The organism is Halorussus caseinilyticus, from assembly GCF_029338395.1.
Taxonomy (GTDB): domain Archaea; phylum Halobacteriota; class Halobacteria; order Halobacteriales; family Haladaptataceae; genus Halorussus; species Halorussus caseinilyticus.
The window spans coordinates 57,672-112,509 of the sequence record NZ_CP119809.1 but is presented as its reverse complement, the minus strand read 5'-3'; the positions used below and the strand labels follow the sequence as shown (position 1 = coordinate 112,509).

At 64.7% G+C, this 54,838-nt stretch carries 55 protein-coding genes, 4 tRNA genes and 1 pseudogene (2 of these 60 only partly in view); 15 read left to right on the top strand and 45 right to left on the bottom strand.

Translation table 11 applies throughout. The features are described from left to right. Positions 1 to 1,789, bottom strand: partial view of an elongation factor EF-2 gene (locus tag P2T60_RS00560; RefSeq protein ID WP_276280608.1) — the 5' portion only. 398 nt of this gene lie to the left of the window's left edge; only the first 1,789 of its 2,187 coding nucleotides appear in the window; it begins with the start codon at positions 1,787 to 1,789; its stop codon lies off the left edge, out of view. 139 nt (positions 1,790 to 1,928) lie between these two features. Between P2T60_RS00560 and P2T60_RS00555 the strand changes: the two genes are divergently transcribed. Next, positions 1,929 to 2,699, top strand: a complete 771-nt coding sequence (locus tag P2T60_RS00555; RefSeq protein ID WP_276280607.1) for a DUF5781 family protein — start codon at positions 1,929 to 1,931, stop codon at positions 2,697 to 2,699. A gap of 18 nt (positions 2,700 to 2,717) precedes the next feature. On the opposite strand, the gene P2T60_RS00550 is transcribed toward P2T60_RS00555, so the two are convergent. Both P2T60_RS00550 and P2T60_RS00545 read right to left on the bottom strand, forming a co-directional pair. Continuing rightward, positions 2,718 to 2,942 carry a hypothetical protein gene (locus P2T60_RS00550; RefSeq protein WP_276280606.1) on the bottom strand — a complete coding sequence of 75 codons (225 nt, stop codon included), beginning with the start codon at positions 2,940 to 2,942 and terminating at the stop codon, positions 2,718 to 2,720. A gap of 299 nt (positions 2,943 to 3,241) precedes the next feature. Beyond that, positions 3,242 to 3,553 carry a hypothetical protein gene (locus P2T60_RS00545; RefSeq protein ID WP_276280605.1) on the bottom strand — a complete coding sequence of 104 codons (312 nt, stop codon included), beginning with the start codon at positions 3,551 to 3,553 and terminating at the stop codon, positions 3,242 to 3,244. Positions 3,554 to 3,559: 6 nt separating this feature from the next. On the opposite strand from P2T60_RS00545, the gene P2T60_RS00540 reads away from it, so the two are divergent. Then, on the top strand, positions 3,560 to 3,889 hold the full coding sequence (locus P2T60_RS00540; protein ID WP_276280604.1) for a cupin domain-containing protein: 330 nt from the start codon (positions 3,560 to 3,562) through the stop codon (positions 3,887 to 3,889). A 92-nt stretch (positions 3,890 to 3,981) separates the two neighbouring features. Here the strand turns inward: P2T60_RS00540 and P2T60_RS00535 are convergent, their stop codons facing one another. The 11 genes from P2T60_RS00535 to P2T60_RS00485 all read right to left on the bottom strand — a co-directional run bounded on the left by P2T60_RS00535 (position 3,982) and on the right by P2T60_RS00485 (position 19,405). Beyond that, positions 3,982 to 5,340, bottom strand: coding sequence for a PQQ-dependent sugar dehydrogenase (locus P2T60_RS00535; RefSeq protein WP_276280603.1), 1,359 nt, complete (start codon positions 5,338 to 5,340; stop codon positions 3,982 to 3,984). A gap of 141 nt (positions 5,341 to 5,481) precedes the next feature. Beyond that, a complete protein-coding gene (locus P2T60_RS00530; protein ID WP_276280602.1) occupies positions 5,482 to 6,099 on the bottom strand; it encodes a 30S ribosomal protein S7 in 618 nt (205 codons plus the stop codon). Positions 6,100 to 6,101: 2 nt separating this feature from the next. Beyond that, entirely contained in the window at positions 6,102 to 6,530 is a 429-nt protein-coding gene (locus P2T60_RS00525; RefSeq protein ID WP_137283920.1) for a 30S ribosomal protein S12, read from the bottom strand. 185 nt (positions 6,531 to 6,715) lie between these two features. Beyond that, positions 6,716 to 8,422 (bottom strand): pyrroloquinoline quinone-dependent dehydrogenase, encoded by a 1,707-nt coding sequence (locus tag P2T60_RS00520; protein ID WP_276280601.1) that lies wholly within the window; start codon positions 8,420 to 8,422, stop codon positions 6,716 to 6,718. Then, a complete protein-coding gene (locus tag P2T60_RS00515; RefSeq protein ID WP_276280600.1) occupies positions 8,419 to 9,351 on the bottom strand; it encodes a hypothetical protein in 933 nt (310 codons plus the stop codon). Before P2T60_RS00515 ends, P2T60_RS00520 begins: the two co-directional genes overlap by 4 nt. Before the next feature lie 376 nt (positions 9,352 to 9,727). Beyond that, positions 9,728 to 10,165 (bottom strand): NusA-like transcription termination signal-binding factor, encoded by a 438-nt coding sequence (locus tag P2T60_RS00510; protein ID WP_276280599.1) that lies wholly within the window; start codon positions 10,163 to 10,165, stop codon positions 9,728 to 9,730. A 1-nt stretch (position 10,166) separates the two neighbouring features. Next, on the bottom strand, positions 10,167 to 12,848 hold the full coding sequence (locus P2T60_RS00505) for a DNA-directed RNA polymerase subunit A'' (RefSeq protein WP_276280598.1): 2,682 nt from the start codon (positions 12,846 to 12,848) through the stop codon (positions 10,167 to 10,169). Next, positions 12,841 to 15,777, bottom strand: coding sequence for a DNA-directed RNA polymerase subunit A' (locus tag P2T60_RS00500; protein WP_276280597.1), 2,937 nt, complete (start codon positions 15,775 to 15,777; stop codon positions 12,841 to 12,843). The genes P2T60_RS00505 and P2T60_RS00500 overlap by 8 nt, the downstream gene beginning before the upstream one ends. Before the next feature lie 4 nt (positions 15,778 to 15,781). Continuing rightward, a complete protein-coding gene (rpoB, locus tag P2T60_RS00495) occupies positions 15,782 to 17,608 on the bottom strand; it encodes a DNA-directed RNA polymerase subunit B (RefSeq protein WP_276280596.1) in 1,827 nt (608 codons plus the stop codon). 1 nt (position 17,609) lies between these two features. Beyond that, on the bottom strand, positions 17,610 to 19,175 hold the full coding sequence (locus tag P2T60_RS00490) for a DNA-directed RNA polymerase subunit B'' (RefSeq protein ID WP_276280595.1): 1,566 nt from the start codon (positions 19,173 to 19,175) through the stop codon (positions 17,610 to 17,612). Between the two features lie 2 nt (positions 19,176 to 19,177). Beyond that, positions 19,178 to 19,405, bottom strand: coding sequence for a DNA-directed RNA polymerase subunit H (locus P2T60_RS00485; protein ID WP_276280594.1), 228 nt, complete (start codon positions 19,403 to 19,405; stop codon positions 19,178 to 19,180). A gap of 297 nt (positions 19,406 to 19,702) precedes the next feature. Between P2T60_RS00485 and P2T60_RS00480 the strand changes: the two genes are divergently transcribed. The 4 genes from P2T60_RS00480 (at position 19,703) to P2T60_RS00465 (ending at position 20,836) form a co-directional block, all read left to right on the top strand. After that, positions 19,703 to 19,775 (top strand) — tRNA-Asp (locus P2T60_RS00480). A gap of 171 nt (positions 19,776 to 19,946) precedes the next feature. Beyond that, positions 19,947 to 20,366 (top strand): group I intron-associated PD-(D/E)XK endonuclease, encoded by a 420-nt coding sequence (locus tag P2T60_RS00475; RefSeq protein ID WP_276280593.1) that lies wholly within the window; start codon positions 19,947 to 19,949, stop codon positions 20,364 to 20,366. A gap of 131 nt (positions 20,367 to 20,497) precedes the next feature. After that, positions 20,498 to 20,570: transfer RNA gene (locus P2T60_RS00470), tRNA-Asp, on the top strand. A gap of 83 nt (positions 20,571 to 20,653) precedes the next feature. Further along, positions 20,654 to 20,836, top strand: a complete 183-nt coding sequence (locus P2T60_RS00465) for a hypothetical protein (protein WP_276280592.1) — start codon at positions 20,654 to 20,656, stop codon at positions 20,834 to 20,836. Positions 20,837 to 20,861: 25 nt separating this feature from the next. Here P2T60_RS00465 and P2T60_RS00460 read toward each other — a convergent pair whose 3' ends face one another. The 3 genes from P2T60_RS00460 to P2T60_RS00450 all read right to left on the bottom strand — a co-directional run bounded on the left by P2T60_RS00460 (position 20,862) and on the right by P2T60_RS00450 (position 22,732). Next, positions 20,862 to 21,212 carry a fluoride efflux transporter FluC gene (locus P2T60_RS00460; RefSeq protein WP_276280591.1) on the bottom strand — a complete coding sequence of 117 codons (351 nt, stop codon included), beginning with the start codon at positions 21,210 to 21,212 and terminating at the stop codon, positions 20,862 to 20,864. Next, positions 21,209 to 21,625 carry a fluoride efflux transporter CrcB gene (gene crcB, locus P2T60_RS00455; protein WP_276280590.1) on the bottom strand — a complete coding sequence of 139 codons (417 nt, stop codon included), beginning with the start codon at positions 21,623 to 21,625 and terminating at the stop codon, positions 21,209 to 21,211. The genes P2T60_RS00460 and crcB overlap by 4 nt, the downstream gene beginning before the upstream one ends. 66 nt (positions 21,626 to 21,691) lie before the next feature. Next, the gene (locus P2T60_RS00450) at positions 21,692 to 22,732 is read right to left on the bottom strand and encodes an ATP-binding protein (protein ID WP_276280589.1); all 1,041 of its coding nucleotides are present in this window, start codon (positions 22,730 to 22,732) and stop codon (positions 21,692 to 21,694) included. 137 nt (positions 22,733 to 22,869) lie between these two features. Here P2T60_RS00450 and P2T60_RS00445 point away from each other — a divergent pair, with 137 nt between their 5' ends. After that, entirely contained in the window at positions 22,870 to 23,319 is a 450-nt protein-coding gene (locus tag P2T60_RS00445) for a DUF7382 domain-containing protein (RefSeq protein WP_276280588.1), read from the top strand. A gap of 12 nt (positions 23,320 to 23,331) precedes the next feature. Here the strand turns inward: P2T60_RS00445 and P2T60_RS00440 are convergent, their stop codons facing one another. The 6 genes and pseudogenes from P2T60_RS00440 to P2T60_RS00415 form a co-directional block, all read right to left on the bottom strand. Beyond that, positions 23,332 to 24,096: a protein-L-isoaspartate O-methyltransferase family protein gene (locus P2T60_RS00440; protein ID WP_276280587.1), complete on the bottom strand. Its 765-nt coding sequence runs from the start codon at positions 24,094 to 24,096 to the stop codon at positions 23,332 to 23,334. Positions 24,097 to 24,122: 26 nt separating this feature from the next. Beyond that, positions 24,123 to 25,079 (bottom strand): class I SAM-dependent methyltransferase, encoded by a 957-nt coding sequence (locus P2T60_RS00435; RefSeq protein ID WP_276280586.1) that lies wholly within the window; start codon positions 25,077 to 25,079, stop codon positions 24,123 to 24,125. 25 nt (positions 25,080 to 25,104) lie between these two features. Then, positions 25,105 to 25,809 carry a protein-L-isoaspartate(D-aspartate) O-methyltransferase gene (locus tag P2T60_RS00430; RefSeq protein ID WP_420028691.1) on the bottom strand — a complete coding sequence of 235 codons (705 nt, stop codon included), beginning with the start codon at positions 25,807 to 25,809 and terminating at the stop codon, positions 25,105 to 25,107. A 14-nt stretch (positions 25,810 to 25,823) separates the two neighbouring features. Next, positions 25,824 to 26,477, bottom strand: a complete 654-nt coding sequence (locus P2T60_RS00425; RefSeq protein ID WP_276280585.1) for an HVO_0476 family zinc finger protein — start codon at positions 26,475 to 26,477, stop codon at positions 25,824 to 25,826. Positions 26,478 to 26,923: 446 nt separating this feature from the next. Next, positions 26,924 to 27,277, bottom strand: a complete 354-nt coding sequence (locus P2T60_RS00420) for a CHY zinc finger protein (RefSeq protein WP_276280584.1) — start codon at positions 27,275 to 27,277, stop codon at positions 26,924 to 26,926. Between the two features lie 2 nt (positions 27,278 to 27,279). Then, a pseudogene (locus tag P2T60_RS00415) lies at positions 27,280 to 28,223 on the bottom strand (aminopeptidase). A gap of 248 nt (positions 28,224 to 28,471) precedes the next feature. On the opposite strand from P2T60_RS00415, the gene P2T60_RS00410 reads away from it, so the two are divergent. Together P2T60_RS00410 and P2T60_RS00405 are read left to right on the top strand one after the other, a co-directional pair. Continuing rightward, positions 28,472 to 29,485, top strand: coding sequence for a type II glyceraldehyde-3-phosphate dehydrogenase (locus P2T60_RS00410; protein ID WP_276280583.1), 1,014 nt, complete (start codon positions 28,472 to 28,474; stop codon positions 29,483 to 29,485). A 204-nt stretch (positions 29,486 to 29,689) separates the two neighbouring features. Continuing rightward, a complete protein-coding gene (locus P2T60_RS00405; protein WP_276280582.1) occupies positions 29,690 to 30,091 on the top strand; it encodes an Hsp20/alpha crystallin family protein in 402 nt (133 codons plus the stop codon). 267 nt (positions 30,092 to 30,358) lie between these two features. On the opposite strand, the gene P2T60_RS00400 is transcribed toward P2T60_RS00405, so the two are convergent. From P2T60_RS00400 to P2T60_RS00380, 5 genes are all read right to left on the bottom strand, one after another. Further along, on the bottom strand, positions 30,359 to 31,225 hold the full coding sequence (locus tag P2T60_RS00400) for an ATP-grasp domain-containing protein (protein ID WP_276280581.1): 867 nt from the start codon (positions 31,223 to 31,225) through the stop codon (positions 30,359 to 30,361). A 505-nt stretch (positions 31,226 to 31,730) separates the two neighbouring features. Further along, positions 31,731 to 32,069, bottom strand: coding sequence for a VOC family protein (locus P2T60_RS00395; protein ID WP_276280580.1), 339 nt, complete (start codon positions 32,067 to 32,069; stop codon positions 31,731 to 31,733). A 160-nt stretch (positions 32,070 to 32,229) separates the two neighbouring features. Next, positions 32,230 to 32,760 (bottom strand): 50S ribosomal protein L16, encoded by a 531-nt coding sequence (locus P2T60_RS00390; RefSeq protein WP_276280579.1) that lies wholly within the window; start codon positions 32,758 to 32,760, stop codon positions 32,230 to 32,232. 117 nt (positions 32,761 to 32,877) lie between these two features. After that, positions 32,878 to 33,468, bottom strand: coding sequence for a metal-dependent hydrolase (locus P2T60_RS00385; RefSeq protein WP_276280578.1), 591 nt, complete (start codon positions 33,466 to 33,468; stop codon positions 32,878 to 32,880). A gap of 45 nt (positions 33,469 to 33,513) precedes the next feature. Continuing rightward, entirely contained in the window at positions 33,514 to 34,377 is an 864-nt protein-coding gene (locus P2T60_RS00380; RefSeq protein WP_276280577.1) for a hypothetical protein, read from the bottom strand. A 427-nt stretch (positions 34,378 to 34,804) separates the two neighbouring features. On the opposite strand from P2T60_RS00380, the gene P2T60_RS00375 reads away from it, so the two are divergent. After that, positions 34,805 to 35,653: an aldo/keto reductase gene (locus P2T60_RS00375; protein ID WP_276280576.1), complete on the top strand. Its 849-nt coding sequence runs from the start codon at positions 34,805 to 34,807 to the stop codon at positions 35,651 to 35,653. 152 nt (positions 35,654 to 35,805) lie between these two features. Here P2T60_RS00375 and P2T60_RS00370 read toward each other — a convergent pair whose 3' ends face one another. The 7 genes from P2T60_RS00370 to P2T60_RS00340 form a co-directional block, all read right to left on the bottom strand. Continuing rightward, positions 35,806 to 36,000 carry a cold-shock protein gene (locus tag P2T60_RS00370; RefSeq protein WP_137283947.1) on the bottom strand — a complete coding sequence of 65 codons (195 nt, stop codon included), beginning with the start codon at positions 35,998 to 36,000 and terminating at the stop codon, positions 35,806 to 35,808. 97 nt (positions 36,001 to 36,097) lie between these two features. Beyond that, entirely contained in the window at positions 36,098 to 36,793 is a 696-nt protein-coding gene (locus P2T60_RS00365; RefSeq protein ID WP_276280575.1) for a carbonic anhydrase, read from the bottom strand. A 78-nt stretch (positions 36,794 to 36,871) separates the two neighbouring features. Further along, on the bottom strand, positions 36,872 to 37,312 hold the full coding sequence (locus tag P2T60_RS00360) for a universal stress protein (protein ID WP_276280574.1): 441 nt from the start codon (positions 37,310 to 37,312) through the stop codon (positions 36,872 to 36,874). 276 nt (positions 37,313 to 37,588) lie between these two features. After that, positions 37,589 to 38,254: a ferredoxin Fer gene (gene fer, locus P2T60_RS00355; RefSeq protein ID WP_276280573.1), complete on the bottom strand. Its 666-nt coding sequence runs from the start codon at positions 38,252 to 38,254 to the stop codon at positions 37,589 to 37,591. Between the two features lie 41 nt (positions 38,255 to 38,295). After that, on the bottom strand, positions 38,296 to 38,637 hold the full coding sequence (locus P2T60_RS00350; protein WP_276280572.1) for a hypothetical protein: 342 nt from the start codon (positions 38,635 to 38,637) through the stop codon (positions 38,296 to 38,298). A gap of 383 nt (positions 38,638 to 39,020) precedes the next feature. Further along, positions 39,021 to 39,094 (bottom strand) — tRNA-Phe (locus P2T60_RS00345). A gap of 224 nt (positions 39,095 to 39,318) precedes the next feature. Next, on the bottom strand, positions 39,319 to 39,882 hold the full coding sequence (locus P2T60_RS00340; protein WP_276280571.1) for a hypothetical protein: 564 nt from the start codon (positions 39,880 to 39,882) through the stop codon (positions 39,319 to 39,321). Positions 39,883 to 40,245: 363 nt separating this feature from the next. On the opposite strand from P2T60_RS00340, the gene P2T60_RS00335 reads away from it, so the two are divergent. Beyond that, complete coding sequence (locus P2T60_RS00335; RefSeq protein WP_276280570.1) at positions 40,246 to 41,292, top strand: HNH endonuclease; 1,047 nt, start codon at positions 40,246 to 40,248, stop codon at positions 41,290 to 41,292. A 38-nt stretch (positions 41,293 to 41,330) separates the two neighbouring features. On the opposite strand, the gene P2T60_RS00330 is transcribed toward P2T60_RS00335, so the two are convergent. The 3 genes from P2T60_RS00330 to P2T60_RS00320 form a co-directional block, all read right to left on the bottom strand. Then, complete coding sequence (locus P2T60_RS00330) at positions 41,331 to 42,530, bottom strand: Cdc6/Cdc18 family protein (RefSeq protein ID WP_276280569.1); 1,200 nt, start codon at positions 42,528 to 42,530, stop codon at positions 41,331 to 41,333. A 671-nt stretch (positions 42,531 to 43,201) separates the two neighbouring features. Beyond that, entirely contained in the window at positions 43,202 to 43,435 is a 234-nt protein-coding gene (locus P2T60_RS00325) for a DUF7385 family protein (RefSeq protein ID WP_276280568.1), read from the bottom strand. Further along, positions 43,432 to 43,587 (bottom strand): hypothetical protein, encoded by a 156-nt coding sequence (locus P2T60_RS00320; protein ID WP_276280567.1) that lies wholly within the window; start codon positions 43,585 to 43,587, stop codon positions 43,432 to 43,434. The genes P2T60_RS00325 and P2T60_RS00320 overlap by 4 nt, the downstream gene beginning before the upstream one ends. Positions 43,588 to 43,789: 202 nt before the next feature. Here P2T60_RS00320 and P2T60_RS00315 point away from each other — a divergent pair, with 202 nt between their 5' ends. Continuing rightward, on the top strand, positions 43,790 to 44,152 hold the full coding sequence (locus P2T60_RS00315; RefSeq protein ID WP_276280566.1) for a hypothetical protein: 363 nt from the start codon (positions 43,790 to 43,792) through the stop codon (positions 44,150 to 44,152). A 235-nt stretch (positions 44,153 to 44,387) separates the two neighbouring features. On the opposite strand, the gene P2T60_RS00310 is transcribed toward P2T60_RS00315, so the two are convergent. After that, a tRNA-Val gene (locus tag P2T60_RS00310) sits at positions 44,388 to 44,461 on the bottom strand. Positions 44,462 to 44,552: 91 nt separating this feature from the next. On the opposite strand from P2T60_RS00310, the gene P2T60_RS00305 reads away from it, so the two are divergent. Then, positions 44,553 to 44,822 (top strand): DUF7538 family protein, encoded by a 270-nt coding sequence (locus P2T60_RS00305; protein WP_276280565.1) that lies wholly within the window; start codon positions 44,553 to 44,555, stop codon positions 44,820 to 44,822. Between the two features lie 152 nt (positions 44,823 to 44,974). Beyond that, a complete protein-coding gene (locus P2T60_RS00300) occupies positions 44,975 to 46,939 on the top strand; it encodes an ABC transporter ATP-binding protein (protein ID WP_276280564.1) in 1,965 nt (654 codons plus the stop codon). Here P2T60_RS00300 and P2T60_RS00295 read toward each other — a convergent pair. From P2T60_RS00295 to P2T60_RS00280, 4 genes are all read right to left on the bottom strand, one after another. Then, positions 46,936 to 47,883 (bottom strand): hypothetical protein, encoded by a 948-nt coding sequence (locus P2T60_RS00295; protein WP_276280563.1) that lies wholly within the window; start codon positions 47,881 to 47,883, stop codon positions 46,936 to 46,938. The two genes, P2T60_RS00300 and P2T60_RS00295, sit on opposite strands and share 4 nt — an antisense overlap. Before the next feature lie 120 nt (positions 47,884 to 48,003). After that, the gene (gene otsB / locus P2T60_RS00290; RefSeq protein WP_276280562.1) at positions 48,004 to 48,849 is read right to left on the bottom strand and encodes a trehalose-phosphatase; all 846 of its coding nucleotides are present in this window, start codon (positions 48,847 to 48,849) and stop codon (positions 48,004 to 48,006) included. 78 nt (positions 48,850 to 48,927) lie between these two features. Then, positions 48,928 to 50,505 (bottom strand): alpha,alpha-trehalose-phosphate synthase (UDP-forming), encoded by a 1,578-nt coding sequence (locus tag P2T60_RS00285; protein ID WP_276280561.1) that lies wholly within the window; start codon positions 50,503 to 50,505, stop codon positions 48,928 to 48,930. Between the two features lie 833 nt (positions 50,506 to 51,338). After that, a complete protein-coding gene (locus tag P2T60_RS00280; protein WP_276280560.1) occupies positions 51,339 to 51,638 on the bottom strand; it encodes a DUF5789 family protein in 300 nt (99 codons plus the stop codon). 717 nt (positions 51,639 to 52,355) lie between these two features. On the opposite strand from P2T60_RS00280, the gene trpB reads away from it, so the two are divergent. Then, positions 52,356 to 53,525: a tryptophan synthase subunit beta gene (trpB, locus tag P2T60_RS00275; protein ID WP_276280559.1), complete on the top strand. Its 1,170-nt coding sequence runs from the start codon at positions 52,356 to 52,358 to the stop codon at positions 53,523 to 53,525. A 16-nt stretch (positions 53,526 to 53,541) separates the two neighbouring features. Here trpB and P2T60_RS00270 read toward each other — a convergent pair whose 3' ends face one another. After that, positions 53,542 to 54,570: a hypothetical protein gene (locus P2T60_RS00270; protein WP_276280558.1), complete on the bottom strand. Its 1,029-nt coding sequence runs from the start codon at positions 54,568 to 54,570 to the stop codon at positions 53,542 to 53,544. A gap of 78 nt (positions 54,571 to 54,648) precedes the next feature. After that, positions 54,649 to 54,838 carry the 3' portion of a deoxyuridine 5'-triphosphate nucleotidohydrolase gene (locus tag P2T60_RS00265; RefSeq protein WP_276280557.1) on the bottom strand. It continues 305 nt past the right edge of the window, so the window shows 190 of its 495 coding nt (coding positions 306-495); its start codon lies beyond the right edge, outside the window — the gene reads right to left on this strand; it ends in the stop codon at positions 54,649 to 54,651.

Below are 54,838 nucleotides of genomic sequence, written 5' to 3'. Positions count from 1 at the left end.
GGTGGATGGTGTCCTCGTGAAGCTTGGCGTCCTCCAGTCGGAGGAGGGTGCCCTGCACGGGTTCGGCGGCGAGCGGACCGTCGTCGAGCGCCTCTTCGAGACCCTCGATGACGAGTTCCATCGTCTCGTTGAGGTGCTGGATACCCTTCGTGTCGTCGATGAGGATGTTGGTCCCGTGGATGTGTTCGACGTTCTGGGACATGTCCTTCTCCATGCCCGCTTCCTGAAGCGCCTCGCGGCGCTCCTGTTCGGGCATGTCCATCGACACGTCGCCGAGCTTGATTTTCTCGATGATTTCCTCGGTCAGGGGCTGGGCCTGAATGTAGAACCGGTTGTGGCGGTTCGGGGAGATGCCCTCGATGACCTCCGTCGGTTCCCGGATGGCCTCGCGGAAGACGACGATGGGTTCGCCGGTGTTGACCGGGATGCCCTGATTGCGCTCGATGCGCTGGGTGATGACTTCGAGGTGAAGTTCACCCTGCCCGGAGATGAGGTGTTCGCCGGTGTCCTCGTTGATTTCGATTTGAATCGTCGGGTCCTCTTTGGACTGCTGGCGAAGCGTCTCGATGAGCTTCGGCAGGTCGTCCATGTTCTTGGCCTCGACGGACTTCGTGATGACCGGTTCGCTGATGTGTTCGATGGACTCGAACGGCGTCATCTCGACGCTGGAGACGGTCGAACCCGCGATAGCGTCCTTCAGACCGGTGACGGCCGCGATGTTACCCGCGGGGACGCGCTCGACTTCCTCGCGTTCGCCGCCCATGTAGATGCCGACGCTCTGGATGCGGTTCTTCCCGGCGGTACCGGAGACGTAGAGTTCTTGGCCCTTCTCCAGCGTACCGGAGAAGACACGTCCGGCGGCGATTTCGCCAGCGTGGGGGTCGATACCGATGTCGGTGACCATCAGGACGACTTCGCCGTCCTCGTCCACGAGACGCATCTGCTCGGCGAGTTCGGAGGTGTCGTCACCGCGCCAGATGCGCGGGATACGACGGGGCTGAGCGTCGATGGGGTCCGGGAAGTGTTCACACACCATGTCGAGAACAACGTCCGACAGCGGCGTGCGCTCGTGAAGCTCTTTGCGCTTGTCGGCGCGTTCGAGTTCCATGATGTCGCCGAAGTCCATCCCGGTGCGCTGCATCGAGGGCATGGAGACGCCCCACTTGTAGAGGGCCGACCCGAAGCCGACCGTCCCGTCTTCGACGGAGACGGTCCAGTCTTCGACATCGTCCATGTCCTCGGTCATGCCCCGAATCAGCTCGTTCACGTCGTCGATGACGCTGAGGAGGCGGCGCTGCATCTCCTCGGGACCTTCCTGAAGCTCGGAGATGAGGCGGTCGACCTTGTTGATGAACAGCGTGGGCTTGACGCCCTCGCGGAGCGCCTGTCGGAGGACGGTTTCGGTCTGGGGCATCGCGCCCTCGACTGCGTCCACGACCACGAGCGCACCGTCGACGGCGCGCATCGCTCGGGTCACGTCGCCACCGAAGTCGACGTGGCCCGGCGTGTCGATGAGGTTGATGAGGTGTTCGGTGTCCTCGTACTCGTGAGTCATGGACACGTTCGCGGCGTCGATAGTGATGCCGCGTTCCTGCTCGTCCTCTTCGGTGTCCATCATCAACTGCGTCGCTTCACCCTGGTCGGCAATCATGCCCGCACCGGCCAGAAGGTTGTCTGTCAGCGTCGTCTTACCGTGGTCTACGTGTGCGGCGATGGCGATGTTCCGGATATGCTCCGGCTTGTCCATCAGTCGCTCGCACTGTTCGACGATCTTCTTTCGTCTTCCCATTATGGATGTTCTACCCGTAGGAAGTTGAAAAGCGTAGTGTTTCGCTACGGCTAAAGTGGCGTACGCTCCGCGAGAACCCTGTCAACGTCCACCAACCGGCGCAAGAGTCATACCGTCGGAGTCCTTGGTAGGGATACACATGGAGGTTCACGTCCACGGTCCCGGTCCGGCCGCGCCATTCCTCCGCGCCCGCGACCTCTTCGAGACCGAACACGACCTCGACTCGCCAGTCCACGTCCGCGTCCGCGAGAACCCCGACGAGCGGACGTGGACCGCCCACCCCGACGACCACGTTCTCAACATCTCCCGACAGGCCGCGACCAGCGCGATGGCCCGCGAACTCGCGCTCCACGAGTTCGCGCACATGGCGCGCCACGAGCAGGCCCATCCCTCCCACACCCAGTCCACCGAGGAAGTCCTGTTCCTCGCGCTGTCGGGCAAGTCGGTCGAGCGTCGGCGGGTGGTCCACTGCTACCAGATTGCCAACCACATGAAGGACATCTACGCCGACGACATCACCCTCCGGGTCGGCCCGACCGACAAACTCGTCTCGTTCCTCGAATCCGAACTCGCGGCGGCGGTGGCCGACCGACCGGCGAGACCCGAAGGCGGCCCGGCCCGGAAGCGCGACGGCCTGCGACTCACGGGCACGGCCGACCCGGAGATGACCGCGGTCAACGCCGCCTTCGCGCTCGCGTTGGTCGAGCGCCACGACCTCGTGGACGAGGACCACCGACTCTACGACCTCGCGCACGCGGCCGCGAACGACGCGCGCGAGGTCAGTCTCGCCGGTTTCAAACACCGGTTCAAGTCGCTCGGCCCGGACCCCGGCGAGAGCGAGTACCGCCGCTCGCTGGTCGATGCGGCACGGGAGTACGCGGTCGGCGGCAAAGAACAGGCGGCCGATTAGAGCGGCGACTGACGCGACCTACGCGAACTCGGCCAGCGCGAGCAGGACGCTCGGCGCGACCAGCAGGACGAGACCCCCGGCAATCAGGAGGGCGGGGACGACGAGCAGTCCCATCTCGGTGAACAACCAGAGTCCGACCCCTGCCAAGAGAGCGAGTAACCCGACGAGTCGCAGGAGCCACGTCACGACGCCTTCGAGTCCGGAGTCCGCAACGAGGTCCACGACTTCGAGTGCTTCGTCCATGACAGGTGGGTCTGCAGACGCCAACCACTTGAACGATGTGGCGGTTTTAGTCGTCGTTCCTCTCCGGCGCGTCCGGGCGCGACGCGCTTGCGCGGTCGCGCCCACGTCGCGCGGGGTCTGCGCTCGGAGGCAACTTTCCACCAGCAAACGCCCGGCGAATCAACCGCCACGGGAGGATGAAGGGGCCGCCCGGTCGCGTTCACTTCAGTCGCTGGTCGGTCCCTATCCGGACCGGGCAGTGCGGAGAGGCCCAGATATACCGGCCAGCGACCGCGAGCGGTCGGGGGCTTCAGAGGACGTTACAACTCGATTCCCTCCTTTGAAGTTGCTGAAACGCGGGCGGGGAATTTCTGGGACCTCTTCGTCGCAGTTCCTGCGGTCGCAGTGACGAGGCGTGGCGGGCGGGCGAATCCGACGCCGGAGACGGCAAAGACCGTAGAGACGGTAACAGAGACAACAGAGACGACAACGAAAACGAAGACCACAGCGACGACAGGGACGGCAACGACCACCAAAACAGCAACGACGGCCGACGACGACGAGATAGAGACGACAGCGAAAACGAAGACCGCAGAGCCGACACCAGACTCAACACCGACGACGCCGTACATCCCACGATGGCCTACACCAAAGTAGACTCCAGAGACGTGGAACCGATAGCCGAGGGGATGCGCTTCCTCCGGGACCCGCTGGACTGCGAGAAACTGGGCGTGACCGTCCTCGACGCCGACCCCGGATGGACCGGGAAGGAACACGACCACGCCGAGGACGGCCAAGAGGAGGTGTACGTCCTGCTCGACGGGTCGGCCACCGTCACCGTCGATGGCGAGGACGTGGACCTGACGGCGGGCGAGGCCCTCCGGATTCCGCCCGAGGCGACCCGCCAGATTCACAACGGCGACGCCGAAAGCACGTTCGTCCTCGTCGGCGCGTCGGACGGGGAGTGAGGCCGGAAATATTTCTAACGGTTAGAGACAGCAGAACATCCGTCTAACAAATATTTTCCTGTCGAAGAGATAGGTAGAGGTTTCCGAACTCGCTACGCGGTCGGCGTCAGACGAACCAGCACGTCGTCGCGGGCGCGCGGGAACGTGTCGCCTTTCGGCCTGCCGTCGCGGTTCGACGTGACCGCGTACAGGTGGCCGTCGGGACCCTGTTCGACGTGGCGAACCCGGCCGAGTACGTCGGCCAGCGTCCAGTGTGCAGTCGCGGCGTAGGCGTCGTCGTGCCAGTCTTCGGCGAACGCCATCCCTCGCGCCGTGTCGCCGACCGGCGGGAGGTCCCCGGCGTCGTCGGCCAGCGTGACGACGTTGATTCGCTGTGCGACCAGCGACCCGAAGACGAGTCGGTCGCGCCACGCCGGAATCGCGTCCCCGGTGTAGAAGACGCCGCCGCTTGGTGCCCACGACTCGGGCGTGTTCACCAGCGGACGGCGATACGCCGGGTCGTCCTCGTACTCGTCGGCTTTGCGCGCCTCGGGCCACCCGTAGTTGCCGCCGGGGACGAGGCGGTTCACCTCGTCGTTGCCGTCGGGACCGTGTTCGGTGACTACCGGCGTCGCGTCCGGAAGCCACGTGATGCATTGGGGATTGCGGTGGCCGTAGGTGTAGACGCGCGGGTCGGCGTCGTCGCCCGGCAGGTCCGGGTTCCCCGGCGCGGGGTCACCCACCGCGTTCACACGGAGGACGCTCCCTGCGAGCGACGACGTGTCCTGCGCGAGAGGTCCCTCGCCAGCGTCCCCCGTCGTAATCCAGAGGTAGTTCTCGGGACCGAACGCGATTCGCCCGCCGTTGTGAACGTTGTCCGCGGGGATGTCGTCCACGACGACGCGACCCGTACTGGCCGGGTCGTCGGCGTCCACGTCGTACCGGACGACGCGGTTGACCTTCCCGCCGTCCGTCTTCGCCGTGAAGTAGACGAAGACGTAGGGTGCCTCCGGGTACTTGGGGTGGACCGCGATGCCGAGCATCCCGCCCTCGCCGCCCTCGACGAACCACGTCTCCCAGAAGGGTTCGTCGTCGGGACCGGGGGCCATCGCCTCGGCGTCGATGACGGCGTCGGGTGCCGCCACGGTTTCGAGACGCTCGCCGTCGAAGCGCCGGATTCGCCCGGTGCGCTCGGTCACGAACAGTTCGCCCGTCCGCGCGAACGCCAAGTCCCACGGAATCTCCAGATTCTCGACCAGTACCTCCGGTTGCACCGACGCCGACAGCGGCGAGTCCGACGGTGAGGTCCACTCGGGGTCGTACCGCGACCACTCGTCGGCGGTGTGGTTGAGTTCGTACTCCTTCTCGGGTCTGCCGCGTCGTTCCGCCAGTTTGCCACAACCTGCGAGTCCGACCGCACCGACGGCGGCGAGGAACTGCCGTCGCGTTCGCCCGGACGGAATTACGCCCATACCGGAGCGTAATTTTAGGTGAACCTAAAAACATCGGTACGCGGTCGGAACGGGACGACTCGCTGGACGCGATAGCTTCGCCGAACGCGGCGGCTACGTCGAACGTCGTGACTACGCGAAAAGCGAGAGAGAAGAAACCGCTTAGCGGGCCGCGGCCGCGACGCGCTCTTTCTCTTCTTTCTGGTTGATAGCGTAGGTCTGCACGTCGTAGTTGGCCGCGCCGACGAGTTGGTCGGCCAGCGCCTCGGAAGCGTCGGTCGGCGTCTTGAACGACGCACTGTGGACGCCCTCGGCGATGAACTTCAGGGCTTGGTCCACGCGGCGCTGGGGTGCCACGTCGACCGCCTTCGGGACGGAGATGCCACCGTACTTCAGGCGGACGGTCTCCTCGCGCGGGGCGGCGTTCTCGACCGCGCTCACGAGAACCTGCACGGGGTTCTGTTCGGTGCGGTCGTGAATCTCGTCGAACGCCTCGCGGGTAATCTGCATCGTCTTCTGCTTCTTGCCGGTGTTCTCCTCGGTCTGCATCAGACGGTTGATGAGGCGCTCCACGATGGACACCTCGCTCTTCTGGAACTGCTTGGAGGCGTGGCGACCCATCGTGTGGGCGACCGGCGTAATCGTGATGTAACGCTCGGTCGAGGGGTCGTCGTACTCGATGTTGGTGATGTCCCACTCGCCGAACAGTTTGGCGACGGCGGTTCCCTCCTCGTCCGTGCCCGCGGGCTTGTCGGGTTCGGGTTGGTCTTCTGCCGCCATCGTTATCGCACCGGTTTCTCCGCGTTACCGCGAACCAGTTCTTCGAGGCTCACGCCGTTGACTTTCTCTACCTTGTAGTTGACGCCACCGAGGTCGCCCATCGCACGACCCTTCGCGCCACCGATGCCCGCGATAGTAACCTCGTCGTGTTCGTCGATGAACGAGATAGCGCCGTCGCCGGGACAGAAGGCGGTGACCTGCTTGCCGTTCTTGATGAGTTGGACTCGGACACACTTCCGAATCGCGGAGTTGGGCTGTTTGGCCTCGACGCCGACTTTTTCGAGAACGATGCCACGGCCCTGCGGCGCGCCTTCGAGGGGGTCGGACTTCTCCTCGAGTCCGCGCTCGCGTCGGGCGTACTTCGAGTCGGACCACCGGTGGTTCTGGCGGTCCTTCTTTAGCTTCCGCGCTGCGTATTTGCCGTTCGCCATATGCCGTGTGCTATCCGTCCGAGCTACTTAAGCCTCCCTCTTTCGAGGCGGGCGAAACGGGCGCAAATCGCTCAAGAGGGGTCGATTACGGAATCTGAGCGCGTTTCAGCGAACAGTTCTGCGCGCCGCTTAGCTTCGGTTCTGACAGCAGATTCGTTCGCGCCCGGAAAATCGGGCGGAGACGGCTATCCCTCCAGCGAGAACACGCCGACCGTGTTCCCGTCCGTGGCCGACCGGAGACCCCCGCCACCGGCCTGCACCGCGACGTACTGCTTGCCGACCACGGGGTCGTACCAACTCATCGGCGACCCGTTGACCGAGGCGTCGAACTGGTACTGCCAGAGTCGCTCGCCGGTCTCCGAATCGTATGCGATGAACTCGCCCGCGCCGTTCCCGGCGAAGGTGAGACCGGTCGTCGTGGCCATCGACCCGCCCATAGCGAACTCGTCCCACTCGTCCTGCCAGACGACTTCGCCGCTCACCGGGTCCACCGCCGAGAAGATAGCGAGTTGCCGGTTCCACTCGTCGGGTGCCGGGCCGGGGTCGTCCATCGTCGGGTAGACCGTGAAGCTTCCGCCGAGGTACTGGGCCGGGAGGTTCCACTCGGGGTCCTCGTCCCACTGGAACTTGCTCGGGTAGTTCATCGCCTTCACGTGGACGTTTCCGGTCTGGCGACTGTAGGAAGTCGGGTTCCACTCCGACCCGCCGTCGGCCGAGGGCATAATCCACGGCGTGTCTTCGAGGTTGTCCTGCGGGAGCGACCACATATTGAGATGTTGACAGAACTCGTCGCTTCGCTCGTGGAGTTTGCCGTCCTCGGCACCGAGCAGGTAGTTCCATCCGGTCTTTCCGGCGTGGCTGACGACTCGCTGGCTCTCGCCGTCCACCTCGGCGTCGAACAGCACCGGCGGCGCGGAGGCGTCCCAGTCCCACCATCCGTGGGGACTCTCTTGGAAGTACCACTGCACGTCGCCCGAGGCGGTGTCGAGTGCGAGGACGGCGACGGTGTAGACGTTCGGTCCCGGCCGGACGATGCCGTTCACGTCGGGTCCGGCGTTGCCGATGCTCGCGTAGAGGGTGTCGGTCTCCGAATCGACCGTGACGGTCATCCAGTTGGGTGCCGCGCCGTGTTGCCACGAGTCGCCTATCCACTGGTCTTTCGGCGTCGTCCACGTCCGCCACTCTCGCTCGCCCGAGTCGGCGTTTATCGACTCCACGAATCCGCGGATGCCGTACTCTCCACCCGCGCTCCCGTTGAGGATGCTCCCGTCGTAGACGACGGGTGCCCACGTCGCGGAGTAGCCTTCGTCGGTCGGGGCCGAGTCGTAGCGCCACTGCTGTTGGCCGGTGTAGCGGTCGATGGCGACGACGCTGGCGTCGAGCGTCGTCATGTAGAGCGTGTCGCCCAGAACCGCCACCCCGCGGTTGTTCGACCCGCAACAGAGGAGCGCCGGTTGGCCGTCGTCGCCCTCCGGCGCGTAGCGGTAGGTCCAGAGAACGTCGCCCGACCGGGCGTTGACCGCCCGCAACACGTCCGGGCCGTTGGTCTGGTACATGATTGGCGGGTCCGAAGGGACGACGACCGGGGTGCCCTCGAACTTCCCGCGCTCCACGTCCTCGGTGGCTTCGACGGTGTACTCTAGCGAGAGGCGCGAGACGTTCTCGGGCGTAATCGTGTCGGCGGTGGTGAACCGCTGTTGGGCGTAGCCGCCGCCGTACATCAGCCAGCTCTCCGGGTCGTCGCCCGAGTCGGCCAGCATCTCCGGCGTCACGTCGAGGCGCGGAATCTGTTGGGCGCTGTGGCGAACCGTCGTCGGCCCGTCGGCGAGGTACTCGATGGCGATGCCCTCGTCGGTGCGCTCGATTTCGGCGTGGGGTCGGTCGATGCTCATCGGCCGACACCTCCTCGCGGCGCGCGCTCGGCGTCGGTGACTCTGAAGAGATCGTCGGCCACGTCCTCCTGTGCGCGAATCGCTATCGCCGACCCGCCAGCGAGCGCCGCGGCCAGTTGGCTGTCGGCCAACTCCTCCGGTCCAGCGAGGTCGCTGGCGGCCGAGGCAAACAGGTGGACGCCCCCGAGCATCGCCTTCACGTCCCAGATTCCCCGGTCGAGCATCTCGTCGGTCAGAATCGCCTCGCGTTGCCAGAGGTGATGGTCGAGTTCGTCAATCCAGAGCAGTGCGCCGCCGAGCGCGCGCTGGTGGAGCGGAGCCACGTCCGCGGGGTCGTAGCCCTCGGGGTCGGCCGGGAGCTTCGCGGTCGAGACCCACTGGGCGAGGCGGGCGTTCTGGTTCACCACGTCCGCGACCAGCGCGGTCCGCTCGCGCTCTTCGAATCCGGCCTCGGCGAGCGCGGCGGTCAGCGGTTCGGCCCGAATCAGTTCGGCGGCGGTCGCTCGAACGTGGTCGGGCGAGAACTCCGGCAGGTGGCGCTCGGCCGACTCGAAGAACCCGACCGCCGCGAGGTGGTCGTAGGCGTCCCACGCGGGCGCGGCCACCTCCCGATAGGCGCTCGCGTCGGGGTCGTCGGGGAACCCCGCCGCCCGGAGCGCCGGGAGTTCGGCGATGCCCGCTTCGATGCCGCCGACCGCCTCCGAGAGTCGCCCGGCGTCGAGTCCACCGGCGAGGTCGGCACGGATGCGCTCGCCGACGGCGGCGAGTTCGTCGGCCGACTCCGCGCCGACCGCCTCGCGCAAGTCCGCCAGCGAGAGTTCCGTGGCCGCGCCGACACTCCCCGTCACGCCGAGTATCTTGAGGAAATTACGCCGGTCGCGTTCGTCCACGTCCGGTACGCCGTCAGTTAGCGTGTCGTTCGTTTCCATTCCCATCCCCACGGGAACGTCACGATTGGCGAGGAATTACTTTTCCCTCGGAAACGCGCCGCTCGCGCCTAAAATTTCGCCCGGGCGTCGCTAATTCCGTTGACACGACCGCGGCGACCGTCGGCGAAGGCCCGGAGAAATATCTGCCCATGTCAAACACTCGTATTCGATTGTTTTGCATAGAAATACCTATGCCAGAGCGAGCGACCGGCGGGAGCGTTCGAGGCGTTCGTCGCGGCGGTTCCTGTGGTAGCGGTCACTGTGCCGTTGTAGAGCAAAGAGAGACTTGCGAGAGTGTACGGCGACTTCGGAACCCATCACGACCGAGAAGGAACTCCAGAACCGGAGAAAAACGGCCGAAACCCGAAAAAGCCGGTCAGGTCAGTTGGATGTCGTCGATGTCGTAGTGGCGTTTCGCCAACTTCTCGGCGGCCGTGATGTTCCGGCCGCCCTCGCCGATGGCGATACCGGTGTCCTCCGAGTCCACCTCGGCGTAGGCCACCGTCTCGTCGTCCTCGCTGACGGTGACGTTGTACACCGCCGCCGGAGCGAGGGCGTTGGCGACGAACGCCTCGGGCGTGTCGGCGTCCTCTACCAGCACGACGGCTTTGTCCAACTGCGATTCGAGATTTCGGACCGTCTCGCCGCCCGAGCCGATGGCCTTGGCCATATCGCCCGGTTTGACGAGGAACACGATGCGCTCCTCGCCGTCGTCGCCGCCCTCGAAGACCACGCAGTCGCGGGCGGTCGCACCCGTCTCGTCCTCGAAGAGGGCGATGTACTGGCGGGCCTCGTCGGAGAGCGTGACTCTCATATCAGTCGGCGGCCTCGTCGCCGCTCAGCGAACCCATGCGGAGGTCCACGTCGCCGGTACCGATTTGGACCGGCTTTCCGGCGATGACGTTCTCGATGACGCCGTTCAGGTCGTCCACCTCGCCGTGGATGGCGGCGTCGAGCAGGTGGTTGACCGTCACCTCGTAGGCCGCCCGCGCCAGCACGCTGTCTTTCTGCCCGGCGATGCCGTGGCGACCGATGGACTCGATGGTGCCGCGGTTGGTCATGATGTCGGCCACCAGCATCAGGTGGCGGATGTTCACGTCGTCCAACCCCTGTTCTTCGAGGGTGTTTTTCGTCTCCTCGATGATGGCTTCGCGGGCCGCCTCGATGCCGAGGTTCTTGTGAATCTCGTGGATGTTGTTCGAGGTGGTCCGACTCGCGTCCACGCCCTCGATTTCGATTACGTCGCCGAACGCCGACCCCTCGGTGTAGAGGACGAACTCCTCGCCGTCGTCGAGTTGCTCTTTCCGGATGACCACGCGAGAGATGTCCTCGATACCCTTGAAGGTAATCTCGCGGAGGTCCTCGACGAGTTGGAGCAGGTCACGATAGCTCGGCTCGTCCGGGCCGAACTGGATTTGTGCGCCCTGCTGTTTCGTCGTCACGCCGAGTTCGTCTTGGATGATTTCGGCGATTTCGGCGGCGACTTCCTCGGTGCCGGTCACGAGCGGCCAGCGTTCTTCGAGCGTCTCGGGATTCAGGTCGATGGAGACTACCATGTCGGCGACGTTGGTCGAGATGTCCCCGAGCGCCAGAATCTTCGTCGCCTCGATTTGCCAGACGACCTCGTGAGCGCGTTCGCGGTCGGTCGCGTACTCGTCTTCGAGGTAGACCGTCATCATCGGCGTGTCCGGGGTCTTCCGAGCGTCCACCAACTCGATGAGTCGCGGCAGACCCTGCGTCACGTCGATTTCCGCGACCCCCGCGTAGTGGAACGTGTTCATCGTGTTGTGAGTGACGACCCCGGACGCGGTGGTGAACGTCTCCAGTCCTTCGACCGAGAAGTCGTAGACGTACTCGTGGTCACTTTCGACCGTCTCGATGGATTCGATGCGGTCCCAAATCACGTCGCCCGAAACTGCCTGCTCGAGGTCGTCCAGCGCGTCCGGTCGTTCATCGGCCCTCCGCTCGACGCGGGCGACGAACTCGGCGAGCGTCCGCCGACCGATTCGCTGGCGCTTCGTCGCGCTGTTGACCTGTCGCTGGGGGATTCCAGCGGCACTCGCGGCGTCTTCGAGTGCGTCTCCGAAGTTCGGAATCATGTCGGTCGCGTCAGGACCGTCGCCGTCGATGGTAGCCGCGAGTTCGGCGAGTTGCTCGCCACGCTCGCCCACCATGCCGATTCGGTCCTCGAACGCCGGAACGTGCTTTTTCGGTAGGCGAAGCGTCTTGGAGTCGTCCTGTTCGCCGAGCGTGGCGAACAGTCCGAATCGGGCGAGGAGGAAGGCGACACCTTCGGTGAGCCGGTCGGATGTCGAACTCGCTCGCACCGAGTTCTTCCCGACGTTGCCGTCACCGCTGAAGTAACCCGTCAGCAGGCCACGGACGAACTCCGAAGACGCGCCGAACGCGAATCCGGGAACGACTTTCTCGCCGTCGTCGGTGCAAGCCACCCGCAGGAAGTCGGCGAGGACTTTCCCGTTGACGCGGATGTCGTATCCGTCGGCGAACCCACTCGTGTTCTCGTACTCGTTGACCGAGAGGCCGAACCGCTCGGCGAACGTCCGAACGCGATTCTGGAACGTCGAATCGACGTTCGACACGGAGACATAGTAGTCAGTAAGCGACCCTTCGGCGAGCCACGCCCCGACGAAGAAACCAGTTTCCTCGTCAAGCGGGAACTGTTCGGGGAGACCCGTCGTTCCCTGAACGGGATAGACGAAGCGCTCTTTCAGCTCACCGTCTTCGAGAGCCTGTCTCTTGTTCCGAATCTGGGAATCGCCACCGGGGAGCGTTTCGACGCCACCGTCGGTGAGGGTAGACGTGTACCAGTAGTCGTCTGCCGGAAGGAACTCCCGGAGGTCGGCCGTCTCGCTACCGTCACCAACTCGGAGGTCGCCGACGACCGGAATCCAGTCGCCTGCATCGAGGTCGTCACCCGTGACGGGCACGACTTCGTTGTCCTGCCGGGTGACGAACGAATGTGACTTCGTGGCGCGAATCGAGCGTCCCGATTCGAGTTCGATTTCGAGCAGTTCGTCGGGGGTTTCGTGGCGGCTGATTTCCTCGACGGTCTTCCACGAAACGCGCTCGTCGTCGCGGAGGCTGACGACTTCCAAGTCGTCCGGTGCAAGCGCGACCTCGTGTCCGTCGAGTTCGCGCGTTTCACGACTCGCCATCAGGTTGTCTACGAGCGGACCGATTTCGGTCGTTCGCGTCTCGCCGTCGCGCCGAACGAGTACGGACTCGTCGGCAGGAATCGACATCTGCGTTCCGGGTTCCCCGATGGACTGGGCGGAGACGACGCCCACGGGGTCGAGCGGGTCGACTCGCGTGTCGAGATAGCGGTTCTCGACGGCGCGGGCGATTTGGTCGGCTTGGTCTACGGTCACGCCGTCGCGCGCTTCGACCGTCTCGTACACCTCGTTTTTCAGTCGTTGGGGGAGGTCGGTGTCTTCGACGACGGCCGCTACGTCTTCGGATACGTCGTAATCAGTCATCGGACTCCACCTCCCGAGTGCTGGGAGTGCTACTACGCGTCTCGGTGTGTTCCGAGAGGTTGGTCGGTCGGGCCTTCTCGCCGAGGAACTCCATCTTCTGGTCTTCGCTGTCGAAGGCCTCTTCGAGAACGCGGTCGGCGATTTGGTCCACGTCGATTTCGCTGTCGGCGTTGTGAGACACCTTCACCGGACTCGTGCTGTCCTCGCCGAACTCGAACTGGACGATGCGGTCGTTGGTGTCCCGCACGGTCCCGTCGTACTGGGCTTCGAGTTCGCTCAGCGCGTTCATCAGACGGCGCTGGAGGTATCCGGACTTGGAGGTACGGACTGCCGTGTCCACGAGACCCTCGCGGCCACCCATCGCGTGGAAGAAGAACTCGCGGGGGTCGAGTCCGCCCGTGTAGGAGTGTTCCACGAAGCCGTGGGCCTTCGCCGAGAGGTCGTTCTGCTTGAAGTGGCTGAGCGTCCGGTTCTCGTACCCGCGGTTGATTCGCTCGCCGCGGACTGCCTGCTGGCCGACGCAACCCGCCATCTGGGTCAGGTTCAGCATCGACCCACGCGCGCCGGACTTGGCCATCACGACGGCCGGGTTGTCCTCGTCGAAGTGTTCCTCGGCGATGTCACCCGCGGAGTCGCGGGCCTTGCCGAGCGTCTGCATTATCTTCATCTCCAGCGTCTCGTCTACGGTCCGACCGGGCAGGGATTCGAGGTCGCCGTTCTGGTACGTCTCGATGAGTTCTTCAACTCGGTCGTAGGCGTTGTCGATGGCCTCGTCGATTCGGTTCTGGGCCTCTCCGGGAATCGACTCGTCGTCGATTGCGATAGAGAACCCGAAGTGCATGATGGAGCGCATCGCAAGCGCGGCAACCTCGTTGATGAAGACGCGCGAGCGAGTGTTACCGTAGACCTTCGTGATGGTGTCTACGATTTCACCGCCGAACTCGCCCACCTCGTCCTCGGCGATGGTGCCCTCTATGAGTTGGCCGTCCTCGATGATTACGTCGTCGCCGACCGTGCCGGTGAATTCGAGATTGAGGTCGCTCGGGAGCAGTTCCGAGAAGATGTCTCGACCGGTCCAGTAGGGTTCGTCCTCGTCGTCGGTGCCCGAGGGGTCGGGCAGTTCGTCGATTCGAGTCGCCCGCAGGAGGTCGAGCGCCTGCGTCTCGTTGAAGTGTGGGTTCTCGTTGGTGAGCAGATACGTCCCCGAGATGTGGTCCTGAATCGCACCGATGATGTTCGCGCCGAAGCGCGGCGACAGGATTTGTTCCTGCACGCGCATGAGGACGCGCGCCTCCGCGCGGGCCTCCTCGTTCTGGAGGGCGTGCATGTTCATCTCGTCGCCGTCGAAGTCGGCGTTGTACGGCGGACAGACGACGGTGTTGAGTCGGAACGTCTTGTACGGCATCACGACCACTTCGTGGGCCATGATGGACATCCGGTGGAGCGACGGCTGGCGGTTGAAGATAACGATGTCGCCGTCGACCATGTGGCGGTTGACTTCCCAACCGGGTTCGACCTTGGTCGAGAGTTCTTCGCAGTTCTTCTCGGTGACTTTGAGGCGGCGACCGTCGGGTCGCTTGACGTAGTTCGCGCCCGGATGGGCCTCGGGACCGTTGGCGACGTAGCGCCGGGCCTCCTCTACGTTCCGGTCGGTGACGTTCATCGTCTGGGTCATCTCTTGGGCGACTCGCTCGGGGACGCCGACCTCGTTCAGCGAGAGCGTCGGGTCGGGCGAGATGACGGTACGCGCCGAGAAGTTGACGCGCTTACCCGAGAGCGACCCGCGGAAGCGACCTTCCTTGCCCTTCAGACGCTGGCTGAGGGTCTTGAGGGGTCGGCCCGACCGGTGTCGGGCGGGCGGCGTGCCCGAAATCTCGTTGTCCATGAAGGTGGTGACGTGGTACTGGAGCAGTTCCCAGAGGTCCTCGATGATGAGTTGGGGCGCACCCGCCTCGCGGTTCTCCATGAACCGCTGGTTGATGCGGATGATGTCCACCAGTTTGTGGGTCAGGTCGTCCTCGGAGCGCTGGCCGTTGTCCAGCGTGATGGACGGCCGGGCGGTCACGGGCGGAACCGGAAGGACCGTTAGAATCATCCACTCGGGGCGCGAGCGGTCGGGGTCGATGCCGAGCGTTCCCACGTCCTCGTCCGGGATGTCCTCGAACCAGTCCCGGATGTCGCTGGGCATCAGTTTGTTCATGTCCTCCTCGGTGAGGTCTATGTCCAGCGCCTTCTCGATGGCCTTCCGGTCGTCCTCGCGGGGCCGGAACTCGCCGGACATGATTTCGTTGATGCGCGAGAGGTCGATGTCCGTCGCGTCGGCGAGTTCTTGGGGAGCCATCGGTTCGCGGCCCTCCTCCTCGTCGCCCTGCATCGCGGACGCAATTTGCTCGGAGTACTCGCTGGTGAGGACCTGCTGGACCTCGTAGTAGGTGGTCGGCTTCTCGTGGTTGATGTCGTACTGGACCTCGCCGCAGTAGGTGCATCGGTCCTTCTTTCGGGCCTCCCGGATGGCGGCCTTGGTCACGTCGGTAACGTCGTCGCCGAGTTCCTTGGTCCGGGTGAGCTTCGACTCGTACTTCTCCTTCTCGTCCTCGGTCAGCAGGAGGCGCGAGCAGTTCCGACAGGTCCCACGCAGGAGTCGTCGGATGAGCTTCGTGAACCCGACGTGGATGACGGGCGCGGCGAGTTCGATGTGACCGAAGTGGCCGTTACACGACCCGGAGTGCTTGCCGCAGGTCTTGCACTCCAGTCCGGGGTCGATGACGCCCAGTCGCGGGTCCATCAGGCCCATGTCGATGGGGAAGCCGTCGTCGTCGTACGTGTCGGCGGTGATGATTTTGGTCGCCGACATCTCTCGGTACTCCTCGGGGTCCATCAGCCCGAAGCTAATTTCGCCGATTTCCTTGGGTGTTTGTCCTGTTGACATTGTTTTAAACAGCGTCTTCGAGTTCGAGTCGCGGTGCGATGCCGAGTGCTTTCATCTCGTCGAGCAGAAGCTTGAACGCGTAGGACATCTCGACTTCGTGGATGTCGGTCTCCTCGTCACAGTTGGGACAGTAGACCCGGTTCTGTTCGACGTTCTCAACTGCGCTCATGCCACACTCGCCACAGACGTATATCCACTCGCGGTCGGACTCGTCCAGCAGGCGCTCTTTCAGCGTCAGCGCGGCACCGTGCGCGACGAGGACCATCCGTTCCATCTCACCCACGCGGAGACCACCCTCGCGGGCGCGCCCCTCGGTGGGTTGGCGGGTCAGCACCTGCACCGGCCCGCGGGAACGGGCGTGCAGTTTGTTGCTCACCATGTGGTAGAGCTTCTGGTAGAAAATCGTCCCGATGAAGATTTCGGCCTCGATTTTCTCCCCGGTGATGCCGGAGTACATGATTTCCTTCCCGGAGGACTTGAAGCCCTGTTCTTCGAGTCCGCCGCGGAGTTCCTCCTCGTCCTCGCCGGTGAACGGCGTCCCGTCCACGCGGCGGCCTTCGAGCGCACCGACCTTCCCGCCAATCATCTCCAGCACGTGGCCGACCGTCATCCGGGACGGCAGGGCGTGGGGGTTGATGATGAGGTCCGGGACGACGCCGCCCTCGGTGAACGGCATGTCCTCTTGGGGCGCGATGTGGCCCACGACACCCTTCTGGCCGTGCCGGGACGCGAACTTGTCGCCGAGTTCCGGGATGCGCTCGTCGCGCACCGAGACCTTCGAGAGCTTCGAACCGTCCTCGCCCTCCATCAGGGTCACGGTGTCCACGACGCCCGATTCACCGGAGCGCATCGTGACGGAGGTCTCCCGGCGCTTCTGCGGGGAGAGACCGCCCATGTCGTCGGGTTCTTCGAGGAACCGCGGCGGACTGGTCTTGCCGAGCAGGACGCTGTTCTCGTCCACCCGCGTCTCGGGGTTGACGAGTCCGTCCTCGTCGAGGTGGGTGTAGGCGTCCTCACCGCGCGCGCCGCGCACGTCGTCGCTCGGAATCTCGAAGCGGTCCTCCTGACCGCCGGGGTAGCGCCGTTCCTCGCCCTCGTAGGTCCGGAAGAAATGCGAGCGAGCGAGCGCGCGGTCCACCGACCCGCCGTTCAGGACCAGCGCGTCCTCGATGTTGAACCCTTCGTAGGACATGACCGCGACCGTGAAGTTCTGGGCCGCGGGTCGCTCGTCGTAGCCGATTTGCTCGGTGGTCTGGGTCTTGACCATCGAGAGCTGCGGGTAGTGTAGGAGGTGTTGTCGCGTGTCAGGCCGGATGCGGTAGTTCGCCGCCGGAAGCCCGAGCGACTGCTTTATCATCCCCGACCCCATCGTAATCCGGGGCGAGGCGTTGTGTTCGGGGTACGGGACCATGCCCGCACCGATACCGAAGATGAGTTGCGGGTCCACTTCGAGGTGGGTGTGGTCTGGCGTGAGGTGTTCTTCGTCCACCGCGACGTAGATGTCCTCTTCCTCCTCGGCGTCGATGAACTCGACTTTCCCGCGCTCGACGAGGTCCTCGAAGTCGAGGTCACCGTTCTTGAGCGCCTCGACTTCTTCCTCGGTTGCGAGGGGTTCGCCGTCCTCGATGACGAGGAGCGGTCGGCGGGCGCGGCCCGCGTCGGCGTTGATGATGACTTCGCGGGTCCGCTCTTTGACCGAGACGTTGACCATCTCGGACACGTCGCCGCGGCGACGTGCGTGGCGGACCTGTTCTGCGAGCTGTTCGGGGTCGGGGTGGGTACCGACCAGACTACCGTTCACGTATACTTTCGCTTCTCGTCCCTGACTCATGTTAGTCGTCTGCGCTTGCAGTTGGTTCGACGCCTTCGATACCGGGGATGCCTTCGACACCCATCGAAGTCAGTTCTCGTTTCAGGCCCTGTTCGTCCTCGATGTTCTGGGAGAGTTCCATCGCCTGCGCGAAGTTCTTCACCAGCCCACAGTTCGGTCCCTCAGGGGTCTCGGAGGGACAGATGCGACCCCACTGGGTCGCGTGCAGGTCCCGCGCCTCGAAGTGTGGCTGACTCCGCGAGAGCGGCGAGCGGAGTCGCCGGAGGTGCGAGAGGACCCCCATGAAGTCGGTGCGGTCCACCAGTTGGGAGACGCCCGAGCGCCCGCCGACCCAGTTGCCGGTCGCAATCGGGTGTTCGAGTCGCTCGGTCAGCACGTCAGACCGAACCACGGTGTTGACCGACAGTTGGCGGTTTCGCATGTTGGCGCGCTCCAACTGGTACTTCACGTCCCGAGCCAGCTTGTTCAGCGCGGTCCGGAACAGGTCTTTCATCAGGTCGCCGCTGACCTTCAGGCGCTTGTTGGCGTAGTGGTCCTTGTCGTCGGGTTCGCGCCGTTCGAGCGCCAACTCGAAGCACGCCTCGGCCATCCGACAGAGGTAGTAGGCCTTGTTGATGCGCACGTCCTCCTCCTCGACGCCCTCCTCGTGGAGGTGGGGCAGGAGGTACCGGTCGATGACGTAGTTGGCGCGCTTGAGTTGGTAGTTCTTGCCCTGCCCGGAGGCGACGCGCTTGCCGAGGGACTCGATGGCCTCCTCCTCGGTCTGCACGTCGGCGGCCTCCAGATTTTCGAGCATGAACTTCACGATTTCGGGGTCGTCGGACACCCGGTGGACGATTTCCTCGTCGGACTCCAGTCCGAGCGCCCGGACCAGCGTCACGAAGTTGACGCTCCCCGAAACCGAGGGGAACGACACTTCGAGCAGGCCGTCGCGGGTGCGCTCGACCAACACCAGCGCGCGGTAGCCCCGGCGCTGGCTGAACGTCTTGGCGACCTGAATCTCGTCGCCGTACTTGGTGTCGTACTCCGCGAGAATCTTGTTCGGCGCGAGGTCCTCGCTCGTCATCAGGACTCGCTCGGAGCCGTTGACGATGAAGTAGCCACCGGGGTCGGCGGGGTCCTCGCCGATTTCGACGAGTTCCTCGTCGGAGAAGCCCGAGATGTTACACTTCTCGGAGCCGACCATGATGGGCATCCGGCCCACCTTGGTCTCGGTGGCGTCCACGACGCGTTCGTCTTCGCCCTCGCCCTTGACGATGGACATCTCCATGAACACGGGCGCGGCGTAGGTGATGTTTCGCAGTCTGGCCTCCTGCGGGTAGAGGAGTTCTTCGCTCCCGTCGGCCTCCCGCACGCGCGGGGTCACGATTCGAACGTCGCCCAGCTCGACGTGGACCGGCTCCTCGTCTTCCTTGTCACCGATGTCGGTGTCGATGGTGCCTTTCTCGTCTACGACTTCCTGCATGCCGCGGTTCAGGAAGCTGTTGAACGAGCGGTAGTGGTGTTCTGCGAGCCGTTCCTTCGAGAAGTACTCTCGGGAGATGGCACGTCTGTCTTCTCGGTTCATTATTATTCTACCACCAGTCGGTAGGTCGTCGCGGTGTCTGTCGTTCGGGAATCTCGCACGATTTTGATTACGTCACCGACCTCCGCGTCGTCCGGCAGTGCGGGGTCGGTGCGCTTGATTTTCGGCAGGTCGGTCGGTTTGATGTCGTACTCCTCCATCACGTCGTCTAACTCCTCGTCGGCGACGACGCTGTGGTCCGGAACCATGTCGTGTTGGCTTACGTCTACCATGTGTGGTGGGTTGTCTGGCAAGAGGGAGAAATGGCTATCACGAGATACTACAGGGCATTACACAGGGAATTCATTTAAGACTTGCTAAGTAGCCCGCGCACGGCTGACTGTTCGACCCACCCCGCCGGGACGTGACCGCGGGGAATACCCACAAATGTCACCGACTTCACGGAGGTATAAATCGTTTGGGGCAAGGGCACGTGTCGCAGGGAGTCGAAACACGGGACGCGGTGACGCGGCCGACTCGTTTGAGAAGCCTTAAGTTAAACCGGGGACAACGAAGAGATGCACTCGGAAGCCCGGGTGGTGTAGTGGCCCATCATACAACCCTGTCACGGTTGTGACGCGGGTTCAAATCCCGCCTCGGGCGCTTTCTTCCGTGAAATATCTTCCGACAAGTCGTAGCTCTATAACCAGTAATTACCTCACGAAGAGACTGAACTCTGTTAGCCGCGCGTTCGCGCAGTACAGGTAAAATAACCACCACCTTTTCGACTAAATAGCCGATATTATACAAGAGGCCGGGCTACTTGAAACAGCGATGGGCACCATCAACTCGAAGGACAAAGGTGACGAAACCGAAGCGAAAGTCATCCACGAGTTAATTTCGAACGGATACAGTGTCTCGGTCCCATTCGGAGATAACGACAAGTACGACCTGATAGCGGACGACGGAAAGAACTTGTATCGTATTCAGTGTAAAACAGGATGGAGAAATAAAGAAAATACGATGCGGTTCAACACTCATTCGCAAACCACCAAAGAAGGAGAGTACCACGAAGACACGTACTACGGTGAAGTAGATGCGTTTGTCGTCAGATATCCAGCAAACGAGACGCTCTACTGGATAGATATCGAAGAAGCGACTGAGCAGAAAATGGAACTCCGGTTCGAAGCAGACGTAGACCACCCATCGATTAACTGGGCCGAAGAATACGAGTTTGACGGCGAGTTATCGTGAATATTCCAGTCGCCTCTTCCTCGTTCGATAGAAGATGCGTTCGGATTTCGGCCCGTGATAACACAAGGCAAAACAGAAAGAAATCGGTATACATTAATATAGCCCGGCGAAAGGATAGTATGCACTCGGAAGCCCGGGTGGTGTAGTGGCCCATCATACAACCCTGTCACGGTTGTGACGCGGGTTCAAATCCCGCCTCGGGCGCTTTCTTCCGACGCCAACTCGTGAGCGACGAGTCAGTCGCTCGCGCCCGAAAGCGTAACTGGTAGTCGGTCGTTCGCCTCGACGTGAGCGAGGACGCCGACGGCGAACCTCCCGACAGATGGAACTTCCTGCACGAGGAGTTGATTCCGGCGCTCTTGCTCGTGGGCGTCCTGCTGTTTCTCGTTCCCGAACCCGTCACTTCGACGCTGGGCATCGTTCTCGTGAGTCTCGGCGTCGGCCTGTGGGTGTGGGACCTCCTTCGGTAGTCCGCGGACGGGTCGCCGGTCGGAGTCAGGCGAGCGCCGTCGCCGTCCATCCGCCGAGTCCGACCGCGAGCAGTGCGCCGACGAGGTTCAGCGCCGCGTTTCCGATTGCTTCCTGTCGCGCGCCGCTTTCGTAGAGTTCGACCGTCTCGACTGCGAAACTGGAGAACGTCGTGAACGCGCCGCAGAACCCGGTGCCGAACAGGGTCAACAGGGCGGCGTCGGCGGCGAGTCCGGCCGTCAGCGCGCCGAGAGCGAAACTTCCGAGGACGTTGACCGCGAGCGTGTCGCGCTGGCGGTCGGGTATCCGCGACCCGACCGCGAACCGCGAGAGAGCGCCGAGGACGCCGCCCGCGCCGACCAGCAGGAAGGGGTTCATCCCGTCACCTCCCCGACCGCGGCGCGTCCCGCGAGGACGGCGACGAACCCGAGCGCGTAGTTCGCGCCGACGTTGGCGACGGCCAACGTCGGCGAGAGCGCGGCGGTCTGGACCGCGAAGGTGCTGTAGGTCGTGAACGACGAGAGGAATCCGGTACCGAGGACGAGTCGGGTCTCGGCGCTGAGTCGGCCCGATAACTCGGCCTCGTAGAGGAGAGCGCCGAGCGCGAAACTTCCCGCGACGTTGACCGCGAGCGTGCCCCACGGAAAGCCGCCGGGGAACGCCGCGGCGACGGCGTGACGGAGAATCGCCCCGGCGAACCCGCCGACCGCGACGAGCAGAAGGGGTTCGAGTCGTTCGAGCCAGCGAGCGCCCGGGTCCTCGGTCGCCGAGTGAGCGTCGGTCTCCGACATTCGATACTCGTCGGAGACCAGCGCGGCGACGGGCAAACGGCTTTCGGAGCGGGTCGGTGCGGGCTTTCATCGGTCGCTCGCGCTCGGATTGTCGCCACCGTGGGGCGTCTCGCGCTCGCGGACCCGGACCGCGTGGACGCTCTCGGTGGCGTCGTCCACGAGCAGAACGTCGCCGGGCGCGTCGGGCAGGCGAGCTTCGAACGAGGTGAGGTAGGTCGGCCGGGCCTCCGTGAGGGCGTCGATGTCGGCCCGCGAGGTGAGGCGGTGGGCCAGCAGGAGGTCGGCCTGCGAGACTGCGACTGCCGGGAGCGCGCTCGGTCGCTGAGTCGCCGCGACGAGGCTCAGACCGGGCTGGCGGCCCCGCGTGAGAGCAGTCCGGAGCGCGGAGGCCGCGATGCCGTCGAAGAAGGCGTGGGCTTCGTCCACGAGTAGCCACGGGAGGCGGGGAGGGAACTCGCGGACGCAGTAGTCGTAGAGACCACTTGCGACCGCGTGCAGGACCGCGTTCGCGGGCGCGGGGTCGAGACCCGAGAGGTCCAGCACGGTCCCCGCCGGGGTTTCGGCGAAGTCGCTCGCGGTCAGGCCCTCCGGCGCGAAGACGCCCCACGACTCGGCCAGCGCGAGGTGGTTGTCGGCCGACCGGCGGGTCGCGCGGTCGGCCTTAGTGTCGGCGTCGGCGACGAACGCGCGCATCCCGTCGAGAGTAGAGCGCCCGGCGGCGGCCTGCCACACCAGCGCGCCCGTCGCGGCGTCCGGCGCGAGTCCGAGCAGGTCACACCACGCCCGCGGCGCGAGCGAGTCGGCGGTGACGCGGGGGCGTGCGACGACGTTCGCGCCGAGGTCCGCGAGCGACGAGAAGACGCCCATCGTGTCGGCGACGACCGGGACGACCCCTTCGGCGCGGACGATTTCTTCGGCGAGAACGCCGAGCGTGTACGATTTCCCGTAGCCGCGTTTGCCGACGACGAGTCCGGCGTGGGGACCGTCGAGGTCGATGCGGACCCGCGCGCCGGGGCTTCCGTCGCGGGCGCGGTAGGTCCCGAGGGAGCCAGAGACGGCGGTTTCGCGGGACGGTTCGGGGTCGCGGCGACCGAGGACGTGGGTCACGGGCGGGGTTCGTCCCGTCTCCGTACTTCAACCTTCGGGAGGTCGATGCGGTGATGTGAGGGTCGGAACCGGCGACGACGGCAACACGAACCGTAGCGGACGAGGGTTTAAATCGGAGAACGGGACGAACCCCGTCCATGCGAACTTTCCGACGATTCCGGTCCGACTCGCGCGCAATCGAAGGCCTGCCAATCCGTCTCGTCATCGCCCTCGTGGTCGGCGTCGCCAGCCTCGGCGTGATGATGAACATGCTGTCGGGCGTCGGCGGTCTCACCGTCGCTGAACTCGACGCGAAACCCGACCCCGCGGTAATCGGTCCCGAGAGCGAGGACATCGACATCGTGGTCGTGGACCCCGACGGCGAACCGGTCGAGGACGCGACGGTGGTCGTCACCGGTGGCACGGCGACCCTCGACGACGTTGAGACCGAGACCACCGACGAGGACGGCGAAGTCAGCGTCCACGTCGCCCCCGAACTCGGTCCGAACCAGCAGGAGGGCACGCTGGAGGTGCGCATCAAACCGCCCGCCGGAAGCGACTACGCCGACGAGCGCGAGAACACCGCGATACTCGTAATTCGGGACTGAGGGCCGAGCGAATCAGTCCGACAGGCCCTCGTCGCCGTCCCAGTCTATCCAGTCGCGCTCCCACCCGGTCCGGCGCTCGAGGGCACGCTCGGCCCGTTCGCGGTCCTCGCGGACGGTCCGGTTGCGCTCGATGGAGTCGGCTTCCTCGCCCGCCACGAGAAGCGGCGCGAACGCCACGGTGCCGAGCGGACGACCCTTCTGGTCGCCCACCTCGTCGCCCTCTATCGCGGTCAGCGACTGCTCGCCGACCCCGACCGGGATGACCAGTCTACCGTCCGAGGCGAGTTGCTCCACGAGCGGTCGCGGTGGGTCGGCCGCGGCCGCTTCCACGAGGATTCGGTCGAACGGCGCGTACTCCGGCAGTCCGCCCGACCCGTCCCGACAGTCCACGAAGACGCCGTCGTAGCCCGCAGACGCGAGGGTGCGCCGGGCGTCAAGCACCACGCTTCGGGTGATGTCCACCGCGTGGACGTTGTGTTCGCCGACGATTTCCGCGAGGACCGCGGCGGTGTAGCCCACGCCAGCGCCGACGACGAGGACCGAATCGCCCTCACCGGCGTCGAGGGCTTCCAGCAGTCGGGCCGCGGTACTCGGCGCGAGGACGCGGGTGCCCCGATGCTCGAAAGACCGGTCGGCGTAAGCCAGTCGGTCGTCCTCGACGAACTCGTGGCGCGGGACCGCACGCATCGCGGCGCTGACGCTCTCGCTGGAGACGACCCCTTTCGAGGGGTGTTCGAGGCTATCGACCATGTCGTCGCACAGCACCGCGAGGTCCATACGTCCCCCGTGGTGACGAGAGAACTTCAATCGCCCGGCCGCCGTCCCGCGATGATTTGCTGGTCGAGACCCGGCACGTCCCGGACTTCCACGTCCACGAACCCGGCGTTCCGAAGCCATCCCGAGAACTCGTCTTCGGTGTAGGTGTCGCCCGCGTCGGTCTGGGCGAGCATGTGCGCGCCGAACAGCGCCGCGTCGTCGGCCCGGTCCCGTACCTTGTCGGTCAGCACGACCGAACCGCCGGGTTCGAGGGCGTCGAACGCCTCGGCGAGAAACTGGCGGTTCGCGTCGGGACTCAGCGCGTGAGCGACCCGCGAGCAGAACACGAGACCGAACCGACCCTCGGGGAGTTCGTCGGTGATGTCGCCCTCGACCAGTTCGATGGGTTCGTGTTCGAGAAACTGCCGGTCGATGTCGATTACGTCGGGTCGGTCCACGAGCGTCACGTCGAACCCCCGCCGGACGAACTCCTTCGAGAAGACCCCCGGTCCGCCTCCCGCGTCCAGCACGCGCTCTGCGTCGGGGTTCCGGTGGACCGCGGCGGTGACGCTGGCACGGACTGCGGCGTCGTCCACGGTGGCCATCGCGCCCACGAAGTTGGTGGTCCAGTCCTCGGAAGTCGCCTCCGGAGCGGGCGGTTCGCCGGACTTCATCGTCTCCGGGAGTCGAATCCAGCGGTCCACGCAGTCGAGAGCGTGGGGCACCGGCCCGACCGAGCGCACGTCGGCCTTGGCGACGAACCCGAGCGCGCGGTTCGTAATCTCGTAGCGGATGTCGGTTCGGTCGTCGCCGTCGGCGGCTCTGCCGCCGACGGCTTCCAGATAGCCCAACTCGGCCATCGCTTCGAGGACGATGCGGGCGGCGCGTTCGGTGACGCCCGTCTCGTCGGCGACTTCCGCGGGCGTCTCGGCGTCGGTCGTGACGGCTTCGAGGACCCCCGTCTCGCGGGCGGCCCACAGGAGTAGAGCTTCGCGGTAGTCCATGTCCGAACGATGCGGCGGCGTCGGCTTAGTCCTCCTGCATCGGGACGAACCGGACCCCGCCGCGGGTCTCGCGGTCGAGGCTTCCGTCGGCGCGACGGCGCGCGAAGACGAGATGCTGGCCCGCCGAGCGACCGGCGGGAGCGTTGATGGGACCGAGTAGTCTCCCTTCGGGCCGGACCTGTTCGACCACCGCGGTCGGGAAGTCGGTCGCGGCGCAGGTCAGGTACGCGGCGTCGTAGGGCGCGAACTCGGGCCATCCCTCGTGACCGTCGCCGACCCGGACCGAAATCGCGCCGTAGCCGAGGCGGTCGAGTCGTTCGCGGGTCTCTCGTGCAAGCGATTCGTGGTACTCGACACTGTGGACGTTCTCTGGCCCGACCACCTCGGCCGTGACCGCGGCGTGGTAGCCGCATCCGGTCCCGATTTCGAGGACGCGCTCGCCCGAATCGAGGTCGAGCGAATCGACCATCGACGCAACCATGTGGGGCGCGCTGATGGTCTGGTCGCTCCCGATGGGGAGCGGTCGGTCCTCGTAGGCCCGGTCCCGACTGGTCGCCGGAACGAACTCGTGGCGCGGGACCGCACGCATCGCCGCAAGAGTCGATTCGCCGAGGCTCTCGCGCTCGGCGAGTCGCGCAACCATCCGCTCGCGGGCGGTCCGGTAGTCGTCGGCGTCTCGATTTCGGTCGTCGGCGTCCCGGTCGTGTTCGTCTTCCCCTCCCCCGAACATGCTAGCTCACCGCGTTACCACGCCGACCACGCCGACGACGTTTCGTCGTCGCCGTAGACGCGCTTTACGTCCTTTGCGACCGCGGTGTCGCCTTTCTCGCCGAGAGGGTTGAAGTCGTAGCCCGTCGCGTCGTCGCGGACCGCGATGGACTTGACTTCGAACTTCTCGTCGCCGAACTCCTCGACTTCGCCGACCTCGAACTCGTAGTCGCCCGGCACGTCGATTTTGACGCCCCGAGAGTCGTCGCGGCGGCCGTCGGTCGGGTTGATGGTGACGTTGACTCGAACGTTGTCCACGGCGCGGGTCCAGAACGTCTCCACGTCCTCGACCTTCGCCTCGTCGGTGCGCTTCTCGTCGCCCAACTGGAGGTCGGTGATGCGCACGACCATGATTGCCTCGGGCGTTTCGAGGACGAACTCCTCGCCGACCGCGACGGTTTCCTCGGGCGGGGCGTCCGCGGTGGCGGTGAACGACTCGCCGTCTTGGGAGACGATTACGTCGCGCTCTACGTCTTCTTCTCGCTCTATCGCCGTCTTGTGGACGTGACTGCACTCCGTACAGCGCACGGTAAACTGCCCGCTCCCCTCTTTGAGTACCTCGTGGACCGTCTCCACGTCGGGCGAGCAGGACGGGCAAGTCACCGCGACGCGCTCTGCGGTTTCGCTCATACTGTGGTCGTCTACGTAGTCCGCGCGTAAAAGCGCGTGGAGTTGGGCGTTCGTGGTTCGGTGGTCGGCCGTTCGTGATTCACGGAGTCGGACGGACCCGAACGCGAGCCGAAAGTGAGGAACGATATTTGATTCCCTTAGCAATATATTTATATACTTGAGAATTATATATAATTTCCTTTACGGTCGGCGCGTGCGGGCGCGGCCCGCGAGTGGCCGCGCCCATCCGCGCGAGGGCTGAGTAGCGCAGGGTGTGAGCGAATGCGAGCCCCGAGCAACGCAGGCGGTTGGAGAGGACGAGGCGCGGTGCTATGCGGTTCTGATTGGCTCGAGGCTAAGCTCCCTCCCGACTCCCACGAACCATCGCAAATCCCGAATATAGCCGACTAAGACGCTGTAGCCGCCCGAAAATCCGAACCCGAAACCGCAAAGTTCCGAAATCCCGACTACTCCCCAAAGTCGAAGTAGCGGTCGTAGTGGTCCCCACATCCCGGATTGAACGCGACACCGCACTCGGGACACCGATGTTCGCCGTCCACGAACTCCCGCGGCGTCAGTTCCGCACCGCAGACGCCGCACAGCACCGCCGACTCGTCGCTCTCGACTGGCAGGCGCTCGGCGTCGTGGTCCGCCGCGGCGTCGTGACACCGGAAACAGGGGAAGTACGACTCACAGCAGGCGAACCGCAGGGCCACCACGTCTCGCTCCGAATCGTAGTGGGCGCACCGCGTCCCCGGTCCGACGCCGACGCCGCGGACTCGCTCGCCGTGAATCTCGCGTTCCGCCCCCGCTTCGTCCATCGTCAGGGCTGGGGCAGTTCGATTTCCTCACCGTCGGCGTACACCGTCGGTTCCCGCAGGATGCCGTCGAAGTGGATGGGGGCCTCGGTGTCGCCGCCGATGCCCGCGTCGTCGCCGATGGCGATGTGGACCGTGCCGCCCGCCTTCTCGTCCAACAGGACCGACCCGACCAGTTCCGTGACCGCGACGTTGGTCCCGATGCCGAGTTCAGCGAGGTTGTAGGCCGCGTCGCCGACTTCCTCGGCGGCGTCCTCGACCAGTCCGCGAATCTCGTCGTCGGAGATGCGCGTGACCTGCCCGTCCTCCACGTCGAATTCGAGCGTCTGGCCCTCCTCCAGCAGGCCGTGGGGCATCATCGTCCCGTCCACGACGTAGGTGCCGTCGGCCGTCTCGGGGCTGACGAACACCTCGCCCGCGGGGAGGTTCGAGAACTCGCCCGGTTCGTGGACGATGCCGGTGTCGTCCAACCACTCCCGGTCGCCCGGTCGGAAGGTAACGTCGGTGCCCTGCGGCGAGGTGACGCGAATCTCGTCGGCACCTTCGACCTGCGCAAGCACGTCCTCGCAGTGGTCGGCGATGGCGTCGTAGTCGGCCCGTAGCCCGGTCGTGAACACCTCTTCGGTGATGCCCGGCAGGGTCGCGCCGCGCGCGCCCGCCTCGTTCGCGTCCCCTCGGGCGCGGGTGTGGCTCAGACTCTTGGTCGTCGGCGCGAGGAACACGTCGCTGGCGGCCATCGCCGCCGAGACGGGTTCGGGCGGTTCCGCGCCGTGGCAGCTCCCGGCGGGAACCGGATAATCGTCGCGTCGTCGGTGACTTCGCTGGCCACGTCGTAGAGGGCTTCGCCGATTTCCTCGCGCTTGTCGTCGGTGACGATGCAACAGGACTCGGTTTCTTCGAGGGCGAGACACTGCGTGATGGCGGTCTCGGCCGCGTCTCGGAGGCTCATGTTCGGCAGGTGGTCCGGGGAGAGGTTAGGTCTTGTCTTCGTGAGCGTAGCGAACGAAGGCTCGGAAGCCACGGTCGTCTTCCGGCGTCTTCGCGGACCGTGGACCGGAGACTCCAACGATTTCCGATTTCCGCGACCGAGACCGAGGCGAGCGGAGCGCCGAGAACAGGACTTACTCGCCCTGTAGTTACATTCTCATCGACCTCCCTCGAAACCATTATGCGCGTCGGCGTTGGAATCCGAAGTACATGCTACGGGTCGGAATCAACGGCTACGGGACGATTGGCAAGCGCGTCGCGGACGCAGTACGCGCGCAACCGGACATGGAAGTCGTCGGCGTCGCCAAGACGCGCCCCAACTTCGAGGCCGAGCAAGCTATCGAGAAGGGCTATCCCCTCTACGCCGCCGTCGAGGAACGGGTGAACCGATTCGACGAGGCGGGCATCGAACTCTCCGGGATGGTCGAGGAACTCGTTGAGGAGAGCGACGTGGTGGTGGACGCCTGCCCCTCCGGAATCGGCGAGCAGAACTCGGAGATGTACGCCGAGTACGACACGCCCGCGCTGTATCAGGGCGGCGAGTCCGCGGACTTCGTGGACACCAGTTTCAACGCCCGGTCGAACTTCTCGGACGCTAACGGTGCCGACCACGTTCGGGTCGTCTCGTGTAACACGACCGGTCTCTCGCGTCTGGTCGCGCCGCTCCGAGAGGAGTACGGCGTCGAGAAGGTCCGAACGACGCTGGTCCGGCGCGGCGGCGACCCCGCCCAGACCAGCCGGGGTCCCATCAACGACATCGTTCCGAACCCGGTCACGCTTCCCTCCCACCACGGTCCGGACGTGAACACCATCTTCCCGGACCTCGACATCGACACCCTCGGCCTGAAGGTGCCCGCGACGCTGATGCACATGCACAGCGTCAACGTCACGCTCGAATCCGAACCCGACGCCGCGGACGTTCGGGAGTTGCTCGAAGGCGAGTCGCGCCTGTTCGTCATCCCCGAACACTTCGACATCGACGGCGCGGGCAAGTTGAAGGAGTACGCCCAAGACGTTGGTCGCCCGCGGGCCGACATCTGGGAGAACTGCGTCTGGGGCGAGTCGGTGACGATGGAGGGCGATGACCTCTACCTCTTCCAAGCCATCCATCAGGAGAGCGACGTGGTGCCCGAGAACGTGGACGCGATTCGCGCGGTCACGAACGCCGCCGACGCCGCCGAGAGCATCGAGACGACGAACGAGGCGCTCGGGATGGGCATCTAACCGGCGTCTCAAGCGGTTCTCAAAAAAGTCGAAGATTGGTTAGCGGGGACGATTCCACAGACTGGGGTTAGTAGGTTATCGGACTCATAGTTCCCCGGCCAAAATTATGCCTCGATAACATTTATATTTTCTTGCCGAATTCACAATCCGTCGGGGGGTTCCGAGTGCCAAAGGCTTTTGCTTGCATGCCTCCTACTCTCGTACATGAGACGAGACGACCGCGACGACCCTTTCGACGACCTCTTCCGCGAAATCGAGCGCATGATGAACGAGATGATGGGTGACGACTTCGACATGCACGTCGAACGCGGCGGGACCGGCGGCCAGACCGGGTTCGGCACCGAGACACACGTCGATATTCACGAGGCCGACGACGTGGTGCGCGTCATCGCCGACCTCCCCGGCGTCGAGAAAGACGACATCGACCTCAAGTGCGACGGCGAGATGCTGACCATCAGCGCGGTCAGCGACCACCGCGAGTACGACGAACGAGTCCGTCTGCCCGCGCAAGTCGACGAACACTCCGCGACGGCGACGTACAACAACGGCGTCCTCGAAGTCAACTTCGACAAGGCCGAGGACTCGGCGGACATCGACGTGCAGTAGACGCGCTCGGAGGTTCGTCTCTCTTCGATTTTCTCGGGGGGTCGGTGATTGTACCCGCTCTATACCGTAAACGACCCGATAGAGACCGCGACGAACGCCCCCGCCCGCTCGCGGTCGGTCGACCGAGCGCACCCCCGTCGGCTATCCCGCCGAGAGCATCCGCTGTGGTCCGCGCCGACGAGTCCAAGACTGGAAAATATTTCTTTGGAGAATATACAAGTGTCTTTAACACTCGGAGAAGTTGCCGAAAGCCCCGAAACCGCCGTCTCACTCTTGGGCCGTCTCCCGAACCAGTCCGGCGAGTCGGTCGTAGAATCCCTCGTCGTACTTGGTCTCGGCGTCGATGGTCGGGCGGGCGTTGGTCTCGTTGACCACCGCGCGGCCGTCGGTCACGAGGATGTCAACGCCGAGGAAGTCGATGCCGAGGGCGTCGGCCGTTCGCTCGGCGAGGGTCCGGAGGTCCGCGGGGAGGTCCACGCCGGTCGCCACCGCGCCGCGGTGGACGTTGTGCTTCCAGCGTTCGCTGTCGGCGTCGTCGGGAATCCGGCGCTCGACGCCGCCGACGCACTCGCCGTCCACGACCATCGCGCGGTAGTCGGTGGCGTCGGGGAGGTACTCCTGTACGAGGAAGGACTTGTCGCCGGTCGCGCGGTAGTCGTGGACCAAATCGAGGTAGTCGGTCACGCCGAGAAACGAGTCGGCGTCGCCGACCTTCGCCACGCCGACGCCGCGCGTCGTGGAGTTGGGTTTGACAACGACCGGCGGGTCGAATCGGTCGAAGGCCGCCAGCAGGTCCGACTCGTCGGAGGGGTTCGAGACGAGGACGCTGTCGGGCACCGGAACCCCGGCGCGTCCGAGTCGCGCAATCGCGCCCGCCTTGTTCCGCGAGGTCAGAATCGACTCGCGGCCGTTGACCCACGGCACGTCGAGAAGCGCGTCCACCACCCCGCCCTCCATCGCCCGCGAAGGGTAGACGAACCCGGCGTCGAACTCGTCGGGCGACCACGGCGGGTCCGCGAGCGAGAGAGACCGGCCTTCCGCGGTGACGTGGTGGACCGCGATTCCGCGCTCGGCGAGGGGGTCGCGCATGCGCTCGAACGTCTCCTCTCGGTAGGCGACCGCGAGGTCCAGCATATCCGGACGGTAGGAGTCGGGCGGTAAAAAGATGCGTTTCGCGGCGGTGGACGTGACAAAACGAGACGGTCGCAGTATGAACTGTGGAGTCCTGAACCGCGACTAACGAGGTGAAAAGCGCCCTACGAGTAACGTGTTGGCGTGGAATTCCGTCGAGAGTAGCATCTTAGAAGGAGTCACCGGCAAGCGACGGAACGAGGAGTACAGAGCGACCAAGATTTTCGAGATTCTAGAACGACCGCCTTCGACGTACTGACGGACGTATCGGTCCGGCGTCCCCAGTCGGAGGAATCAGTCGATGAAAAGTGCGTCTATGGACATTCCATCGGAAGCTTCGTGCAGTGTTCTGAGTGTAGCGGAGACCGTGAACTACGTCTAGTAGCTACATTTCGGCATTCGAAATCTAACTAACTGGTAGAATAGCACCGCTAAACGAAATCGAGGACGGGAAATCGTAGCGAAGGCGCGCCGAGACGGGCCACTTTCTATCGATTTCGACCGGACGCTACGCCGAGGTAATCTCCACGATTCGTCCGTCCGAGGCCCTGAAGTACGCCGACCGCCCCCAGTCGTAGTCCGCCGGTTCGCGGTAGACGCTGAGGTTCTTCCCGGAGAGGCGGGCGAACGCCTCGTCCACGTCCTCGACGGCGAACGTGTAGTGGTCTTCGCACGGCAGGTCGCCGTCCGCCGGGTCGTAGGTCTCGTGGACGAGGACTTCGACGCCCTCCACGTCGAAGAGTACCTTCGACTCCTCAGCGAACACCGGTTCGCCGACGGCGTGTTCGTAGAACTTCGCCGTCGTCTGCACGTCGTCGGTGAAGATAGCGACCTCACGTAGTTCCATACGCTACCCCTCTCACAAATCGGTAAGTTAATTTCGATGAACAGGAACGCGCCGAGTTCGACCGTCCGGCGTCCGCGTCGGTCCCGGCGACGTAACGCGACCGCTCTCGGTCGGACTGTCACCGGCGGTCAGTACCGAAGTCGAAAAAGTGGGAGTCGGGTTACGCGACCAGAAGCTTCTCGCCCTTCTCGACCTTGACGCGGCACGGCGGCGAAATCTTGTTGTAGGCGCGCCGGAGCGCGTCCTTCACGACGGGTGCCTGCTCGGGGTGGCACCACGCGGTGAAGATGCGGTCGTTGCGCTGGATGCGGGCGGCGGTGCCGACGACCTTACCGAACGCCTGTCGCATCCCGTCGGAAACACGGTCCGCACCCGCACCGGTCGCCTGCTTGTTCTCTCGGATGACGTGGTGGGGGAACTTGCGGAGCATCATCTTGTAGTTCTTCTCGCCGAGTTCCTTCAGGAGGTGGCGGTTGGCCGAGAGGCGCGAGGCTTCGAGCGCGCCGTGTCGAATCTGGCACTCTTCCTCGGTGACGAGGCTGATTTGGACGGGGTAGTCGTCCTTGTTGGCCTTGAGGTCGCCCATCTGGTGCTGTGCGATCTTCGAACCGGGGATGCCGGTGATGTACTCGCGTCGGGTGTACGGCGGCTTGCTGATTTCCCGGTACATCGAGGCGGGTTTGTCCGACATGGTTATTACTGGAGTCTGAGGGTCACGCGGCGGATAAACCCTTCGATGCGCGGTAGGGCGGTTCGGCGTCGCTCGCGCCCGAGACCATCGAGAACGGCTCACACGGCGACGGTCCCGTCACTCGTCGATTAGGTGGGCGGCGAGTCCGGCCGGAAGTCGCTCCGCGACTTCCTCGCCGAAGTCCACGAGGCGCTTCCGGACGAGAGCGTAGACCGTCGAAACCCCGAGGAGCGCGAGGACGGCCTGCTGGAGCGGTTCGGCGTAGAGGACGCCCGGCACCGCGAACGCGGCGGCCGCCAGCAGGTCCTCGGGCGCGCCGTCGTAGCGAATCCACCGGCGCGGGGCGACCCACCGGCCGTTGAAGTGGTCGTAGACGGCCTCGTCGGAGGTGGCTTCCCACGGCCGGAGTTCCAGACCGCCGCCGAGGGCGTCGCTGGCGGAGTGAAGCGCCGCCGACGCGAGGAAGGCCCCAGCCGCTACCGTGACCGTCGAGGGCGCGAGCGCGGCGAGCGCGAGCGCCGGAATCGCCGCGAGCGAGAAGTACACCGGGAAGTGGAGGTCCTTCCGGTGGTCACCCGCGAGGTCCAAGTCCGGGAACAGACCGCCCGCCCCGCCCGCCGCGATTGCGACGGTGGCGTACTCGGGCGCGACGAACAGCGCCACCGCTCCGAGCGCCATTCCGAACAGGGCGTGAGTAGTCGCCATCATCGTAGCCGTGAGTAGGCACCCCGACTACTCAAACCTGTTGCCGACTCAAGGACGGAATACGGCGAGCGCGAGCGCCGACAGCACGCCGCCCTCGACGAACCCCGCGCCGTGGGCGAAGACGTTCGTGAACCGCCCGTGGTTCACGGGGTCGGCCGGGAAGAGACCGTAAATCAACCAGACGAGCAACGCGAAGACGAGACCGACGTACAGCAGGTCCACTCCGACCTGCTGGTAGTGGTCGCCGCCGAAGGTTCGCCCGCGCGCCCGCGAGACGATACCCGAAACCGCCAGTGCCAACCCGCCGGTCACGGCCGCGCCTTCGAGGAGGGTGACGCGCGCGGCGTAAATCCAGAGCAGTTCCCCGAGCAAGAGCAGGACCGCGAACTGGCCGACGAAGAAGACTGTCTCGCGCGAGTACGACCGCCGGAGGTGGACCGCTACCGCGACCAGCAGGAACCCGCCGAACCCCGCGACCACGCCCGAGAACCCCCGCGAGACGGGGGTAGCGCCGGGGAACCGGGTTTCGAGGATGGCGTAACTCGTGAGGTTGACCGCGACGGGGAGGACGGCGAGCAACGCGAGGAACGTCCGGCGGAACCACGCCCGGTGGTCGGCGTGGAGGCAGACGAGGTACGTCACCAGCGACAGCGAGACGTAGCCGCCGAGGTTGCTGAGCAGGTGGTCGGTCCCGGCGTGGACGTACGCCGCCGTCAGCAGGGTCGCGGGCGCGAACGCGGCGTGGTCGAACGCGAGGCGGTCGTGGACCGCCGCGGGAAGCAGAAACTGGACCGCGACGAGGACGACGCCGACGACGCCGATGGCCGCGAGGTCGGCCGCGACTGCCGACCGCGGGTAGCCGAACGCCTCGGACTCGGCGGACAGGTCGAACCTCGCAGGGGCGTCACTCATTGCTGGGTGACGTTCGGGAGCAACCCCCAAAAGAGTCGCCCTCGTACGAGTTCGGAAGGGAGACTCTACTCACCGACAATCGGTGGCTGTAGCCGACGACCATGGCGGTGAGCGACGACCAGTGGCGGTGAGCGACGACCAGTGGTCAGAGCCGACGACTGGTGACCGTCCGACATCCCGGCGCGCGGGCGCGACCCGCAAGCGGTCGCGCCCGTCCGCGCGAGGGAGCGGCCGCGTTCAGGCGGCCGCGAGGCTGGGGAGGCGTGAGGCCCGCGGCGGCGGTGCGGGGCGGTTGCGGTGCTGTGCGGTCTGATTGGTTCAAGCCCGTCGCTAGCTTCTCGTCCTCTCCCACGGGCACGATTCTCACCGGGTTCTGCGAGACGAGTTCCGCCAGAACGACTATTGAGGCCACAGACGCACGGGGTGTATGGTCGAAGTCAGCGAAAATCAGAGCGATACGTTCGACATCGGCGGCGAACTGACGGTCAATCGCCTCGCGTTCGGCGCGATGCGGTTGACCGGCGAGGACATCATCGGCCCGCCTGACGACGAGACCGAGGCCCGCGAAGTTCTCCGGCGCGCGGTCGAGATGAACGTCGATTTCGTGGACACCGCCGACTCCTACGGACCGGGGGTCAGCGAGCGCATCGTCCGCGAGGCCATCGACGCCGACGACGCCGTGGTGGGGACCAAGGCCGGACTCCTCCGGAACCGGTCGGGCGACTGGATACCCCACGGCGGCCCCGACTTCTTCCGGAATCAGGTCCTCTGTAGCCTCGACCGACTCGGCGTCAAGAGCATCGACCTCTACCAGTTGCACACGCCCGACGTGGACTGCTCGTTCGAGGACGCGGTGAACACCTTCGCGGAGTTGAAAGACGACGGACTCGTGGACCACGTGGGCCTGAGCAACGTCAGCGTCGAGCAGTTGGACGAGGCCCGCGAGATGGTCGAGGTGGCGACGGTTCAAAACGAGTACAACGTCGGCAACCGCGACCACGAGGACGTGCTGGAAGCGTGTGAGGACGCCGGAATCGGCTTCATCTCCTACTTCCCTATCGGCGGCGGCGAACTCGGCGAGAAGAAGTCGGTACTGGAGGACGTGGCCGGGAACCACGACGCGACGCCGCGACAGGTCGCGCTGGCGTGGTTGCTCCAGCACTCGCCGGTGACGATACCGATTCCGGGCACCTCCAGCGTGGACCACCTCGAACAGAACGTCGCGGCGTCGGCGCTCGAACTCTCCGACGACGAGATGAACCGACTCGGCGAGTAAGCACGCCGGACCGAAGTCTCACGACTCTCCCGTTCGGTCGCTACGATTCGGACGAGTGGCTCGCTACGCCGATTCGGTCGCTACGGGCGCGAACGCCGTCGCTACCCGGTCAAAAAAACGAAGTAATTAGTTATTGCAAAAGTCCGACCGAATTACAGTCGCTGGACGTTGGTCGCTCGTGGACCCTTGTCAGCCTGCTCGATGTCGAACTCGATTTCCGTTCCCTCTTCGAGGTCCGGGCCGCCAACGTCCTCCATGTGGAAGAAAACGTCCTCGTCCGCGTCCTCAGTGTCAATAAAGCCGTAACCGCCGGTGTCGTTGAAGAAGTCGACCGTACCTTTCGCCATTGCAACTATAGCAAGGGCCGGGTTACGGATAAGACTTCCGAGAGAATCGATACCACGGATTCGGTATCGGAGGCGGAGACGCCACGAGGGCCGAGCGTCAGTGGAGCAGACTCGCCACGTTGTCGGCGTACTCCGAGGGGAGTCGGTCGGCGATGGCGTCCGGGTCGGTCTCGCCGTCGTCGTTGACGAGGTAGGTTCGACCGGGAACGTCGCCGTAGACGCGCTGGAAGTCGTAGACGAACCCGTAAACCGACGCCGAGTCCGGAATCGCGTCGGCCTCCCGGAGGAACGCGACCTGCCGGTTGACGTTGTACTCCACGAGCCGGTTGACGACCGCCGACTCGTCGTCGGCGGCGTCAATCGCGTCGTCTTCGAGGCCGTCCTCGACCACCGGGACGAGACTCAGGACCCACTTCTCGATACCGGGGTAGTCGGCACCCTCGCCCTCGGTGACCGCGCGGTAGGCCGCCGTGACCGCGCCACAACCCGTGTGACCGACGACCGCAATCGTCTCGGTGCCGGTGTGGGCGACGGGATAGAGCAGGTTGCCGTTGACGACGCGTTCGCCGTCGTAGTCGTCCCACGCCTGATTGCCGATGTTGCTCGGCGCGAACAACTGCCCCGGTTCCGTGACGTTCCACATCCCCTCTTGGGAGACCCGCGAGTCCGAACAGCAGACGGAGACGACGCTCGGTCGCTGTTCGTCCTGCACGTCGGCGAAGTGGTCCGACGGGAGCGATTCGACGTGTTCGCGGTTCCCCTCCAACAGGTCGACGAGCGTCTGGTCGGTCATATGTGATACACCGATTTCGGAGGTTAAATGCGTCCCGAAGGCGCGTCACTCGCGGCGCGCCTCCGGGACGCGTCGAACCTACACGACGCGGACCGGCACGTCCGTCTTCCCGAGAACCCGCTTGGTTGTGGACCCGATGAGGGGTTTGTCGGGGTCCGACCGGCCCCGCCGCCCCATCACCACGAGGTCCACGCCGTGTTCGCGGGCGTAGTCGAGTATCTCGTCTTCGGGAATGCCGGATTTGGTCGCCGTGACGCACTCGACGCCCGCTTGCTCGGCGCGGTCCGTCGCCGCGTCGAGGAAGCGCGCTCCCTTCTTTTGCAGGCGCTCTTTGGTCTCGGCGATGTCGCTGGGCGTCACCATGAAGTCGGCGTCCCCGACGTTCATCACGTAGAGGGCGTGGACGGTTCCGCCGCTCTCGGCCGCGAGTTCGACGGCCTGTTCGACCGCTCGCTCGGCCGCTTTGCTCCCGTCGGTCGGCACGAGGATGTCGTCGTACGCTATCGCGTCCCCCACCATGCCTCGTCGTTCGACGCGCGACCTTATCAAATGCCACCCGCACGGAGAGAGGGAGGTGTGAAGTACAATACTGTTTCTAAAGAAATGGCATATAAAGCTCAAGCAATTATTTCTATTTCTAAAAGAACTGTGAAAGTTGCTCACGGCGTCCGGACCGACGGTCCGGACGCCGGACGCTCCAATCGTTCTCGGTCCAATCGTCCTCAGTCGTTGGCGTAGGCCTCAGTCGTTGGCGTACGCCTGGTCGTTGGCGTACGCCTAGTCGTTGGCGTACGCCTAGTCGTTCGCGTACGCCTGTTCGAACGGGCGCGGCGGCAACAGCAAGTCGTCGAGTTCGGGCATGTGCTTGACGTTGTAGACGACTTTCAACTCGTCGGTGATGGGCATCCCGTTGCAAGATAGCCGAAACCCGCGCTCCATCAGTTCCGCCGGGAGGACGTGACTGGAGGGCATCGACAACTCGCCTTCGAGGAGCAGAATCGCGCAGTTGGCGCAGGCTCCGCCGCGGCAGGCGAACGGCCACGCGAACCCGCGTTCCTCCGCGGCTTCGAGCAGTGACTCGCCGGGCCGAACCCGGAACTGCCCGTAGTCCACTTCCCCGAAGTCCTCGTCGGCCGCCTTCCGAAACAGTCGCTCGTCGTCGGTCTGCCACCCGAAGTCCGAGAGAACGTCGTAGTTGAGATACGTCACCTCGGAGTAGGCGCGTTCTTGCTCCCGTTCGTCGTCCGAGTCGTCTTCGTCCGCGAAGTCGGCCGCCGTGACCTCCGTCTGCTCCTCGTACCCCGCTTTGATTCGCTCGTAGGCCCGCCGGACCGCTTTGAACTCCTCGACCGACCCGCCTTGGTCCGGATGGGCCTCCTTAATCCGCTCTCTGTACGCCTGCTCTATCTCCTCGTCGTCGGCGTCGGCATCGACGAGTAACACGTCGAACGGGGACTCCATCACCCCTTTCTAGCGAAATCCGAAGTATAAACCTTGGCTCGTCACGCCGAAGGCTCGCTTTCTCCGTCGAACAACGATTCTCGCTCGCCCGATTGGTACCAGTACCACGCGATTAGCGCGACGAGTTCGTCCGTCGAACACTCCCCGATTGGTACGTCCCTCACCTCCTCGACGCTCGAATCTTCGAACCGAGACGGTGGTTCCGGAGACGACGACAGGGCGTGGGCGTACTCGTTTACGACTCCGCTCCACCGCATCAGTAGTTCGCCAGCGATTCCGTCGCCGTCGTTCAACTGACCGATAGTCACGTCGTCGCCGAGCGTCCCGTCTCGGGACGGGTGTTGCGGCAACTCCTCCGGGATTGCGTCTTCTCGATACCCCATACGCACGAAACGAGTCGTTCCTCCGATAAATCTTCGTGATGAACCGTCTGATAGCCCTTCCCCGGATTCCGTCGCGTCGCCGGATGCCGCCTCCCGGATTCGAACCGGAGCCAGACGTTCCGGGCGTGCGACCCTTCGGGTCGTTCCGGGCTGTGACTGGCAGAGTTCGAATTCGTCCGAGAAACCAGATTTGTGATTCGCAGGAAAACGAGCGACCTAGAAGTCGCTCGCCGTGTTGCGAATCGCAAAATCATGCCGCCTCCCGGATTTGAACCAGAGCCAGACGTTCCGGGCGTGCGACCCTTCGGGTCGTTCCGGGCTGTGACTGGCAGGGTTCAAATCGGTCGTGAGCATTTTCACTGCTCACTTCGTTCGCAGGAAAATGCCGCCTCCCGGATTTGAACCGGGGACAGCTCGATCTTCAGTCGAGTGCTCTCCCAGTCTGAGCTAAGGCGGCGCACTCGAAACGAGGCACATGAGAGAGAAAAGCGTTTCGAAACACCACGACGGGAGCGGGACAAACTCTTTGAGTAGCGGTACCGAACCACAGACGAGATGGGCGACCCGGCCTGCTACCTCGAATTCTGTCCGGAGTGCGACGCACAGGTGACTATCGCCGACGACGAGTGCCCGGACTGCGGGGGCGAACTCGACTGACGCGGCCGCAGGCGACCTGCGGCCTCAGGCGACTTTCCGGCGGTCGGAGAATCGCGTGGTCCCGCCGTCGGACTCGACCACGGTGACGATGGTGACGTAGCCGTCGTTGGCGCTGATTGCCAAGCCGCCGGTGAAACCCACGTCTACACGCTCGGTGGAGGTGTGAGACTCGCCGACAGAGAGCGTACCCACACTCTCGTTGCCCGACCAGAGCAGTTGGTCGTCGGCGTACATCTCGGTCGTGACCCGTACGTTCTCGCGGGCCGTCGCGCCCGTGTTCGACAGGCGCGCCGTCACGTTCCGGCAGGTGTTCCCGCACTTCTCGACCCGCAGGATGGAGAAGGCGTAGTTCGAGTCGCCGGTCGTCGCTGTCCCCGTTCGGTCGGCGTCACCGCCGTCTGCGACCGTCTCGGTCGCCGGACCCTCCGCTCCGTCGTCGGTCGTCGTCGCCGTCGCAGTCTCCGCCCCAGTCGTTCCATCGCCGTCGGGAGAGTCGAGCGTCCCGCCGGGACCAGAGCCGTTGACGTACAGGACGCCGCCGCCGACGCCGAGTAGAACGACGACTGCGACCAGCACGCTACGATTCACCACACCACCCTACTGGCGTGCCAGTGCATGGCCGTGGCGTTTCTCGCAGGTTGGTATAGCTTTGATGGCTCGTGGACGGCAGACGCGAGTGACCGCGAGCAACCGCAAGTGACCGCGAGCGCCGAGCGAGTCGCCCGACTCCGACAAGCGTAACTACGCCTCGGCCGTAGTCTTGCACGATGCGTGGGAAACTATCGACGGCGGTAAAGTTCGGAGTCGGCCTGTTCGTCCTCGTGGAACTCGTCGCACTCGTGGAGTGGGCGTCGAACGAAGGCGCAATCTGACTCCGGTCGGGCGAGGGCAGTCTGCCCTCGCCCGACCGGACTCGAGGGAGCTATACCGCTCGATTCTCTCGTCTCGTTTATGAAAGACCTGTTTCGTATCGGCGTCGAGTACCGGGACAAAGGGAGCGCCAAACATCCCGAAGACCAGTTTCTGAACTGGATTCGCGGGTCGTTGGACACCGGCATCAAGAACACGGGCGGCATCCGCGAGTTGAGTTCTGACGTGGCCGACGACCCCGCGGCCATCGTCCTCGTCTCCAACGACGACGGCGTGTCACAGCACGCCGACCCGTGGCGAGACGCGCTCTCGACTTCCCGCGGCCGAATCGACTACTGGGGCGACGCCAAACACGGCAACCCCTACGACGAGTCCCACCGGAACGGGAAAATCAAGCGCGCGTTCGACCACGCCGCCAGAGGCAACCGCGAGCGAGTTCCGCCGGTACTGGTTTTCCGAAAGCCGCGGCCGGGAATCGTGGAGTTCTGCGGCCTCTGCGTGCCCGACTACTTCGAGGTGAAGAACTACCGGGACGACGACGGAAACCGAATCCCGAACTACCTCTTTCACTTCACGGTGCTGAACGCGGATGCGGTCGCTCCGACGTGGCTTCACGACCGCGTGCGGACGAACAGCGACGAGCGGGCACCGTCGGTGTGGCGCGACTGGGTTCGGACGGGCGAGGTCCGCCAGTGGCCGACGGGCGAAGTCGTGAGCGACACCGGCGGGACCCGCCGACGGGACGAACGCGAGCGAGTCACCGTCAGCGCCCGGTTCCGGAGCGAGGTACTGGACCGCTACGACCATCGGTGCGCGATGACGGACGTTCGGGAGGCGTCCCTGCTGGACCTCGCGCACGTCGTTCCGCGAAGCGACTCCCCGGAGTCCGCCGAAGACCCGGAGAACGCCCTCGTGTTGAACGCGCTCCACCACCGCGCGTTCGACGCCGACCTGTTCACCCTCGACGCCGAGCGCCGGATTCGGGTCAGTCCGGAGTTCGACCCCGGCCACCCGTTCCTCCGCGAGAGCGTCGCAGAGCGACGCGGCGACCGGGTGTCGTTGCCGGAGACGGCGCGAATCGGAGCGGAGTATCTGGAAGAGCGGAACGCCGAGTTGGGGTGGTTGTAGCTGAAAGTTCGGACGCCGCGAAGTAGGGTATAGCGACGCTACACCGCCTCTTCCCTGTCGAGTTCGTCACAGACCTCGAACACTACGTCGGCGTCCATGTCGAGGTCGTACTCGTGGTACGACCCGCCCTTCCGTCCCTCGTTCTCCTCGTGACGGAGCAGGAACCCGAGCATGTAGAGGTCGCTGAGGTGGTTCTGGATGCTCTTGAGCGTCGTCAGCGGTTCCTCGGCGCGCTTGGCGGCCACGCGGCGGTACATCTTCATAATCTCCTTCGAGCGAGCGGGCGTCTCGCCCACGTGGTCGAGTTGGGCCACTGCTTCGAGGACGAGGCGGGCGTGGAGCGACTGGTCTTCGATTTTGTCCTGTAGGCGGCCGCGCTTGACCGCTTCGCGGGCGAGACCGATGTGGTCGTCTTCGACCATCGGTTCGTCGTTCTGCTCGGCGATTTCCGCGCCCTTTCGGAGGAGGTCGATTGCTTGTCGGGCACTCCCCGTGTCGCGTCCCGCGACGGCGGCGGCCTTGGCGATGGCGCTGTTCGAGTAGCTATCGTCCGAGAGAGCTTTTTCGGCCCGGTCGTGGAGAATCGCCCGGAGTTCGTTGGCGTCGTAGGTGCTGAACGAGATTTCCTCTTCTTTCAGCGCGTCCTGTACTTTCGCCGAGAGGCGCTGTCGAAAGGTGTAGTTGTTGCTGATGCCGATGACGCCGATTCGGGCTTCTATAATGTGGTTGTTCGCGCGGGCGCGAGGGAGTTCGTAGAGCAGTTCGTTCGCGTCCTGTAGGTGGTCGATTTCGTCCAAGACGACCAGATGGGTCCCGCCGAGGCGGTCGAGTTGGCTGTAGAACTCTTCGAGGGCGTCGGCCGTCGAGAGACCCTTCTTCGGGAACGGCGCGCTCCCCTCGGGCAGGAGTCCGTTCACGAGAGTTCGGACGGCGCTGAACATCGTGTCACCGTTACAGTTGTGGCGGTGGACGTACAGGTCGTCCGCTTCCTCGCGCTGGTCGGTCTCGGCTTCGAGTTCGTCGAGAACGTAGCGCGTGACCGCGGTCTTTCCGACGCCAGCCTTTCCGTAGAGCATGACGTTCGACGGGTTGCGGCCGAAGAGAACGTCTTTGAACGCGGATTTGTACTCGTCTATCTCTTCCTCGCGTTCGAGGATTTCGTCCGGTTGGTACTCCTCTTCGAGGACTTCCTTGTCGAGGAAGATAGTGTCTGTAACGTCGCTGAACAGCCCGCCCATTGTTCTCGGTCTGAACTCTGAAGGAAGATATATAAAACCACTGTTCTCCTGTTTCGTGAGTTTTGAATCTTTTAAGTAGATATGAGAGAGTAGATTTCGTGAGAAATACGTCGTTCGAGTGGAGGGAGAGAGTTCGAGAAGCCGCTTGCCGCTATACAAAGATATAAATTGCTAGCTGGAATTTCGGACTCGAAACGAGGGGACCAGTGTCTCACACGAAAACAGACGAAACGTACTCTCTGTGTGTCGGCCAGTTTCGGCCACGGTTCCGAAGGGTACTTCGACTTCTCGGGCGACGCCGATAGTTCTCTCGGCTTCTCCGGTCGCTCCGACGATTGCCCCAACTGTTCCGGCCACACCGACGAGTGCATCGACACTCCAGCATTCGCTGGCCGCCCAATAAAACAGACGAAAGCCACTCTCCCTCCTCGCCGAGACGACGCGACCGCGAACCGCAACCGCGAGAACGACTCCCAAGAACAGACGAAACGTACTCTCTCCGACACGCGAGCCGACGTGGTAGCGACTCGGACGGAACAGACGAAATCCCCTCTCACCGTTCTACATCTCCGAGCGAAGGGGAGTTCGTTCGCCGACGAGAACAGACGAAACCTCCTCTCCCCGTGGTCGGGACGGCCGGGCTTCGAGACCCGTTCCGACGATTCGCCGAGTCAGTGCTGGTGCGTAAACAGAAGCACGTCGTCGTCCACAGTCGTCACGCAGAGGTCGAGCACCTTGCTCAGTTCGAGGCTGTCGTACTCGCCCGAACAGACGACCAAATCGTCGAAGGGGTCCTCGCAGGCCGGACAAGAGATGCTGACGGTGTTGCGGTAGGTCTTTACGCTGTCCGCCGATTCGTGGGGCGTCAGTGACGAAATCAGTTCGTCGAGGTCGGTCTCGTTCATAGCGTGGGATTCCCGAGGTTCGGAATCGTGATAATCCTACTGCTTCGACAGTCCACGGCGACGCCGTACATCTCGCCGACTGTCTCGTCACCGATCTCGTCGGGCAACGGCGCATAGTCGTCCACGACGGGATGACAATCCGGCTTCGCCACACGTGCCAACTCCGCGGCGACGCCCCGAGCGCGTCGGGTGCGAGAAGGTTGCCACGACGACGGGAGCGACATCGCCAGAAGCGCGCGAATCGTCTGCGTGATTCGCTCGATATTATCTTTTAGTTAACCGGAGGAGATAATTAACGAGACTACAACTTCATCGTCCAGAATAGTTTTCACGTGCTACTTCGTGTCCGATTGCATGGACGAAGACGTACCGCAACCGATACGATATTTCGTCGAACCCCTCGAAGAAATGGAATATTTTGAAACCGATGTCGGATTGGTGAACGTGCAGGCGCTCGGAATCACGTTAGGAGATTTTCATTATTTCGAGGAGGTCGAGGGGGACGCGGCGTTCTATCCCTGCCCGGAGTCGAACTACGCGGATGAGAACGACAGTGAGAAGCAGGAGGGCGTTCTGATGTACGCCCAAGGAGTAGGCTGGTACTGCGGGTACGATTTAGGAGGAGTTGGAATCGTAGAAGAGTGGTTTCAGGAGAACTTCGAGGCGTATCTCGATTCGGATGTACGGTTTACCGCGTTCGACGACGTTAGTTCGTGAACGTGCTACGACTCGCGGGGTGACGAGCGCACGAGGCGCTCGTCGCGTACTCGTCGGAAAATCGAGTGGGTCCGGGCGGATTCGAACCGGAGCAAGACGTTCTCGCTCGGTCGCTTTCGCTCCCTCCGCGAGCGTGCGACTTGCAGGGTTACGAATCGCCCTTCCTCCCCCGATTCACGACTCGCGGGGTGACGAGCGCACGAGGCGCTCGTCGCGTACTCGTCGGAAAATCGAGTGGGTCCGGGCGGATTCGAACCACCGGCCTCAGCCTTGTAAAGGCCGCGTCATAACCAACTAGACCACGGACCCGGTATCCGACCTAAATCGCTCGCCGGAAATAACTGTTACCTTCTCGGTCGGCTTTCGTAACCACTACCACGGACGCCGACCACCTCCGGGTATGGACGAACGAGTCGCGGCCCTCGCCGAACAGGACGGTTGGCAGGCCGAAGGCTTCGCCGCCCGCGTCCACTATCAGGGCGGCGACGACTACTACAGCATCGAGTTCTACGCGCCGAGCGAGTGCGTCGTCTACTGGAAGGTGAAAGGCGACGGCGAAACCGCGGTTCCGGTCGGCCGGAACACCGTCCCGGACCCCCTACGCGAGCGCATCCGGCAGGATTTGGCCGCGGCAGAGGTGGACCCGGAAGTCGAAAGCCGGTCGTTGTAGACGAGACCTGTCCGTCACCGCCTCACACTACCGTCATCCATAAGGTCGGCCTGCGCTTCACTTCGAAGTCCGATGAGAACGCTCGACTCTCCGACACCGGTATTTCGATTCGAAGGAAAGTTTTTCAACACCCGAACCTTTCCACAGTGATAATGAGTTTCATTGACGAGGACGACGACCCGTTCGAGGAACAACGGGAGCAGGCCGAGAATCCGATGAAACGGCTATTCCTCGAATACGGGTCCGAGAACACCTCCGCGTTCGTCACCGGCGTCGTGGCGAGCGTCTTCGCGCGGGTGCTGAACCTCCTCCCGCCCATCATCCTCGGGGTCGCTATCGACGCGCTCTTCTCCGAGGACGCGGCCAAGATTCCGTACCCGGAGGCGCTCGCGGGGCAACTCCCGCTGATGTCCGAGAGCTTCGCGGCCGAAATCGCGCCAGCCACGACGACCGACCAGTTCTGGTTCTCGGTCGCTATCGTCGCGGGGGCGTTCGGATTCGGAGCGGCGTTCCACTGGGCACGAAACTGGGGGTGGAACTCCTTCGCCCAGAACATCCAGCACTCGATTCGGACCGACACGTACGACAAGATGCAGCGACTGAACATGGACTTCTTCGCCGACAAGCAGACCGGCGAGATGATGTCCATCCTCTCGAATGACGTGAACCGACTGGAGCGCTTTCTCAACGACGGGATGAACTCGGCGTTCCGCCTGTCGGTAATGGTCGTCGCCATCGCGGTCATCCTGTTCAGCATGAACTGGCAACTCGCGCTGGTGGCGATGGTGCCGGTACCGCTCATCGCGGCGTTCACCTACAAGTTCGTGGAGATTATCCAGCCGAAGTACGCCGACGTGCGCTCTGCGGTCGGGAAGGTCAACTCCCGACTGGAGAACAACCTCGGCGGGATTCAGGTCATCAAGACATCCAACACCGAGAGCTACGAGTCCGACCGGGTCGAGGACGTGTCGAACAACTACTTCGACTCGAACTGGGGCGCTATCGTCACCCGCATCAAGTTCTTCCCGTCCTTGCAGATTCTCTCGGGTCTTGGGTTCGCACTGACGTTCGTCGTCGGCGGTCTCTGGGTCCTCAACGGCGAAGGGCCGTGGTTCTTCACGGGGAACCTCAGTCGCGGTGAGTTCGTCGTCTTCATCCTGCTGACCCAGCGGTTCATCTGGCCGATGGCCCAGTTCGGTTCCATCATCAATATGTATCAACGCGCGTACGCGTCGAGTTCCCGCATCTTCGGACTGATGGACGAACCGAGTCGGATTCGGGAAGACCCCGACGCCGAGGACCTCACCGTCGAGGACGGCGAAGTCGTCTACGAGGACGTGACCTTCGGCTACGACGACGAGGAGACTATCGTGGACGACATCAGTTTCGACGTGGCGGGCGGCGACACCCTCGCGCTGGTGGGTCCGACCGGGGCCGGAAAGTCCACGGTCCTGAAGCTCCTGCTCCGGATGTACGACGTGGACGACGGCGCGATTCGCATCGACGGCACCGACCTCCGGGACGTGAGTCTGCCGAGTCTCCGCCAAGCCGTCGGCTACGTCAGCCAAGACACGTTCATGTTCTACGGGACGGTCAAGGAGAACATCGCCTACGGCACCTTCGACGTTGACGACGAGGACATCGTGGAGGCCGCGAAAGCCGCCGAAGCCCACGAGTTCATCACGAACCTGCCCGAGGGCTACGACACCGAAGTCGGCGAGCGCGGCGTGAAGTTGTCGGGCGGTCAGCGCCAGCGCATCTCCATCGCCCGCGCGGTCCTGAAAGACCCCGAGATTCTGGTGCTGGACGAGGCCACCAGCGACGTGGACACCGAGACGGAGATGCTCATCCAGCGGAGTCTGGACGAACTCACCGAAGACCGGACCACCTTCGCCATCGCCCACCGCCTCTCGACCATCAAGGACGCGGACAAAATCGTCGTCCTCGAAGACGGCGAAATCGTGGAGCGCGGGAGCCACGACGAACTCTTGGGCGAAGACGGTCTCTACGCCCACCTCTGGGGCGTGCAAGCCGGAGAAATCGACGAGTTGCCACAGGAGTTCATCGAGCGCGCGGCCCGACGGACCGCCAGCGTCGAGACCGACGCCGACGATTAGGACGGACGCCGACCCCGCCGAGAGCGTCGATTATCGACGCCGATACTTTCCGCCGCTCTTGTCCCGCTGGAAGTCGCGTTGCCGGTCGCGCTGGCGGTCGAGTCGTCGCTCGTACTCGCGGAGCGACCCTCGCGTTCGGGCGGTCGGGCGGGGTCGCGTGACCCCGCCCGACCGCCGCGTGTACCTGCCCGACCGCCGCGTGTACCTGCCCGACCTCTCGCCTCGGCGCGGGTCCGCTCCCAGTCGGGGTCCCGCGGCCCGCCGTACTTCGGGACTCCGGGCGTCTCGTCGGACGATTCGCCGGTCTCGGTTCCCCGGTCGCCGGACTCCGAACGACCGCCTTCGCGCTCGCTTCGCTCGCTCGTCTTCGGTTCAGACGGCTCTTTCGGGGGTTGCTGGCGCTTGGGCGTCTCGTCGGCAGGCGGTCGGCGGTTCTCCGCGGACCGGTCGGGACGTTCTCCGGTCGTGGATTCGTGTCGCTCGGACACGTCCCGGTCTCCGGTGGATTCGCTTCGGTCGTCGCCTCGGTCTCCGGTGGATTCGCTCCGGGGCGGTCCGTCGTTGCCTTCGGACGTGCGGGTCTCTCCCGGTGGTCGAGACCCGTATCGTCGCGTCTGTGGTCGCATCTCTTCGGGTCGTCCCGTCTCCTCGGAGCGACCCGTCGGGTCGGGTCGTCCTGTCTGGTCGGGACGAGTGCCGTACCGTCGTCCGGACCCGCCCGTCTGCGGTCCGCCCGTCTGCGGTCCGGACTCGTCCGTCGGCCGACCGGACTCGCCCGCCTGTGGCCCGAACTCGCCGCGTCCAGCGTTCGACCGTCGCCGATTCGGTCGGGCAGGCTCTCGGCCCACATCCCGGCCTGCGTTGCTGTAGATTTCGTGGCTTTCGTCCGACCCGGCGCGCTCTTCGCCGTACTCGTCGTCGGTGTCGCGGTCGTCAGTTGCCATGGTTCGTTGGAGGATTGACCGATTCGGTGGATAAACCGGTGCGACCGTTCACATCGTTCGCGTCGGCGCTCGCCGATTCAACGCGGCGTTACGGGCGGGGAGAGACGAGACCGGGCGGTGTCAAGCCCCACCGACCGGGACGGCGTGGTGGTCGGTCTGCAGGAACTCGACGCCGTACTCGCTCAGCCACGAGAGTATCGCCCGGACCGCCTCCGGGTCGGCGACGCGGTACGGCGCTTCGGTGCCGGGGTCGTCGCCGACCTTGACGCCGAGACCCCGGTCGTCCAAGAGACTGAAGGCCGCCTCGTCGGTGGTGTCGTCGCCGACGTAGACCGGAAGCCACTGCCGGTCGTCGGGGACGAGTCGGTCGTAGAGTTCCCGGACGGCCTCGCCCTTGTCCCACTCGACGGCGGGCCGGAGTTCCAGCACGTTCTTGCCGGTGGTCAGGCGCACGTCGTCGCGGGGCGTCGCCAGCGTCTCGACGGCGTTGACGACCGTCGGCACGGCGTCGTCGGCCACGAGTCGGTAGTGAACCGTCGCGGTCACGCCCTTGTTCTCCACGATGACGCCGTCCACGTCGGCGAGTTGGTGGGCCAGTAGGTCACAGAGGTGTGCGATTGTTTCCTCGGCCTCGCTCGCGGTCGGGTGGACCTCGTACTCGTCGGCGTGGATTTCGAGGCCGTGGTTCCCGGCGTAGGAGATGTCCGGGACGCCGACGCGTTCGCGCACGTCGGCGAGTTCCCGGCCGCTGACCACCGCGACTTCCACGTTCGGTTCGGCGGCCAGCGCCACGATTGCCTCCCGAGCCGGGCCGGGAATCGTGGCGTCCTCGGGCCGGTTCTCGATGGCGGCCAAGGTGCCGTCGAAGTCGAGGGCGACCAACAGGCCGTCGTGTTCGACCAGTGCTTCCACTGCGACGTAGAGGTTCTCCCGAAGCGAGTCGGGGATGTCGGGGGTGTCTGGCATCGTTGGATGCGTCGTCGTTCGGGTCGTTATCGTTCGGGTGTCGTCGGAGTGCTGTCTCGATTCGGAGCGTCGTCGGTCTCAGTCGCCGTCGGGCGCGGGGCGACTCGGGCGGTCCGGCCGAATCGAGCGACGCCCGCGCTGGATGGCGGCGGCGGTCTCGAAGGTCGATTCCAACCACTCGTACACGTCTTCGGCGTGGACCTCGCGCTGGAGGTCCGCGGCGCGCTTTCGGCGTTCGACCCGCGAGAGCGCCAGCGAGTCGGCGATGGCGTCGGCGAAGTTCGCGGTGTCGTGTGGGTGGACGACGACGGCCTCGTCGCCCAACTGCTCGGTCGCGCCCGCGAGTTCGCTCAGGACGAGGACGCCGGGTTCGCGGGTCTGGGCCGCGACGAACTCCTTGGCGACGAGGTTCATCCCGTCGCGGACCGGCGTGACGAGACCGAGGTCGGCCTCCCGGTAGAGCGCGGCGATTCCTTCCTCGGGCAGGTGGTCGGTGGTGTAGACCACGGGCGTCCAGTCGTCGGTGCCCAAGCGGTCGTTGATGCGCTCGACTTCGGCGGCCACGCGATTTCGGAGGTCGTCGTAGGCCGGGATGCCCGCCCTGCTCTCGGTTCCCTTCTGGACGTAGGTCAACTCGCCGCGCCACTCCGGATTTTCGGCCCAGAAGCGTTCGAGGGCGGCGAGACGGGGTTCGATGCCCTTGGTGTAGTCGAGGCGCTCGACCCCCACCGCGATGGCGTCGTCGGGGTCGATACCGTGGCTCTCGCGGAAGTCGGCCCACCACCGGTCGGCGGCGTCGGACTCGGCGAGTTCGGCCTGCCTACTGGCGTCGATGCCGAGGGGGAACGACCGCACGAACGTCCGGTGGTCGCGGTACGAGACGCTTGCGCTGGCGCGGTCCACGCGGGCGTCGGTGGCGGCCTCCACGCAGTCGAGGAAGTTCCGGCAGTAGTCGTCGGTGTGAAAGCCCACGAGGTCGTTCGCGAGCAAGCCGTCGAGAAGCGTCTCGTACTGGGGGCACGCCCGGAACACGTCGCGGGACGGCCACGGGACGTGCCAGAAGTGCGCGAGGAAGGCGTCGGGTCGCTCTTCCCGGACCGCTCGCGGGGCCAGCGCGAGGTGGTAGTCCTGAAACCACACCACGGGGTCGGGGGCCGCGCCGTCGGTGGCGGCCACGATTGCGTCGGCGAAGTCGTCGTTGGTCTCGCGGTACGCCTGCCAGAACTCCTCGCGGGGCTTCATCTTCGCGGTGTCGAGGTGACACAGCGGCCAGAGGACCCGATTGCTGTACCCGCGGTAGTAGCCTTCGACCTGCTCGTCGGACAACCAGACGCGCCGGAGGTCGTAGGCCGGGTCCTCGGGCGGGACACCGACCCGTCCGTCGTCGTCCGCGACTTCCCGGTCGGCGTCGCCGTCGCCCCACGCGACCCACGTCCCTTCCGCGGCCTGCATCACCGGGTCGAGCGCCGCGGTGAGACCCCCCGCCGGGCGGTCCACGGTTATGCGGTCGTCGCTCGCGGTCGATTGCGCACCGTCGGCGTAGTCGTGACTGTACGGTTGGCGGTTCGATACCACGACGAGTTCGCGGTCCTCGCAGAGGTCTGCGACGGTTTCGGCGGCCGCTTGTGCTGTCGCCCCTGTCGTGTTCGCTGTCATCCTGAAAGTGTGTCTCCCGTCTCCCTCGGCGGGCCGGACGCCCGCCGTCGGCGAATTCTGCTATCGGAGCATTGCCGACACGCCTTGATAATGTAGTCGTCCGTTCAGGTCCGTTTACGAACGTTCGGCGCGGGGAACGACCGCCTACTCTCGCGGGAGCGTTCGCCGGGCGAGTTCAGGCCGCGTTTGCGACGGAGTAAGCCGCGATTACCGGGGGAATTCGGTCGTCTGAAGCGTCGTTCTCGAAGGCGGCAGTCCGCAGTTTCAGACAGCGCACGACAGTTGGAGACGTGCGAGCGACTTCGGACGCGCCCACGGTAGCCCGAAATGTCGAAAGGACTTCCGCCGGAGAAGTCGGCACGGACGTTGGAAGTTTCTTCTCCGACGTGAACTCGGATGATACGTGACACAGACTCCACTCCCGGTGTGGTCTGGCGCGAGTTTCATCTCGCGCCAGACCGCGCGAGGGATGAGGCTTGCGAGACGCTTCGCGTCTCGCTGATTTGCGAACGTCGTTCGCAGCATCGAGCGACTGGAGGGAGCGCGACGCGCAGTCGGTTGGAGAGGCGCGTGGTCCGCGGTCGGCGGTGCTGTGCGGTATGATTGGTTCAAGCCCGAAGCTAGTCCCTCGATTCTCTGCTGTCCACGGTCGGCGGTGTAGTTGTCGTGCCGTGCAGTCGGCGGTGTAGTCGCCGTACCGTGCGGTCGGCAGTGTAGTCGGCGTACCGTGCGGTCGGCGGTGCAGTCGTAGCTTCGATTCGCTTACGCACCCCGTCCGTCGCTCGAACGGTCAACTGCCGGAAAGACGGCCGCGAAAAGAAGAACCACGACGCTCAGAACGACACGTCGTTAGGCGCGGACGCGAACGCGCCGCGGTCGGTGTACCCCTTCCGGCCGACGGCCTCGCCAGCGACGGTGTTCAGGACGACCTGCCGGACCTCGGCCGCCGAGTCGCAGGTGTCGTCTATCGGTGCCAGTAGCGCGGCCAGCGTCTCGGACCCGCCAGCGTAGGTAATCTCGAACTCGCCGAAGGTATCGGCGAGTTCGCGGGTGGTCGCGGGGTAGTCGTGGCCGTCCAAGTGCCCGGCCAGTTCGCCGAACTCGACGCCTTGCTCGCGGTGGGTGTCTGTCATCGCCGTCGGTTCGAGACTCGCGGGGATAACCTCGGTGGCCGCTTCGAGACGTGTTTAGATTTCTTTGAGACTTGTTTTTGTTTGTTTACTGTATCTGGAGTTGGTTGAAAGGTGGGGGCGCTTCAGACTCGAATCGCTCGGACTGCCACCGCCGACTGCGTAGCGACCGTAGACGGCATCGCGGACGACGGCGAATCGGAGACGCTAGCTTCAGACTCGAACTATCAAAACCGCACAGCACCGCCACCGCCGACCGCGAACCACGCGACTCCCCAACCGACTGCGGCTTCTGCGACCGGCGGTCACAGGTCAGCGAGGCGTTTCGCGCCTCGCAAGCCTCGGTCGTCGCTCCCGTCGGTCGCTCCTCCTTGCGGACCTCATCCCTCGCTCACCGTCGGCGGACCACGAGGGTCCGCCAGCGCGCGCCGGGCCGGAAAAGTCCCGCTACCACGTTTCGGGGCGGAAGTCGCGCCACCACGCGACTCTCCCGAACGTCCGATATGCGATGGGGGAGAACGAGTAACTCCCACGCGGACCGTCCGGGAGGACGTGAACGTCGCCATCGTCGGCGGGGGAATCGTCGGACTCGCCAGTGCGTACTCCCTCGCCGAGCGTTGGAGTTCTCGAAGAGCGAAACGTGGCGTGAGCGAGTCGGCGACTTCGGGTCGTGATAACGTGGCTTGTATATTTATATACGGTGACGGACAACGTTGGCTCATGTCTCACGACGCTCCGTCCGGCGATTTCGAAGGATTCGGCGGTCGTCACGTCCCCGAATCGCTCGAAGAACCGCTCGCCCAGTTAGCCAGTTCCTTCGACGAGATTCACGACACCGACGAGTTTCGGGAGCGATTTCGAGGCTACCTCCGGGACTTCGCGGGGCGACCCACGCCCGTCTTCCACGCCGAGCGACTCTCCGAGGAGTACGGCGCGCAAATCTACCTCAAGCGCGAGGACCTGCTCCACGGCGGCGCGCACAAGATAAACAACTGCCTCGGACAGGCCATCCTCGCGGAGGAGGCCGGAAAGACCCGACTCATCGCCGAAACCGGCGCGGGCCAGCACGGGGTCGCTACCGCGATGGTCGGCGCGCTCGTCGGGTTGCAGACCGAGATTTACATGGGGAAGAAAGACGCCGAGCGCCAGACGATGAACGTCTTCCGGATGCGACTCATGGGCGCGGAGGTCAACGAGGTCACGCGCGGCCGGTCCGGACTCGCCGACGCGGTGGACGTTGCACTCGAAGACTTCGCGGCGAACGTCGAAGACACCCACTACATGGTCGGGTCCGTCGTCGGCCCGGACCCCTTCCCGCGGATGGTCCGGGAGTTCCAGTCGGTCATCGGCCGCGAGGCCCGCGACCAGATTCGAGACGAGACCGGCCGACTCCCCGACGCCGCCGTCGCCTGCGTCGGCGGCGGGTCGAACGCCATCGGCCTGTTCCACGCCTTCCGGGACGACGACGTGGACTTCTACGGCGCGGAAGGCGGCGGAAAGGGCGAGGGGTCGGGCCAGCACGCCGCACCGCTCGCGGAGGGCGAGGAAGGCGTGATGCACGGCATGAAGACCCGGACGCTGGACGACGACACGGAAGTCCACTCGGTGTCGGCCGGTCTGGACTACCCCGCGGTGGGTCCCGAACACGCCATGTTCCGAGCCGTCGGCCGGTGTGACTACCGCGCGGTCGAGGACGACGACGCCCTCGACGCCTTCCGCGAACTCGCGGAGTTGGAGGGCATCATCCCGGCGCTCGAATCCAGCCACGCCGTCGCGCTGGCGAAAGAAATCGCCGCGGAGATGGACGAAGACGACGTGATTCTGGTGAACCTCAGCGGCCGTGGCGACAAGGACATGGAGCAGGCCGCCGAGATGTTCGAGTTGGGGTAGGTCGTCACCTCCGTCGCTACTCCGAATCGGTCGTCGTCTCACCCCCACCGCTTCCGAGAACCGCAACTTCCTCGATGGTGTCCTCGTCCCACATGTAGTGGACGAACGGTTGGGTCTCGCCGTCGGACAACTCGAACGCCGTCGGCACCGGACTCGGCCGCGGTCCCTCCGGCGTCGCCTCGATGGGCGGCAGGAAGAGGTGCGTGTGGTGCGGTCGGCCGAGGTAGGTCTCGTCCTCGCTCAGCGGCAGTTCCTCGTCCAGCGCCAGCGCGTAGCTGTCGGCCTTCCGGACGTTCTCGGTGGACATGAAGTGAATCACTCGTCCCGTGGCGGCCATCTCGCCGTTGACCCTGAGCGCACCCACGCCCCAGAGCGCGCCGTAGTTGAACAGTCTGGGCATCAGCGGCGTCCCCGTCCCGGTGACGCCGTGGAGCCACGTCCCCGTGACGACGCCGCCACCGGTCTCCCACGGCGGGAACGGCGGTTGGACGATGTGGTCGAGGACGACTTCGTACTCGTTGCCCGCGGGGTCGGCGAATCGCGCCGTGACCTCGGCGGTGTCGCGGGTGTCGCCCGGTTCGCCGGGCGTGTCGCTCGGCTGGCGGTCCACGTAGGTCACGTCGAGTTCGCCCTCGGTCTCCTGCGCGGAGTCGCTGTACCCCGTGAGGATGTCGGTGATAGTGTACGCCGACCCGTCCGCGTTGGTCTGGCGCTGTTCGACCGGCAGGCCGACCTGATACGTCTGTTCCTGTAAGAGTCGCTTCACCGGCCCCTCGGCGACGTTCACCCAGTGCTGGCCGGTCCGTCGGGGGTTCTCGGGCGTGCCGAAGACGTACTCGCTGATTCGGCGTCTGCCCGGCAGAACCCAGTGGGCCGTCTTCCCCCGGTCTTGGGCGACGCGGACTCGGACGCCGGGCCATCCGGTGTCGGCACGCTGTCCGTCGTCCTGTTCGAATCGAATCGGTACGTCTCCCCCGAGCGCGCCGACTCCGGCGAGCGCGCCGAGTTGCAGAAATTCACGTCTGTCGTGTGTCAACGTCCCCACCCGAAGGTACCGACTACCGGGGGGAAAATAAACTCGCCGCGGTCGTGCGGCCAGCGTGCGAAGACGCGAGAGGCCGGTTCAGAACTCGTCCAGTCCGACGTTCTCGCCCTGATACGACCCGGCGTAGGTGCCGTCGTGGTCGGCCTCCGCGAGGACGAGTTGGGCGATGCGCGCGCCGGTCTCGATTTCGATGTCGTGGTGGACTTCCAGCAGACCCTCGCCCTTGCCCTCGTAGCCAGCGTCCCAGACGGCAGTGTTCAGCATACAG

Bases quoted from the DNA above. Each gene is read 5' to 3' on its own strand.
- P2T60_RS00515 (WP_276280600.1), bottom strand. From the start codon at position 9,351: ATGGAAACGAACGACACGCTAACTGACGGCGTACCGGACGTGGACGAA.
- P2T60_RS00325 (WP_276280568.1), bottom strand. From the start codon at position 43,435: ATGAACGAGACCGACCTCGACGAACTGATTTCGTCACTGACGCCCCAC.
- P2T60_RS00390 (WP_276280579.1), bottom strand. From the start codon at position 32,760: ATGTCGGACAAACCCGCCTCGATGTACCGGGAAATCAGCAAGCCGCCG.
- P2T60_RS00500 (WP_276280597.1), bottom strand. From the start codon at position 15,777: ATGTCAACAGGACAAACACCCAAGGAAATCGGCGAAATTAGCTTCGGG.
- fer (WP_276280573.1), bottom strand. From the start codon at position 38,254: ATGGAGTCCCCGTTCGACGTGTTACTCGTCGATGCCGACGCCGACGAC.
- P2T60_RS00545 (WP_276280605.1), bottom strand. From the start codon at position 3,553: ATGTACGGCGTCGTCGGTGTTGAGTCTGGTGTCGGCTCTGCGGTCTTC.
- P2T60_RS00420 (WP_276280584.1), bottom strand. From the start codon at position 27,277: ATGGACGAAGCGGGGGCGGAACGCGAGATTCACGGCGAGCGAGTCCGC.
- P2T60_RS00395 (WP_276280580.1), bottom strand. From the start codon at position 32,069: ATGGAACTACGTGAGGTCGCTATCTTCACCGACGACGTGCAGACGACG.
- P2T60_RS00400 (WP_276280581.1), bottom strand. From the start codon at position 31,225: ATGCTGGACCTCGCGGTCGCCTACCGAGAGGAGACGTTCGAGCGCATG.
- crcB (WP_276280590.1), bottom strand. From the start codon at position 21,625: ATGTCGGAGACCGACGCTCACTCGGCGACCGAGGACCCGGGCGCTCGC.
- P2T60_RS00505 (WP_276280598.1), bottom strand. From the start codon at position 12,848: ATGACTGATTACGACGTATCCGAAGACGTAGCGGCCGTCGTCGAAGAC.
- P2T60_RS00440 (WP_276280587.1), bottom strand. From the start codon at position 24,096: ATGGACCTCGCGGTGCTGTGCGACGACATGGTCGATAGCCTCGAACAC.
- P2T60_RS00475 (WP_276280593.1), top strand. From the start codon at position 19,947: ATGGGCACCATCAACTCGAAGGACAAAGGTGACGAAACCGAAGCGAAA.
- P2T60_RS00425 (WP_276280585.1), bottom strand. From the start codon at position 26,477: ATGAGCGAAACCGCAGAGCGCGTCGCGGTGACTTGCCCGTCCTGCTCG.
- P2T60_RS00510 (WP_276280599.1), bottom strand. From the start codon at position 10,165: ATGAGAGTCACGCTCTCCGACGAGGCCCGCCAGTACATCGCCCTCTTC.
- P2T60_RS00360 (WP_276280574.1), bottom strand. From the start codon at position 37,312: ATGGTGGGGGACGCGATAGCGTACGACGACATCCTCGTGCCGACCGAC.
- P2T60_RS00550 (WP_276280606.1), bottom strand. From the start codon at position 2,942: ATGGACGAAGCACTCGAAGTCGTGGACCTCGTTGCGGACTCCGGACTC.
- P2T60_RS00540 (WP_276280604.1), top strand. From the start codon at position 3,560: ATGGCCTACACCAAAGTAGACTCCAGAGACGTGGAACCGATAGCCGAG.
- P2T60_RS00380 (WP_276280577.1), bottom strand. From the start codon at position 34,377: ATGAGTGACGCCCCTGCGAGGTTCGACCTGTCCGCCGAGTCCGAGGCG.
- trpB (WP_276280559.1), top strand. From the start codon at position 52,356: ATGTCTCACGACGCTCCGTCCGGCGATTTCGAAGGATTCGGCGGTCGT.
- P2T60_RS00555 (WP_276280607.1), top strand. From the start codon at position 1,929: ATGGAGGTTCACGTCCACGGTCCCGGTCCGGCCGCGCCATTCCTCCGC.
- rpoB (WP_276280596.1), bottom strand. From the start codon at position 17,608: ATGAGTCAGGGACGAGAAGCGAAAGTATACGTGAACGGTAGTCTGGTC.
- P2T60_RS00490 (WP_276280595.1), bottom strand. From the start codon at position 19,175: ATGAACCGAGAAGACAGACGTGCCATCTCCCGAGAGTACTTCTCGAAG.
- P2T60_RS00330 (WP_276280569.1), bottom strand. From the start codon at position 42,530: ATGGGCGGGCTGTTCAGCGACGTTACAGACACTATCTTCCTCGACAAG.
- P2T60_RS00535 (WP_276280603.1), bottom strand. From the start codon at position 5,340: ATGGGCGTAATTCCGTCCGGGCGAACGCGACGGCAGTTCCTCGCCGCC.
- P2T60_RS00295 (WP_276280563.1), bottom strand. From the start codon at position 47,883: ATGGCAACTGACGACCGCGACACCGACGACGAGTACGGCGAAGAGCGC.
- P2T60_RS00305 (WP_276280565.1), top strand. From the start codon at position 44,553: ATGGACGAACGAGTCGCGGCCCTCGCCGAACAGGACGGTTGGCAGGCC.
- P2T60_RS00530 (WP_276280602.1), bottom strand. From the start codon at position 6,099: ATGGCGGCAGAAGACCAACCCGAACCCGACAAGCCCGCGGGCACGGAC.
- P2T60_RS00525 (WP_137283920.1), bottom strand. From the start codon at position 6,530: ATGGCGAACGGCAAATACGCAGCGCGGAAGCTAAAGAAGGACCGCCAG.
- P2T60_RS00445 (WP_276280588.1), top strand. From the start codon at position 22,870: ATGCGAACTTTCCGACGATTCCGGTCCGACTCGCGCGCAATCGAAGGC.
- P2T60_RS00370 (WP_137283947.1), bottom strand. From the start codon at position 36,000: ATGGCGAAAGGTACGGTCGACTTCTTCAACGACACCGGCGGTTACGGC.
- P2T60_RS00435 (WP_276280586.1), bottom strand. From the start codon at position 25,079: ATGGACTACCGCGAAGCTCTACTCCTGTGGGCCGCCCGCGAGACGGGG.
- P2T60_RS00315 (WP_276280566.1), top strand. From the start codon at position 43,790: ATGGACGAAGACGTACCGCAACCGATACGATATTTCGTCGAACCCCTC.
- P2T60_RS00410 (WP_276280583.1), top strand. From the start codon at position 28,472: ATGCTACGGGTCGGAATCAACGGCTACGGGACGATTGGCAAGCGCGTC.
- P2T60_RS00460 (WP_276280591.1), bottom strand. From the start codon at position 21,212: ATGAACCCCTTCCTGCTGGTCGGCGCGGGCGGCGTCCTCGGCGCTCTC.
- P2T60_RS00335 (WP_276280570.1), top strand. From the start codon at position 40,246: ATGAAAGACCTGTTTCGTATCGGCGTCGAGTACCGGGACAAAGGGAGC.
- P2T60_RS00285 (WP_276280561.1), bottom strand. From the start codon at position 50,505: ATGACAGCGAACACGACAGGGGCGACAGCACAAGCGGCCGCCGAAACC.
- P2T60_RS00520 (WP_276280601.1), bottom strand. From the start codon at position 8,422: ATGAGCATCGACCGACCCCACGCCGAAATCGAGCGCACCGACGAGGGC.
- P2T60_RS00375 (WP_276280576.1), top strand. From the start codon at position 34,805: ATGGTCGAAGTCAGCGAAAATCAGAGCGATACGTTCGACATCGGCGGC.
- P2T60_RS00485 (WP_276280594.1), bottom strand. From the start codon at position 19,405: ATGGTAGACGTAAGCCAACACGACATGGTTCCGGACCACAGCGTCGTC.
- P2T60_RS00365 (WP_276280575.1), bottom strand. From the start codon at position 36,793: ATGACCGACCAGACGCTCGTCGACCTGTTGGAGGGGAACCGCGAACAC.
- P2T60_RS00350 (WP_276280572.1), bottom strand. From the start codon at position 38,637: ATGGGGTATCGAGAAGACGCAATCCCGGAGGAGTTGCCGCAACACCCG.
- P2T60_RS00385 (WP_276280578.1), bottom strand. From the start codon at position 33,468: ATGATGGCGACTACTCACGCCCTGTTCGGAATGGCGCTCGGAGCGGTG.
- P2T60_RS00280 (WP_276280560.1), bottom strand. From the start codon at position 51,638: ATGACAGACACCCACCGCGAGCAAGGCGTCGAGTTCGGCGAACTGGCC.
- otsB (WP_276280562.1), bottom strand. From the start codon at position 48,849: ATGCCAGACACCCCCGACATCCCCGACTCGCTTCGGGAGAACCTCTAC.
- P2T60_RS00430 (WP_420028691.1), bottom strand. From the start codon at position 25,809: ATGTTCGGGGGAGGGGAAGACGAACACGACCGGGACGCCGACGACCGA.
- P2T60_RS00300 (WP_276280564.1), top strand. From the start codon at position 44,975: ATGAGTTTCATTGACGAGGACGACGACCCGTTCGAGGAACAACGGGAG.
- P2T60_RS00405 (WP_276280582.1), top strand. From the start codon at position 29,690: ATGAGACGAGACGACCGCGACGACCCTTTCGACGACCTCTTCCGCGAA.